Source organism: Stenotrophomonas terrae (assembly GCF_039674165.1).
Classification (GTDB): domain Bacteria; phylum Pseudomonadota; class Gammaproteobacteria; order Xanthomonadales; family Xanthomonadaceae; genus Stenotrophomonas; species Stenotrophomonas terrae_A.
This window is the reverse complement of the sequence record NZ_JBDJMY010000034.1, coordinates 1-46558: the sequence shown is the minus strand read 5'-3', so window position 1 is coordinate 46558 and position 46558 is coordinate 1. Positions and strand designations below refer to the sequence as shown.

The following is a 46558-nucleotide window of genomic DNA, read 5'->3' as shown; positions in this document are numbered from 1 at the left end:
GAGCCATGCTCGGCAGAGGCCTTACCGGTAATGCTCCAGCCGAGCATGGCTCGGCACTACAGAAGGTTATCGGTAATGCCCCTACCGAGCATGGCTCGGCACTACAGGTGCATTCCGCTCAATCCGTTGGCTGCAACAGCGCCGTGCGCGCCTCGTCCAACAGCACGTTGACCTGGCGCAGGCGCACCGAGGCGCGTGACCAGACCATGCCGATACGGCGCGGCTCGCTGGGCTCGGGCAGCGGGATGCGTACCACCGAAATGCCTTCCGGCCACGGCTTTGCCCAATCTGGCACCAGCGACACGCCCAAACCGCGATCCACCATCACGGCAATCGCGTTCAGCGCATTCAGCTCGAACCGTTCGCGCGGCACGATGCCGGCCTTGCGCAGGTATTCGTCGGCCTGACGGCCGCCCCATTCGTGGCGGTCGTAGCGGATCAGCGGCTCTTCGCGCAGCAGCTGGTGCGGGTCGGCACCGGCCATGCGCGCCGGCGCCAGCACCACCAGCGGCTCTTCACGCAGCAGCTGCCAGTCGCAGGTCTTGGGCAGCGAAAACGGTGCCTGCAGCACCATCGCCGCATCCAGGTCGCCCGCTTCCACCGCGCCGTACAGGTCGGACGAATAACCGGGTTTGATGAAGACGTTTATCTCGGGGAACTTGGCCACCATCCGCGCCAGGATGTCTGGCACCAGCCCGCCCAGCGCGGTGGGGCAGGCGCCCAGCCGCAGCTCGCCGGCCATGCCGCTTTCGTTGGCGACGCTGCGCAGATCAGCCACGCCGCGCAGCAGGTCGCGCGAACGCTGCAGGATGCGCGCACCTTCCTCGGTGACGCTGACGGTGCGGCCGGCGCGCGCGATCAGCGGCGCACCCAGCTCGCGTTCCAGCGTGCGGATCTGCTGGGCAACGGCGGCCGGGGTGATGTGCAGCATGCGCGCCGCCGCAGCCATGGAGCCGCGGTCGACCACGGTGACAAAGGTATTGAGAAACTGGGTTTCCACGCGATTAGACCTCTCAGCTGCGCGCCAAACTACACCAGCGGGCGCGCCGACGCGATGCGACCAATGGCAGGGTCACCGCGCCGGCAGTGTGAAATGCCTGCGGTCCGCGACGGCTGGCGGGCCGCAGGCCGGTCTTCACAGAGCGTCCTGCTTGTAGATGGTCAGGCCCTTCAGCGAGCGGTTCGGCGCCGGGAAGAACAGGCTGGCCACATAGCCGATCACGATGCACAGGAAGATCGAGATGGCCAGGTAGAAGTACGGGTGCACCAGGCTGTACCACCAGGCCACGAACGTCAGCACGATGCTGGAGGCCACGCCGATTGCCACGCCGGCGGAGTTGGCACGGCGGGTGAACATGCCCAGCGTATAGGCACCGGCAAAGCCACCGCCGAGCAGGCCGGCCAGTTCGATCGACACGTCGAACAAGGAGTGGATGTCGTAGCGGGTCATGATCAGGGCCAGGCCAATCGCGGTAAGACCAACCAGCACCGTGGAAATTTCAGCGAACAGCACGCTCTTGCGCGGGGTCGGGTCCTTGGCCAGGCGCTCGTAGAAATCGACCGAGATCAATGTCGCCACGCTGTTCATGATGCTCGACAGCGTTGCCATGGCGGCTGCGAACACGCCGGCGATGATCAGGCCGGTGACACCCGGCGGCAGCTCGGCGGCGATGAACAGCGGGAAGGTCGCATCGATCGGCAGCAGCGGGTCAAGACGCTGCGGGTTGTTCTTGTAGAACACCCACAAGGCGGTGCCGATGCCGTAGAAGATGAAGCCACCCGGGATCATGATCGCGGCGAACGCCCAGATCGAACGGCCGGCTTCCTTGTCCGACTTGGTGGCCAGGGTGCGCTGCATCAGCACCTGGTCCTTGGGGAAAGTCAGCACCACGTCGAACACGACCAGGAAGATGAAGCCCCACACCGTGGCCTTGGTCAGGTCGAAGCTGAAATCGAACAGCTTGGTCTTGTCTTCCATCGCGGCAGTGGCGACGAATTCACCGAAGCCGCCCTTCAGCGTCCAGACGATGAACAGGATGGCGAAGATCGCGCCGCCCATCTTCACGATCACCTGCACGAAGTCGGTCCAGATCACCGCCTTCATGCCGCCCATCGCGGTGTAGAGGATGGTGAACACACCCATCATCATGATGCTCCACACCACGTTGATGCCGGTGATGGTGGCGATGGCCAGCGCGGGCAGGAACAGCACCACGCTCATCCGCGCGCCGATCTGCATGACGATGCACAGCGCACTGGCGAGCATGCGGATGGCGGGATGGAAGCGGGTTTCCAGATAGGAGAACACGCTCATCAGGTCCAAGCGGCGCAGCAGCGGCACGATCCACACCGCCACGAACATCAGGCCGACCACCGCGATCAGGTTGTTGGTCAGGTACTGCCAGTTGGTTTCGAACGCCTTGGCCGGAATGGCGATGAAGCTGATCGAGCTGGTGTTGGTGGCGTACAGGCTGACGCCTGCAGCCCAGAACGGAATGCTGCGGCCACCGACGAAGAAATCGGCAGTGCTGGCGCGTTTTTCGCGGAAGTAGAAGTAGGCGCCCATGCCCAGCATCGCGCCGAGATAGACGATGATCACCGCCCAGTCCAGCCAGCCCAGCAGGTGTTTGCCGCTCTGCAATTCAAAGGTATGCAGGCTGCCGTCGGCATTGGCCCAGGCAAGGCCGTTGCCCAGGCTGGCACTGGCCAGTGGCGCGTTGGCGGCGGTATCGGCCAGGTCAGCCCAGGCGCTGGTGATGGTGTGGAAGGTACGCGCATGGCTGCTGCCGACCGCGTCGGTCACCTGCATCAACAAGTGCGCCTGACCGAGTGCACGCAGCGAACCGGGCACCACGTCGCCGCCGATGGCGGGCAGGTTGTGCCAGCCTTTTTCGGTGTTCCAACGCAGCAGCTGCTGTGCGCCGTTGTTGCCGACCACCACGTACAGCGCGCCTTTCTGCGCCTGCATTGCAACCACAGCGGCTGCACCCGGCCATATCGGCTGCGGCTGCCACTGCGCGGCATCGGCGGGTTTGCGATACAGCTGGGTCACGCCGCTCTCGTCGACACCGGCCACGAACAGCACACCATCCAGCGCGGTGGCATGCGCGTTGCTCAACGGCGTCGGCAATGCCAGCGACTGACCCTTGCTCAGCGTCTCGCCCTTGAGGCTGATCTGTTGCAGCTGATCGCTGTGCAGCGCATCGGCGCCGGTTAGCAACCAGGTGCTGTCGCCATTGCGCACGATGTCGTGCACGACTTCGTTGCTGATGCCGCTGGCTGGGGTCCAGCTCTTGCCGTTCTTTCCAAGCAGCCAGGCATTGTCGCCGGAGCGGGCCAGCAGGCGGCCGTTGATATCCAGCAACTGCTGCACCGGCTTGGCGTCGGGCAGGGCCGGCAGCGTGCCGGTCTTGACTGCAGTCAGTGCGTCATCGGCGAAGGCCGTGCTGCTCAGCGCCAACAAGGTGGTGACGACAAGCAGGCGCAAGCCGAGCGAGAAGCGATGCGACAGCGCGGCGAGCGCAGTGGCCATGGGCGTGGGCATGGATGGAACCCCGGTAATGAACGGCATGGCGGCGAACCGCCAGATGGAAAGATCAGGCGCGCAGGGCGCCGGCGAGCAGGGCTTCGGCCCGGCGCAGGTAGGGCACATCGATCATGCGTCCTTCGAACAGGAACGCACCGCGGCCCAGGTCGCTGGCCGCCTGCGCGGCGGCAACAATACGCCGTGCCTCGTCCAGTTCGGCCTCGGGCACGCTGAAAATCACATTGGCCTGGCCAACCTGGCGCGGATGGATGCAGCTCTTGCCGATATAGCCCAGTTGCTGAGCGAGCATGGCTTCGGTACGGAAGCCGTCGGCATCGGCCACATCCGGCCAAGCCCCGTCGCAGGCAAACACGCCGGCTTCGGTGGCGGCCATTTTCACCGCAAACAACACCGCGTGGACATTGGCCGGGGTGCGGGCGATGCCATTGGGCGCGAACAGGTCGCCCAGGCCCAGCTGCAGGCCGGCCACGCGCGGATGCGCGGCGGCGAGTTCGGCGGCCAAGCGCAGACCACGCGGAGTTTCGATGTTCAGCAGCAGCCCGATCGGGCGGGTCACGCCATTGGCGGCCTCGGCCCGCTCCAGCGCGACGGCAACCTGGCGCACCTGCGCGGCCGATTCCACCTTGGGGATATTGAGCAGCCACAGCCCGGGCACGGCCATCGCGGCCAGATCGGCGGCGAAGTGCGGGCTGTCAGTGGCATTGGTGCGGACGATCAGCAGCTTGCTGCTGGTGGTCACATCAGCGCGGGCGAGGAAGCTGGCGAGGTTGTCACGCGCCGCCTGTTTGCCGGCCTCGGGGACGGAATCCTCCAGATCGAAGGACAGGGCATCGGCCGCACTGGCCAAGGCCTTGTCGAACAGTTCCGGACGTGCGCCGGGCACAAACAGCTTGCTACGCATGGCTTCCCCTCACTTTGAGAGGCAGTCTGCGCGAATCGGAAGGCTGAAAAAGTGTATTCCCCGACATTCACCCGATAGGTTTTGTTGTGGTTTGCGGGGTTTGGCGGGTGGGGGGAAGGCAGCAAAAGTTGGAAGTCTCCCTTCCCCCTTGCGGGGGAAGGTGCCCGAAGGGCGGAAGGGGGGGCGCTTTTGACGTTGCCTCAGCTGCGGGACAGCAAGCCGAAGCGGCCAAGGCCAAAGCCAAAGCCAAAGCCAAAGCCAAAGCCAAAGCCAAAGCCAAAGCCAAAGCCAAAGCCAAAGCCAAAGCCAAAGCACCCCTCCCCAACCCTCCCCTTGGCCTGCGTCCAAAGGGAGGGAGCAGACTGCCGCGGCACCCGGCCACGCCAGGCCGCAAGCAATACCGCAGCACCCCAGCGCCGTCCCCTCTCCCGCCTGCGGGGGAGGGTGCCCGAAGGGCGGGAAGGGGGGCTTTTGATCTTGCTCGCGCTCCGCCCCCTGCAAAACCCAGCCCAAGCGTCAAGTAAGTAATCAGGCCCCCTGCATTGCAACAGCCAGCAAAACCAAGTCTCAAGCCCCCCAACGCCCTTTGCCCAAGAGCAAACCAAGCCCCAGAAGGTCTTGAACAAAGCAGTTACCCCCACCACCAAGCCGGTTCAGCCTGATATACACAAGCCACCCCGGCTATCATGGCCCTTCACATAAATCAGCCAAATCCGGCGACCCATTACGGCGCCAAAAGGCTGAAACAAACCACCGAGGCAGGGGAAGCATGGCGGAAGTAACCAAGGCCCGGACCGGCCACCTGATACGCAAGCTGTTCGGCATCCTGCAAACCCGGCCCGACGGCATGAAGGCCGCAGAAGCCCTGGCAACGCTGGCGTCCCAGGTCGAGCTGACCCCCTACGAAGCCGGCGACTACCCTACCGGCGGGCGCCGCTTCGAGAAGATCGTCCGCTTCGCCACCGTCGACACCGTAAAAGCCGGTTGGCTGGTCAAGGACAAGGGCATCTGGAGCATCACCGCCGAAGGCGCCCAAGCCCTGCAGCAGTACCCGAACGGCGAACAGTTCTACCGCGAGGCGGTACGCCTGTACCACAAATGGAAAAAGGCGCAGCCCGTAATCGAAATCGATGAAGGCGATGACGAGGCGGTGGAAAAGTCCGCCAGCATCACCTTGGAGCAGGCCGAGGAAATGGCCTGGGCCGAGATCGAGGCCTATCTGGCCGACATGCCGCCCTACGACTTCCAGGAGTTGGTGGGCGCGCTGCTCACGGCCATGGGTTACCACGTGGCGTGGATTGCCCCGCCCGGTAAGGACGGCGGCGTGGACGTCATCGCCTACAACGACCCGCTGGGCACCCGCCCTCCGCGCATCAAGGTGCAGGTCAAACGCAACGCTAACTCACCCAAGATCGATGTGATGGGCCTGCGCAGCTTCATGGCCGTGCTGGGTGAAGGCGACGTCGGCCTGTTTGTGGCCCTGTCCGGCTTCACCAAGGACGCCGACTTGGAAGCCCGCCAAAGCCACCGCCGCATCACCCTGATCGACGCCAACCAGCTGGTCGAACTGTGGACCCGCCATTACGCCCAGCTGGATGACAGCGCCCGCCGCCGTTTGCCGCTCAAGCCGGTTTGGTTTTTGGCGGGTGAGAATTGAATTCAAATAGGAATTAGCAGTGGATAGCAGTCAACTGAAGTGGATATCTGACTTCATCTGGAATATTGCCGATGATCGCCTGCGCGACGTCTACGTGCGCGGCAAGTATCGTGACGTGATCTTGCCCTTCACCGTGCTGCGGAGGCTCGATGCCGTACTGGAAGCCACCAAGAATGCAGTGCTGGAGCGCAAGAGGTTCCTCGACACTCATAAGGTGGCTGAGCAGGACGGTGCGTTGCGCATGGCGGCAGACCAGGCCTTTTATAACGTCTCGGAATTCACACTGACCAAGCTGAAGGCCAGCGTGGCAGGGCAGCGCCTGCGCGATGACTTCATTGCGTATCTGGACGGCTTTTCGCCGAATGTGCAGGAAATCCTTACCAAGTTCAACTTCCGCAACCAGATCCAGAAGCTGGTGGATTCGCACGTCCTTGGCTACCTGATCGACGACTTCCTCGACCCCAAGGTCAATCTCGCACCGCTACCGGTGAAGGATGTCGATGGCCGCATAAAGCTGCCCGCGCTGGACAACCACGGCATGGGCACAGTGTTCGAGGAGCTGATCCGTCGCTTCAACGAAGAGAACAATGAAGAGGCAGGCGAACACTTCACTCCGCGCGACGTGGTGCAGCTCATGGCCAAGCTGCTGTTCCTGCCGGTGGCCGACCGGATCGAATCCAGCACCTATTCGCTCTACGACGGCTCCTGCGGCACCGGCGGCATGCTCACCGTGGCCGAGGAAGCACTGCACGAACTGGCCGAGCAGCACGGCAAGGAAGTGTCGATCCACCTGTTCGGCCAGGAGATCAGCGACGAAACCTACGCCATCTGCAAGGCCGATCTGCTCCTGAAGGGTCAAGGCGCGGAGGCCGAGAACATCGTCGGCGGTGCGGACAAATCAACCCTGTCCGCCGACCAGTTCCGCAGCCGCGAGTTCGATTTCATGATCTCCAACCCGCCCTACGGCAAGAGTTGGAAGACCGATCTGGAGCGCATGGGCGGCAAGAAGGAATTGAACGATCCGCGTTTCATCGTCAACCACGCGGACAACCCCGAGTTCAAACTCCTCACCCGCTCCAGCGACGGGCAGCTCATGTTCCAGGTGAACAAGCTGCAAAAGATGAAACACAACACGCCGCTGGGCAGCCGCATCGCGCTGGTGCATAACGGCTCGGCGCTGTTCACCGGCGACGCGGGTCAGGGTGAGAGCAACATCCGCCGTTGGGTGCTGGAGAACGATTGGCTTGAATCCATCATCGCCTTGCCGCTCAACATCTTTTACAATACTGGCATCGCCACTTATATTTGGGTGCTGGCTAACAAGAAGCCCGAAGCACGTCGTGGCAAGGTGCAGTTGATCGATGCCAGCGGCTGGTTCCGGCCGCTGCGCCGCAACCTTGGCAAAAAGAACTGCGAACTGAGTGAGTCCGATATTGCCCGTATCGTTGATCGGTATTTGGGCGGGGTTCAGGAAGCCGCGCAGTCCAAATGGTTCGACACCCAGGATTTCGGCTACTCGAAGATCACCGTCGAGCGCCCGTTGCGCCTGAAAAGCCAGCTCTCCGACGAACGCATCGAGCCGCTGCGCTTCGCTTCCGGCGATGAAGCGCTGCGTGCGGAGATCTATGCCACCCATGGCGACGCGGTCTACACCGAATTCGCCAAGTGCAAACCAGCCATCGAGGCGTGGCTGAAAGGCGAGGACGAGGATGACGAAAGCGAGGAAGCGGATAGCGGTGACGACAGCGAGGCTCCCGCTGCGCGCAAGGCCGTGCCCGCCAAGCGCCGCAAGAAGCTGCTCGACGCCGCGACATGGCAGCGTGACAAGGGGTTGATGGAGGTGGCGCAACGAGCGCAGAAGGCACTGGGCGGCGCCGTGTTCGACGACCACAACACATTTCGCACCCGCTTCGATGCCGCACTCAAGGCTCAGGGCGACAAGCTCGGCGCGCCGGAGAAGAAGGCTATCTACAAGGCGGTAAGTTGGCGCGATGAGGACGCGCCGCCGGTCATCGCAAAACGCAGTAAGCTCAAGAAGGGCGAGTATTTCGAGCCAGGTTTTGATGGTGCGTACCTGGAGACTGTGGGCAAGGATCGTTTCATGGTCGAGTATGAGCCGGACAGCGAGCTGCGCGATACCGAGCAGGTGCCGTTGAAGGAACAAGGCGGCATCGATGCCTTCTTCGAGCGCGAAGTGCTGCCCTACGCGTTGGACGCTTGGGTCGCAACGGACAAGACCCAGATCGGCTACGAGATTTCGTTCGCTCGCTACTTCTACAAGCCCGCGCCACTGCGCACGCTGACAGAAATACGTGCCGACATCCTCGCGTTGGAGCGGCAGAGCGATGGATTGCTGCACAAGATTGTGGGGGGGGCGTAATGACGGCGGCGATCGCGTACCCGAGCTACCGGCAGCCGAAAATGCGCTGGTTGCCCTCTGTGCCGGAACACTGGAACGAGCAACGTGCCAAGACCTTTTTTCGTGAGGTGGATGAGCGCTCGAAGACCGGGCAGGAAGAGCTACTGTCGGTGTCTCACCTCACTGGCGTCACCCCACGCAGTCAAAAGAAGGTCACGATGTTCAAGGCTGCGAGCTACGTTGGCTCCAAACTGTGCCGCCCCGGCGACATCGTCATCAACACCCTGTGGGCGTGGATGGCAGCGCTTGGTGCTAGCAAGCACGTGGGCATCGTCAGTCCGGCCTATGGAGTGTACCGCCCGCATCGCGTCGAGAGCTTCAACCCGGCGTATCTCGATTACCTATTGCGTACCCGGGCCTATATCGCCGAATACATCGGGCGCTCGACTGGCATCCGATCTTCGCGCCTACGCCTATACCCGAATCAGTTCCTCGACATTGCGCTGATCCAGCCCCCGCGCTCCGAGCAAGACCAGATCGTTGCCTACCTGCGCGCACAGGACGCGCACATCGCCCGTTTTATCAAGACTAGGCGCGACCTCATTTCGCTGTTGATTGAACTGAAACAGACCATCATCGAGGGTGCGGTAACACAGGGGCTTAATTCCGCTACAGAGAAGCGTCATTCAGGGATCGAATGGATTCCGCAGATCCCCGCACATTGGGAAACAAGCAAGCTAAAACACGTTGCAGCGTTCAATCCGTCTCGCTCGGAGAGTGCCGCATTTCGACTCAGCGACGCCTCGGTGTCGTTCCTGCCGATGGAATGCATCACGACGGATGGAAAGCTACAAAGCATTGAGACCAGAAAGACCTCGGACGTTTGGGAGGGCTACACCTACTTCCGCCGCAATGATGTGGTGATGGCGAAGATCACCCCATGCTTCGAGAACGGGAAGGGCGGGTTGCTGGATACGCTACCGACAGAGATCGGTTTTGGCACAACGGAGTTCATCGTGCTCCGGGCGGCAGAGCAGCGAGTTCGACCGGCGTTTCTAGCGAAGCTGTTGTCGCTTAGGACCTTCCGCGTGCTGGGAGCCGATGCGATGACGGGAGCTGCGGGTCAGCAGCGCGTGCCGCTTGGCTTTGTCAAGAACTTCGGAATTGTTCTGCCGCCGTTGGGTGAGCAGGATCAGATTTTGAACGAGCTTCAAACTGCGACGGCAGAGCAGGACGTTGCCATCGAGAAAATTCGTGGCGAAATCGCCCTCATCCGAGAATACCGGGACTGCCTGATTGCCGATGTGGTCACGGGCCAAGTGGATGTACGCGGCTGGCAACCCGGCCCGGAGGACGTAGTGGATGACGCGGCGCTGGCCGTACTGGGCGATGACTTGGAAGATATGACCGGAGAGGAGGGTGGCGATGGCGAAGACTGACACCACCGAGCGTTGGTTTGAGGCACGCGTGGTACGCGGCTTGACTGGTGTGCTGCAGCCCGAGTACAGCCATGCGCTGGCTTCCACGGATTTCGCCGCCACCCACAACGGCTATGTGCAGGGCAGGTCCACCGACTACAACCGTGATGTGGCGCTGGATGTGGCACAGCTGCTGGCCTTCTTGCAGGCCACCCAGCCTAAAGCATTGGAAATGCTGGAACTGGGGGCGGAAGGCATCAAGCGCACCCAGTTCCTGCACCGCCTGCAGGGCGAGATCACCAAGCGCGGCGTGGTGGACGTGCTGCGAAAAGGCGTGAGCCACGGGCCGGTTCACGTCGATCTCTACAAGCTGCTACCCACACCGGGCAACACCGCCGCAGCGGATGCCTTCGGCAGGAACATCTTCAGCGTCACTCGACAGGTGCGCTATAGCAACGATTCCGGCAACGAGCTGGATTTGGCAATCTTCATCAATGGTCTGCCGGTGCTGACCTTCGAGTTGAAGAATTCGCTGACCAAGCAGACACTGGCAGACGCAATCGTCCAATACCAGACCACGCGCAGCCCGCAGGAGTTGCTATTTCAGTTAGGTCGTTGCGTGGCGCACGTCGCGGTCGATGACGCGGAGGCTGCGTTCTGCACAGAGCTGAAGGGCAAGGCGTCGTGGTTCCTGCCGTTCAATCAGGGCTGGAACAGCGGCGCAGGCAACCCGCCCAACCCGGAGGGACTGAAGACCGATTTCCTGTGGAAGCAGGTGCTGACCCGCAAGTCGCTGGCCAACATCATCGAGAGTTACGCGCAGGTGGTGGAAGAGGAAGAGGCGGACGCTGGCGGCAAGAAGCGCAAGAAACGCAAGCAGATTTTCCCGCGCTTCCATCAGTTGCGTACGGTGCGTGCGCTGCTGCGGCGCGCCCATACCGATGGGGTGGGCAAGCGCTATCTGATCCAGCATTCGGCAGGAAGCGGCAAGAGCAACACGATTGCCTGGCTGGCGCACCAATTGGTGGAGTTGCGCCGCAAGGACGACCCGATGACGCCGCAGTTCGACTCCATCATCGTCATCACCGACCGACGCGCGCTGGACACGCAGATTGCCCGCACCATCAAAGGGTACGACCACGTGGCCGCGATCGTCGGCCACTCCGACAACGCGCAGGAACTGCGCGAGTACCTGCGTCGTGGCAAGAAGATCATCGTCACCACAGTGCAAAAGTTTCCGTTCATCCTCGATGAGCTGGGCGACTTATCCGGCAAGAGCTTCGCGCTGTTGATCGATGAGGCGCATTCCAGCCAAGGCGGAAAGACAACTGCGCGGATGCACGAAGCCCTCGGGGGCAAGGTCGTCGAGGAGGGGTTCGAAGAGGACAGCACGCAGGATGCCGTCAACGCCGAGATCGAGAAGCGCATCGCCTCCCGCAAGCTGCTCGCAAATGCCAGCTACTTCGCGTTCACTGCCACACCCAAGAGTAAGACGTTGGAGTTGTTCGGAGAGAAGACTCTGGTCGGCGACAAGGTGCAATTCCGCTCGCCCGAAGAACTGACCTACACCACCAAGCAGGCCATCCAGGAGAAGTTCATCCTCGATGTGGTGGAGAACTACACCCCCTATGACAGCTTTTACCAAGTGGCCAAGGCAGTAGCGGACGATCCGGAGTTCGACAAGGTCAAGGCGCTGAAGAAGATCCGCCATTACGTCGAGTCGCACGACAAGGCCATCCGGCGCAAGGCCGAGATCATGGTCGATCACTTCATTATGCAGGTCGCGGGCAAACAGAAGATCGGCGGCAAGGCGCGAGCAATGATCGTGTGCAACGGCATCGCACGGGCCATCGACTACTGGCGCGAGGTGTCGGACTACCTTACACGGATCAAGAGTCCGTACAAGGCCATCGTGGCGTACTCGGGTGACTTCGAGATTGGCGGCCAGAAGAAGGCCGAGGCTGATCTCAACGGGTTTCCGAGCAAGGACATTCCGGCCAACCTCAAGCAAGACCCGCATCGCTTCCTGATCGTCGCCAACAAGTTCGTCACTGGCTTTGATGAGCCCTTGTTGCACACGATGTACGTGGACAAGCCGCTGGCGGGCGTGCTGGCGGTGCAGACCCTGTCCCGCCTGAACCGGGCGCACCCACAGAAGCACGACACCTTTGTGCTCGACTTCGCTGACAACGCCGAGGCGGTGAAGGCGGCGTTCCAGGACTACTACCGCGCCACCATTCAGACTGGTGAAACTGACGCCAACAAACTGCACGACCTGAAGGCCGAACTTGACGGCCTGCAGGTGTATAGCTGGCAGCAGGTGGAAGACTTGGTGGCGCTGTATTTGAGTGGCGCGGATCGGGACAAACTAGACCCCATCCTCGATGCCTGCGTGGCCGAATATACCGACAAGCTCGGCGAGGACGATCAGGTCAAGTTCAAGGGAAAGGCCAAGGCCTTTGTGCGCAGTTACGGCTTCCTGGCCGCGATCCTGACTTACGGCCACCCGACGTGGGAGAAGCTGTCGATCTTCCTGAATTTCCTCATCCCAAAGCTACCTGCACCCAAAGAGGAAGACCTCTCCAAGGGGGTGCTGGAAACCATCGACATGGACAGCTACCGGGTTGAGGCAAAAGCAGCGTTGAAGATGGCGATGGCCGATGCAGATGCCACAGTCGAGCCAGTACCGCCGGGTGATGGTGGCGGTAAAGGCGAGGCGGACATCGACAAACTCTCCGCGATCATCAAAACCTTCAATGATCTGTTCGGCAACATCGAGTGGAAAGACGAGGACAAGATCCGCAAGGTCATCGCAGAGGAGATACCGGCGCGGGTGGCACAAGACAAGGCTTACCAGAACGCGCAGGCGAACTCCGACAAGCAGAACGCCAAGTTGGAGCACGACAAAGTGCTCAACCGCGTGGTGCTGGAATTGTTGTCAGATCACACCGAACTGTTCAAGCAGTTCAGCGAAAACCCCAACTTCAAACGCTGGCTGACGGACATGGTGTTTGATGTGACGTACCAGCAGAACCCAGCCAATGGCGTAGAGAACGTCCGTATTCGTGCATTGGATATTGTTCGAAACAGATTCGGTGCCGGGGTGGTCTGGTCACAAGCCGTGGATATACTGCTGGATAGATTGGCGGCGGGAGGAAGGAGCAGTCTGGGTATTGCCGATCTCGCCTTCATCGAAGAAACCAGCTTGTTGTCGGTGAGCCATGTTCTGTTTCCCGTTCTGAATCTGTTATCGGCCCACGACGTCGGAATCCTGAATCGAGAGTTTGTCCGTGTAGGCAGCGCGGATACTCCACAGGCGATGAGCTTCGACGAGGTGCGCTTACTGGCGCAGGAAGATCCGGAGGGCGACGACTGGACTGAACGGCTGTCGATTCGTTGGGCGCTTCAAAATGCACAGAGGATTGCGCATGGGTGATAGTCTGAAAATGCTGTTTGGCTGGTTTCCAGTGTTGCGGGAACTGTTCCAAGCCAAAACAGAGAAAGAGTTCGACGATTTTCTTGACCGTCATTTCGAGGAATGTGTTCAGCGCATGGAGGCGGAAGCCCATCACTTAGCGGCTGATAGTGAAGAAAAGCTGTCAGCGTTCCTGGCGGCAGCTCTGAGGATGCCGGGCCTTGCTGTGACGCGTGAGGGATACAGCAATGGGCGGGTCGATCTAACAATCAGGTCCGAGAGCATGATGTTTTCACAGCAGCGGCTGGCTGAGGCGAAGATCTATGCAGGACCCGCGTATCACGCACGGGCGATCGCACAGTTGGCTTCCCGCTACTCTACTGGTCGGCAAGGCCGTGGCTATGTCGTCGAGTACTTCAAGAAGCCCGGCATTTCTGAACTAGTGCTTGGCTTGCGTATAAAGGCAGATGCCGATCTGCCCGTGCATCAGCACGGAGCGACATTCGATCACCCAATGAAATGGGCCTATGTCAGCCATCACAAGCATGCAAGCGCAGAGCTGATTCATGTCGTGCATGTCAATGTGAATCTTCACCGGTGATATTGATCCGCCTCCGGGAAAACGGGCCAAGGTGAAGTAGAGACCTCGCTCCACATGCTAAAACACCGAGATCCCTCACGACTGCCTTGGCGGGCTGACGCCCGCCAAGTTCCCTCAGTACCACGAGCCGGATACCTCTAATTTAGCTTGGCATTGAATTGCGGGAAGTCGTTAGTGACACTTGGACTCTAGGGAGCCCGGCTACTGAAGGCGGGGCCGTCGTTCAGGTGGCTACTCGGTCGGCTAGAATCAAAGAAAGGCAATCGGTTGCCGTGCAAGAATATGAGAATAATGGGTTTATTAAGTTCATGAAAATCGCATCGTGGAACGTCAATTCGCTCAACGTCCGCCTGCCGCATCTGGAACAGTGGCTGGCCGACTTTGCCCCCGACGTGGTCGGCATCCAGGAAACCAAGTTGGAGGACCACAAGTTCCCCGACACGCGGCTGCTGGAGCTGGGCTACCGCAACGTGTTCGCCGGGCAGAAGACCTATAACGGTGTCGCGCTGCTGTCGCGCCATCCGATTGAAGACGTGCAGATCGGCATCCCCGGTTTCGAGGACGAGCAGAAGCGGGTGATCGCCGGCACCGTCAATGGCGTGCGCATCATCAATCTGTATGTGGTCAACGGCCAGGACGTGGGCACCGACAAGTACGCCTACAAGCTGCGCTGGCTGGAAGCGGTGCATGCCTGGGTGGCCGCCGAGCTGCAGAAGCACCCGCAGCTCGTGGTGATGGGCGATTTCAACATCGCCCCGGATGACCGCGATGTCTACGACCCGGCGGTGTGGAACGGTGACCACATCCTGACCTCCACCGCCGAGCGTGGCGCGCTGCAGAAGTTGCTGGATCTGGGCCTGCACGACGCCTTCCGCCTGCACAACGATGCTGCCGGCATCTTCAGCTGGTGGGATTACCGCGCGGCCGGTTTCCGTCGTGACCTGGGTCTGCGCATCGACCTGACCCTGGTGTCCGATGCGCTCAAGCCGCGCGCTGTCGCCTCCGGCATCGACCGCGAGCCGCGCACCTGGGAACGCCCCAGCGATCACGCCCCGGCCTGGGTACAGTTGGCGCAGGACTGAAAAAACAAGGCCCGGCTGTTGCCAGCCGGGCCCTGGTCGAATCGGCGCCAGAACGTCTAACGCACGCTTTTGCGTGTGAACAGATTGACGATGGCCAGCAGTACCACCGCGCCAACCAGTGACAACAGGAACGAGCGCAGCGTGATTGCGCCATTGATGCTGCCGCCGCTGAAGAAAAAGCCGGCAATCAAGGCCCCGATGATGCCCACCACGATGTTCAGGATGATGCCCTGCTGCGCATCGCGGCGCATGATGATGCTGGCCAGCCAACCCACGACGCCACCAACAATCAACCAGATGATGATGCCCATGTGCGAACCTCCCTGCCGATATGCACCTAGGGTGCGGTGGGTACAGTCAACGCGGAGCCGTGTGAAATCCTTGTTGACCCTCGTCATGGCCGGTTGCGCATGAGTGACGCGCAGGCCGTCTGGCAGTTTGGTCAGGTGCGGGTATGGTTGCTGCCGCACCTGCCGGGCACCCGCGGGGAGCCGCAGGCACGCGAACTGCTGGCCCGCGAGCTGGGCAGCACCCCGCACGGGCTGCCGCTGACCCGCGATGAGCGCAGCCGCCCCTGGCTGATCGGCGAACTGGCGCATTACGGCACCGGCTGGAGCCATAGCGGCGGCCATCTGCTGGTGGCCTTGGGCGAGGGCGCCCGGCTGGGCGTGGACCTGGAGCGGCAGCGCCCGCGCCGGCAGATGCGCGAGGTGATCCGGCGTTTCTTCCACCCTGATGAGATCGCCTGGCTGGATGGCCTGGATGATGCCGGCTGCGAACATTGGTTTTTCCGCGTGTGGTGCGCCAAGGAAGCGCTGCTCAAGGCACACGGTCATGGCATCTCATTTGGGCTGGAGAAACTGCGCTTTGCGCCTGATGTTGAAGGCGTTTTGCAGCTGGTGTGGTGCGATCCAGGCTTGGGCGATGCGGCCCGCTGGCATTTATATGAGTGGCAGGCGACGGAAGATTTCCGCGCCGCGCTGGCGTGGTACCCGCTGTAGCTTCTGCCCCCTCCCTTTGGCGAAGCCAAGGTGAGGGTTGGGGAGGGGTAGCTTTGCTCCCTCCCTTGCGCGCAGCATAGGGGAGGGCCGGGGAGGGGTAGCTGTTGCCGTTGCTCTTACCCTGCGCGAAAGATCCAAAGCTCAAGTCCAAAGCACCCCTCCCCAACCCGTCCGGCCCGAAGGCGCAGCCTTCGGTCGTTCATCAGGCCGCGCGCCAGTGGCGCGCAAGCAGGCCTTCTTCACCCCCTGTGCTTGCGCACAAGGGAGGGGGCAAAGCTGGCCTTCAGCGCAGGGACGGGGGCCTAAAGCCAAAGCGCCACTCCTGCGATAATCCCCGCCATGAACGACACCACTCTCCCGCGCGAAGTCGCCAGTGACCTCGACCACGGCCTGAAAGCCATGGGCCTGGATGCTGCCTTGGCCAAGCCCCTGCTGGCCTACCTGACCCTGCTGGTGCGCTGGAACCGCACCTACAATCTCACCGCCGTGCGCGACCCGCGCGAAATGGTGACCCGCCATCTGCTGGATTCGCTGGCAATGGCGCCGCATGTCAGCACTGGCAGCTTGGCCGATCTGGGCACCGGCCCCGGGCTGCCGGGCATCCCGCTGGCCATCACCCATCCGCAACTGCAGGTCACTCTGGTTGAAAGCAATGGCAAGAAGGCCCGCTTCATGCGTGAGGCCGTGCGCCAGCTCGGGCTGGGCAACGCCCGCGTGGCTGAATCCCGTGCCGAGGCGCTGGACGAGTCGGGCGCCTATGACAACCTCACCGCCCGCGCCATGGACACCCTGGCTGGCATCATCGAGGTCGGCGGCCACCTGCTGCGCCCCGGCGGCCAGCTGCTGGCGATGAAGGGCGTCTACCCGCACGAAGAGATCGCCCAGCTGCCAGCGGGCTGGCAGGTGCTGGAAGTACGCCCGCTGCAGGTGCCAGGCTTGGTAGGCGACCGCCATCTGGTGGTAGTGGAGCGCAAGGGCTAAAGCGGTAGTGCCGAGCCATGCTCGGCAGGGGCCTTACCGGCCAAAGCCAAAAGCTACCCCTCCCCAACCCTCCCCGTGGCTTCGCCAAAGGGAGGGGGCAACCGCAAATGCGGTGCAAATCAGGGCGACTTCCCGGCCTAAAGCCGCCTCTTGCCCGGAAACCGGTTTCCGCCTGCGCGCCGCTACCCCCATAATGACCAGTCCAACTTCGCCAACGAGGCTCTCCTGCATGGCTCGCATCATCGCCATCGCCAACCAGAAAGGCGGCGTCGGCAAGACCACGACGGCTGTCAATCTGGCTGCTTCCCTTGCCGCCGCACCAAAACGTGTGCTGCTGGTCGACCTGGACTCGCAGGGCAACGCGACCATGGGCAGTGGCGTGGACAAACGTGAAGTGGCAGCGTCCACCTGTGACCTGCTGCTGGGCGAGATCACTGCGGCCGAGGTGCGCGTCACCACGCCGGAAGGCTTCGACCTGCTGCCAGGCAACATCGACCTGACCGCCGCCGAGATCCAGCTGATGGACCAGAGCGAGCGTGAGCAGCGGCTCAAGCGCGCGCTGGCGCCGATCCGCGATCAATACGACTACATCCTGATCGACTGCCCACCGGCGCTGTCGCTGCTGACGCTCAATGCGCTGGCCGCCGCCGATTCGGTGATCGTGCCGATGCAGTGCGAGTACTACGCATTGGAAGGCCTCAGCGCGCTGGTCGAAACCATCGATGCGCTGAAGATCAACCTCAACCCGGCGCTGGAAATCGAAGGCGTGCTGCGCACCATGTTCGATGTGCGCAACAACCTGGCCAATGCCGTGTCGGCGCAGCTGACCGAATATTTTGGCGACCGCGTGTTCCGCACCATCGTGCCGCGCAACGTGCGCCTGGCCGAGGCACCCAGCCATGGCCAGAGCATCGTCGGCTACGACCGCGCCTCGCGCGGCGGCGTTGCCTACCTGGGCCTGGCCGGCGAGATCATCCGCCGCAACAATGAAAGCAAGCAGCCCTCCCGGGCCGTGGAGGCTGTCTGATGAGTGCAGCGAAAAAGCGCGGTCTTGGCCGTGGTCTTGATGCATTGCTGGGCCCCAAGGGCGCAGTAACCCCGGTCACCGTCGCTGCCGTTTCCGAACCGCAACCCGGCGAAGTATTGCGCAAGTTGCCCATCGATCAGCTGCAGCCGGGCAAGTACCAGCCGCGTCGCGACATGGACGAAGGCAAGCTGGCCGAACTGGCCGAGTCGATCAAGGCACAGGGCATCATCCAGCCCATCCTGGTGCGCCAGATCGAAGGCGGCCGCTACGAAATCATCGCCGGTGAACGCCGTTGGCGCGCCTCGCGCCTGGCCGGGCTGGACGAAGTGCCGGCGGTGGTGCGCGAGCTGGAAGACCGCACCGTCATCGCGATGGCGCTGATCGAGAACATCCAGCGTGAAGACCTCAACCCGCTGGAAGAAGCCGAAGCACTGGCGCGGCTGGTCAGCGAGTTCTCGCTGACCCACGCCGAAGCGGCGCAGGCCGTTGGCCGCTCGCGCGCCTCGGTGTCCAACCTGCTGCGCCTGATCGATCTGCCGATCGGCGTGCGCGTGCTGCTGGAAACCCGCCGTCTGGAAATGGGCCATGCCCGCGCGCTGCTGACGCTGGCGCCGGAACTGGCCACCAAGCTGGCCGAAGAGGCTGCCGAGCAGGGTTGGTCGGTGCGTGAAGTGGAGCACCGCGCGCAGCAGTTCGCCGCCGGCAAGGTGCCGGGCGCGCGCAAGGCCAAGCCGTCGCCGACCGCGCCGCAGGCCGATATCGCATCGCTGGAAACCGAACTGTCCGAATCGCTGGGCGCCAAGGTGGCCATCAGCCACGGCCGCGGCGGCAAGGGCAAACTGGTCATTCATTACACCGATCTGGACACGCTGGACGGCGTGCTGGAGCGTCTGCGCGTCCGCCAGAACAGCTGACGCAGTCCTTTCCCAACGAGGTGCACGCAAGGCAATGAACCCCACCAAGGTCGACCGCAATCATCTATTGCGTCTGACCGACCTGCCGAATGTCGGGCCGGCCTGTGAAAAGGATCTCCGTCTTATCGGGATCCGAGTCCCCGCGCATCTGCGCGGGCGTGATGCCTACGATATGTACGCCCAGCTGTGTCTGAAGACCGGCGTGGTGCATGATCCGTGCGTGATCGATGTGTTCCTTTCGGTGGTGCGTTTCATGGGCGGCGAAGCGCCGCAGCCATGGTGGGCCTATAGCAAGGAACGCAAGGAAACCCTGGCCAAGGAAGCGCCACTCACCATGTGGTGAGGCAAGCGCGATGGGTCGTGGCCACGAACCGGAGCATCGAATGAGCAAAGTAAACGCGCAGATCAGTGCGGACGGCAGCCGCCTCCCCAGCCATGCGCAGGGCAGCGGCTCCGCGCTCGCGCGTGGCCGCGCCGATGCCGATGCGATCAGCGCGCATGGCGAGCGCCATTCCGGCCCGCTATTGAATGTGCTGCGCGAAAACGTCGCCCCGCACCCCCGCATCGAGTTCCTGTCCGTGGTGCCACGGTACCCGCAGGAAATGGCGCTGAAACCGCGCCAGGGCAGCGACGCCCTTGTCGATCTGCCGAGTGACAACGACCTCGGCAATATCATTGAACCCGGCCGGCACACTCCGGCCTGCGAACACCTGTCTGGAATTTCTGCATGAGCATTCTCGTCACCGGCGCCGCCGGCTTCATTGGCGCCTACACCTGCCAGGCACTGGCCGCACGCGGCGACCGCGTGGTTGGGCTGGACAACTACAACGACTATTACGACCCGCAGCTCAAGCGCGACCGGGTGGCGGCGCTGTGCCCGCAGCTGGACATCCGCGCGCTGGACCTCACCGACCGCGACGGCCTGGCCGCGCTGTTCGACGAAATCCAGCCCACCCAGGTGATCCACCTGGCCGCCCAGGCCGGCGTGCGCTATTCGCTGGAAAACCCGCACGCTTACGTCGAAAGCAACCTGGTCGGCTTCGTCAACATGCTGGAGCTGTGCCGGCACCGCGGTGTGCAGCACCTGGTGTATGCCTCCAGCAGTTCGGTCTATGGCAACTCGGCCACGCCGCCGTTCTCCGAAGACCAGCGCGTGGACCAGCCGCGCTCGCTGTACGCCGCCACCAAGGCCGCCAACGAGTTGATGGCCTATACCTATGCCCAGTTGTATGGCCTGAAGGCCACCGGCCTGCGCTTCTTCACCGTGTATGGCCCGTGGGGCCGGCCGGACATGGCGCCGCTGCTGTTCTCGCGCGCGGTGCTGGCCGGGCGCAGCATCGATGTGTTCAACGACGGCCATATGCGCCGCGATTTCACACATGTTTCTGACACCGTCGCCGGTATTCTCGGGGCGCTGTCGCACCCCTCCGCCCAGGCCACACCCCATCAGGTGTTCAACCTGGGCAACCATACCCCGGTGGAGCTGGAACATTTCATCGATGTGATCGCCTCCGCCGCGGGGCAGCCTGCGCACAAGGTCTACAAGCCGATGCAGCCGGGCGACATGGTGGAAACCATGGCCGATACCGCGCGCGCGCAGGCAGCCTTTGGCTACGAGCCGGTCACACCGATTGAGCTAGGCTTGCCGCCAGTGGTGGAGTGGTGTCGCAGTTACTTCGGGTTACGCGCCTGACTCGGCTTTCGCCAAGTTGAGTTCTGGAAGAGCGTGATCTTTCTTGAAACGTAAAACTTGCGGAAACTGCAATGAACCAACCCAGCCTTTCAGTGGTTGTTCCGGTCTTCAACGAACGCGACAACGTCACCCCGCTGGTCAACGAAATCACCGCCGCCCTGCGCGGCCAGATCGATTTCGAGATCGTCTACGTCGACGACAATTCCAAGGACGACAGCCTGCAGGTACTGCAGGCACTGAAAGCCGCCAACCCGGAGCTGCGGGTACTGCACCACGTCAACCAGAGCGGGCAGAGCACGGCGGTACGTACCGGCGTCAAGGCCGCGCGCGCGCCGTGGATTGCCACCCTGGACGGCGACGGCCAGAACGACCCGGCCGATATCCCCAAACTGCTGGCCGCACGTGGCAGCGCCGAAGCGCAGGTCAAACTGTTTGCCGGCTGGCGCGTCAATCGGCAGGATTCGGGCAGCAAGCGCTGGGCCAGCAAATGGGCCAACGCCATCCGCGCGCGCATGCTGCGCGATGACACTCCGGACACCGGCTGCGGCATCAAGCTGTTCGAGCGCGCCGCGTTTCTCGACCTGCCGTACTTCGACCATATGCACCGTTACCTGCCGGCGCTGATGCAGCGCGCCGGCTGGAAGACGGTGAGCGTGCCGGTCAACCATCGCCACCGCACCAGCGGCGTGTCCAAGTACAACAACCTGGGCCGCGCCCTGGTCGGCATCCGTGACCTGCGGGGCGTGGCCTGGCTGATCACCCGTTCCAAGCGCACCGCCGTGGAAGAGGTCTGAGCATGGATTTCATGAACCAACCACTGGTGTGGCTGGAGTGGACCGGCGTGCACATGTCGCCGTGGAAACTGATCGGGCTGACCGGCGCGTTGATGTTCGGCGGTCGCTGGCTGGTGCAGTTCATGGCCTCGCGCCGCGCCGGCAAGCCGGTGATTCCGCGGCTGTTCTGGTATATGAGCGTGGCCGGCAGCCTGATGACGCTGAGCTACTTCGTGTTCTCGTCCAAGCAGGATGCGGTGGGCGTGGTGCAGAACCTGTTTCCGGCATTCACCGCCTTGTACAGCCTACGCCTGGACATCAAGCACCGCGGTTGGCAACGCGACAAGGCCAGCCACTGAGCGGGCGGCTGTGCCCGAAACCGGCAGGTTTGCCGCCCGAATCCGTCTAGGTCGGGCGGCGGCTTCAATGCGATGATCGGGGTGAATGAATCACCTGGGGAATACTGATCGTGAAATCGCCGTTGACCGTTGCGCTGTTGCTTACCCTTGGCCTGAGTGCCACGCCCGCCCTTGCCGCCGCACCGTCGGCCCCGGCTACATTGGCCACGCAAGGCCTCGATGATCAGTTCAAGGCGATCTACGAGAAGGAATGGGCCTGGCGCCAGACCGGCGGCGGCGAAGCCAGCGAGGACAGCGACGCCCCGGCCAACAGCACCAAACTGCCGGATGTGAGCGCCGCTGCACAGCAGGCGCGGCTGAAGGTATGGGACGAGGTACTGGCCCAGCTCAAGGCCATCGACCCGGCCAAGCTGTCGGCCGAGAACCAGGTCAACTACGCCATCTACAAATACCAGGTTGAAAGCCTGGCCGAAGAAGTGCGGCTGGGCAGCTACGAGATGCCGTTCAACTCGGATTCCTCGTTCTGGTCCAACCTCAGCTTCATGGCCCGGCGCGAGATGAAGACCGCGCAGGACTACCGCAGCTACATCGCGCGTTTGAACGATGTGCCGCGTTATTTCGACCAGCAGATGGTCAACATGCGCGCCGGCCTGGCGCGCGGTTTCAGCGTGCCGCGCGCGGTGCTGGAAGGGCGCGATGTTTCCATCTCGACCGTGGCCGAATTGAAGGACCCGACCGAGTCGCCGTTGTATGAGCCCTTGAAGAAGCTGCCGAACAGCATCCCGGCCGCCGAGCAGGCCAAGCTGCAGGCCGAGGCCAAGCAGGCCATCAGCGGCAGCGTGGTGCCGGCCTTCGGCAAGCTGCTGACCTTCTACCGGCAGGAATACGTGCCGCAGTCGCGCACCACCCTGGCGGCCGAGAAAATGCCCGGCGGCAAGGAGTTCTACCGTCAGCAGATCCGCGAATACACCACGCTGGACCTGAGCCCGCAGCAGATCCATGCGCAGGGACTGGCCGAGGTGAATCGCATCCAGCAGGAAATGAACACCATCATCGACAAGGTGGGTTTCAAGGGCAAAAGCGAGCAGACCCGCTTTGCCGACTTCCTCGAATTCCTGCGTACCGACCCGCAGTTCTACGCCAAGACGCCTGACGAACTGCTGTGGCGCGCGGCGTGGATCTCCAAGCGCGTGGACGGCGTGATCGGCAAGTTCATGACCCTGCCGCGCGCCCGCTTCACCATCGTGCCGGTGCCGCCGGACATCGCCCCGTTCTGGACCGCTGGCCGTGGCGGCATGGGCACTTACTGGCTCAATACCTACAACCTGCCGGCGCGCCCGCTGTACAACCTGCCTGCACTGACCCTGCATGAGTCCGACCCGGGCCATGCGCTGCAGGGCGCACTTGCGGCCGAGCAGACCGGCCAGCCCGAGTTCCGCCGCACCGCGTATATCTCGGCCTATGGCGAAGGTTGGGGCCTGTATACCGAGAAGCTCGGCGTCGACATGGGCATCTACCAGACGCCGTATGAAGACTTCGGCCGCCTGACCTACGAGATGTGGCGCGCCTGCCGCCTGGTTATCGACACCGGCGTGCACCACTACGGCTGGGACCGCGACCGCGCAATTGCCTACCTGCGCGACCACACCGCGTTGAGCGAGCATGAAGTGACCACCGAAGTTGACCGCTACATTTCCTGGCCGGGCCAGGCACTGAGCTACAAGCTGGGCGAGATCACCATCGTCAAGCTGCGTGCACAGGCCGAGAAGGAACTGGGCGACAAGTTCGATATCAAGGGTTTCCACGACGCCGTGCTCGCGCAGGGCTCGGTGCCACTGCCGGTGCTGGAGCAGCAGATCCACGCCTATATCGCCGAGCGCAAAGCGGCGAAGTAAGGCTCTGCTCCCTCCCTTTGGCATAGCCAAGGGGAGGGCTGGGGAGGGGTGCTCTTCGCAGTGACCCAAAGCCACACGCGAAAGCCACAAGCAAAGCCACCCCCTCCCAACCTCCCCCTTGGCTGCGCCAAAGGGGAGGGGCAACAGCCCCCGCCTGAACCATCGCAACCGCTCTGCGATTGTGTAACCCAACCAGCACCGGCTAACCTGGCCCGATGCTGCAATCCCTGCGCCACCGCCGCCTGTACCTGCTACGCCTGCTTATGCTGGTGTTGGTCGGCCTTGGCGTGTTCGGTACCTCGCTGGCTGCAGCACTGACCGACATCCACATGCTGGCGCACACCGACATCGGCGCCGATGTGCACGAACACGATGACGCCAAGCTGGCGATGGCCCCGGATGCCGAAGACAGCGCCAACGCGCTGCTGCACGCGCTGGTGCATTGCGTGGACTGCCACGGTCACGGCGGCGTACTCCCGACCGTCACTCCCGCCTGGAGCCTGTCATCGCCACCCGCGCAGCAGGCGCTGGTCAGCCTGGGCACGCAAGCGGTCTCGCACCCGACCGAAAGTCTGTTCCGCCCCCCGATAGCCGTTTGACGTCCCGGCCCCATGGCCGGCCCTCACGTCTGAACCTGCTATCTGGAGAAACCCATGTGGATGCGCCTGGCGGCTGTTGCCGCCTTTGCGCTGGTGCCGCGCGCGTATGCGCAGGTGCCAGCGTCTGCTGTGCCGTTGACGCTGGACGATGCCATCGTCCGCGTTGCACTTGATCACCCCGACCTGCGCCTGATCGACGCGCAGCGTCCCGTACTTGAAGCCCGTCGTGAAGCAGCACTGCTGCGCCCGCCCATGCAACTGGGTGTCGAGCTCGAGAACCTGCTCGGCAGCGGTGATACCCGCGGTGTGCAGGGCGCTGAAGCCACGGTCAGTCTGTCCGGCGTGCTGGAACGGGGCGACAAGCTCGACGCCCGCCGCATGTTGGCCCAGGCCAACATCGATGCGCTGGCGCCGCAACGCGCCACCGCCAGACTCGATCTGCTGGCCGAAACCGCTCGCCGTTACCTCGCCGTTGCGCATGCGCAATCGGCGTTGCAGATCGCCAACACCGATATCGAACAACGCCGCCGTGCCGTCGATGCCGCGCGTCTGCGCCTGCAGGCCGGTGCTTCGCCGGAGTCGGTGCTGTTCACCGCGCAGGCGATGCTGGCCCAGGCCGAACTGGACCGCGATCGTGCAATTGAAGAAGCCAGTGCAGCGCGGCTGTCGCTGGCCGCCTTGTGGGGCGCACGTGCGTCTGACTTCAAAACGGTGAGCGGCGATGCGCTGCAGCTGCCTGCATTGCGCGATTTCGCTCTGCTCGATGATGATCTGCAGCGCGCACCCGAACTGGCCGAACTGCTCGGCGAGCAGCGCATCCGCGAAGCCCAGCTGCAATTGGTGCGCACGCGCAGCCGCCCGGATTGGAACTGGCAGGCCGGCGTGCGCAACAGCCGCGCCGACAACACCACCTCGCTGGTTGGCGGCTTCAGCATTCCGTTGGGCAGCGCCCGCCGTGCCGCGCCGGAAATCCGCGAGGCCGAGGCTGACCTCGCGCTGTTGCCGTATCAACGCCAGGCGCGGCAGCAGCAGCTCTACGCCACCCTGGCCGAGGCGCACGGCCGCTATGTCACCGCGCGCCTGGAAGTGCAGCGCATGCAGGCCGATGTATTGCCGCAGCTGCAGAAGGCCGAACGCGCTGCCGAACGTGCATGGCGTGCCGGCGCCGCCAGCTATATGGAATGGGCGCAGCTGCAGGCCATGCGTATCGAAGCGCGCCAGCGCCAGCTGGATGCCGCCATCACCGCACACGCCGCGCTGATAGAAATCCAGCGTCTTACCGGCCAGGGAATGCTGGCCACCGATGCAAACGTTGCCGTGGAGAACGCACGATGAGCCGTCCGATGAATGTTGTAGCTGCCGGCGTGCTGGCAATGAGTTTGTTGCTGGTCGGTTGCGGTGCAAAGCCGGTGGCTGAAGCCGGTGCCGGTGCCGCAGAAGACGCTGGCCATGAGCATGGTGAAGAAAAGGGCGGTGATGCAGACGGTCACGCCCACGAAGAAGGCGAAGAAGCCGAGGCCGACAGCACCACCATCAAGGCGGCGATGGCCGAACAATCCGGCATCCGCAGCGCGGCCGCGCAGGCCGGCACCGTTGCCGATGAGCACGAAGTGCAGGGCCTGCTGACGCCGGTGGATGGGCGCGTGGCGCAGGTGATGGCGCGTTTCCCCGGGCCGATCCGTTCGCTGCGTGCAAACGTGGGTGATCGCGTCAGCGCCGGCCAGACCCTGGCCAGCATCGACAGCAACCTCAGCCTGACCACCTACAGCGTCAGCGCACCGATCAGTGGCGTGGTGTTGTCGCGGCAGGCGCAGGTGGGCGCGGTGGCGGGCGAGGGCACGCCGCTGTTTGAAATCGGCGACCTGTCCGAACTGTGGGTGGACCTGCATATCTTCGGCAACGACACCCAGCACATCACCGCCGGCGTGCCGGTGACCGTCACCCGCATGACCGATGGCGTCAGCCAGGCCACCATGCTGGAGCGCGTATTGCCCGGCACCGCCACGGCGAGCCAAAGCACGGTGGCGCGCGCCAGCGTGCGCAATGACGATGGCCTGTGGCGGCCCGGTGCTGCGGTGAAGGCGCGCATCGTGGTGGCGATGCAGCCGGCAGCGGTGGTTGTGCCCTTGTCGGCCTTGCAGACCATGGAAGGCCGCGATGTCGTGTTCGTGCGTGACGGCGATACCTATACCGCGCGGCCGGTAACGCTGGGCGCGCGTGATGCGGGCAAGGTGGAGATCAAGGATGGCCTGCGTGTGGGCGAGCAGGTAGTGGTCGAGCAGAGCTATGTGATCAAGGCCGATCTCGGCAAGGCGGGTGCCGCGCATGAACATTGATTGCCGCAGCCAACGCGGAGGGCGCCAACATGCTTGAGCGCATCATCCGCAGTGCCATTGCCCATCGCTGGATGATGATGGTGCTTACCCTGGCGCTGATTGCGATCGGCAGCTGGAGTTTCACCCGCCTGTCCATCGATGCCACGCCGGACATCACCAATGTCCAGGTGCAGATCAATACCGCAGCCGATGGCTATTCGCCCTTGGAGAGCGAGCAGCGCATCACCTACCCGGTTGAAACGGTGATGGCGGGCCTGCCCAAGCTTGAGCAGGTGCGCTCGCTGTCGCGCTACGGCCTGTCGCAGGTGACGGTGGTGTTCAAGGACGGCACCGACCTGTACTTCGCCCGCCAGCAGGTGGCCGAGCGCCTGCAGCAGGTGAAGTCGCAGTTGCCCGATGGCCTGGACCCGCAGCTTGGGCCGATTGCCACGGGCCTGGGCGAGATCTTCATGTACACCATCGACGCCGATCCCAAGGCGCGTAAGCCCGACGGTTCGCCCTATACCGCCACCGATCTACGAACCTTGCAGGACTGGGTGGTGCGGCCGCAGCTGCGCAATGTGCCGGGCGTCACCGAGGTCAACACGATTGGCGGTTACCAGCGGCAGATCCATATCACCCCGGACCCGGCCAAGCTGCGTGCGCTCGGTTTCACTCTGGATGATGTGGCTGAAGCGGTGGAAGGCAACAACCAGAACATCGGTGCCGGCTACATCGAGCGTAACGGCCAGCAGTTCCTGGTGCGGGTGCCGGGGCAGGTGGCCGGGCTGGAGGAAATCGGCAACATCGTGCTGGCGCGGCGCGAAGGCGTGCCCATCCATGTGCACGACGTGGCCGAGGTGGGCGAAGGGCCGGAGCTGCGCAGCGGCGCCGCTACCCAGAATGGCCATGAAGTGGTGATGGGCACGGTGGTGATGCTGGTCGGGGCAAACAGCCGCGAGGTGGCGCAGGCGGCCGCCGCCAAGCTGGAACAGGCGCAGCGCAGCCTGCCCGAAGGTGTCACCGTCACCGCCAGCTATGGCCGCACCGCGCTGGTGGATCGCACCATCGAAACCGTCGCCAAGAACCTGTTGGAAGGCGCGCTGCTGGTGATCGTGGTGCTGTTCCTGTTGCTGGGCAATTTCCGCGCAGCGCTGATCACCGCCGCGGTGATTCCGCTGGCGATGTTGTTCACCCTCACCGGCATGGCACGCGGCGGTGTGTCGGCCAACCTGATGAGTCTGGGTGCGCTGGACTTCGGCCTGATTGTCGACGGTGCGGTGATCATCATCGAGAACTGCCTGCGCCGCTTTGGCGAACGCACGCATGCGCTGGGCCGCGCCATGACCCGCGAGGAGCGCTTTGCTGAAACCGCCAGCGCCACCGCCGAAGTCATCCGCCCCAGCCTGTTCGGCCTGGGCATCATCACCGCGGTGTACCTGCCGATCTTCGCGCTGACCGGCGTGGAAGGAAAAATGTTCCACCCGATGGCGATCACCGTGGTGTTGGCGCTGAGCGGCGCGATGCTGCTGTCGTTGACGTTCGTGCCGGCGGCGATTGCGATGTTCCTCGGCGGACGCGTGGAGGAAAAGGAAAACCGGTTGATGGCGTGGCTGCGCGCACGCTACGAGCCGTTGTTGAGCTGGGTGATGCGGCGCGGGCGTTGGGTGGTTGCCGGTGCCTTGGTACTGGTGATCGGTTGCGGCTTGTTGGCAACGCGGCTGGGCAGCGAGTTCGTGCCCAACCTCGACGAAGGTGATGTCGCCATGCATGCCATGCGCATTCCCGGCACCAGCCTCACGCAGTCGGTGAACATGCAGAAGCAGGTGGAAGCGCGCCTGCAGCAGCTGCCGGAAGTGGACAAGGTGTTCTCCAAGATCGGCACGCCGGAAGTCGCCTCCGATCCAATGCCGCCGTCGGTGGCAGACACCTTCATCATGATGAAGTCACGCAAGCAGTGGCCGGACCCGCGCAAGCCGCGTGCCCAGCTGCTGGCCGAGTTGGAAGCCGCAGTTGAGGAGCTGCCTGGCAACAACTACGAGTTCACCCAGCCGATCCAGATGCGCATGAACGAGTTGATCTCCGGCGTACGTGCCGACGTGGCGGTGATGCTGTTTGGCGATGACATGGACACGCTGGCGCAGGTAGGCCAGCGCATCGTCGCGGTCGCCAGCAAAGTGCCGGGTGCGGCCGATGTGCGCCTGGAGGAAACCAGTGGGCTGCCCTTGCTGACGGTAACGCCGGATCGCGCGGCCTTGGCCGGTTACGGGCTCAACCCTGGCCAGCTGCAATCCACGGTTTCCACCGCGGTGGGCGGACGTGTGGCCGGGCAGTTGTTCGAAGGTGACCGACGTTTCGACATTGTCGTGCGCCTGCCCGAAGCCATTCGGCAGGACCCGGCGGCATTGGCCGATCTGCCGGTATCACTGGAGCCTGCATTGGCCCAGGACAGTGCGGACGAATCCAGCCGTGCCGGTGGCTGGCGCAGTGGCGATGCACGCACGGTGCCGCTGCGTGAGCTGGCGCGGATTGAAAGCAGCGAGGGCCCGAACCAGATCAACCGCGACAACGGCAAGCGCCGCATCGTCATTACCGCCAACGTGCGTGACCGTGACCTCGGCGGCTTCGTCAGCGAGCTGCAGCAGGCCATCGACGCACAGGTGAAAGTGCCGGCCGGTTACTGGGTGGAATACGGCGGCAGCTTCGAGCAGCTGATCTCGGCCAGCCAGCGTTTGGCGGTGGTGGTGCCGGTGACCTTGCTGCTGATCTTCGCGCTGCTGTTCTGGGCATTCGGCTCGGCCCGCGATGCGAGCATCGTGTTCAGCGGCGTGCCTTTGGCGCTGACCGGTGGCGTGCTGGCGCTGGCACTGCGTGGCATTCCGCTGTCGATCTCGGCCGGCGTCGGTTTCATCGCGCTGTCCGGCGTGGCGGTGCTCAACGGCCTGGTGATGATCAGCTTCATCCGCCACCTGCGCGAACAGGGCCGCAGCCTCGATGTGGCCGTGCACGAAGGTGCGCTCGGCCGCCTGCGGCCGGTGCTGATGACCGCACTGGTGGCATCGCTGGGCTTCGTACCGATGGCCTTCAACGTAGGCGCCGGCTCGGAAGTGCAGCGACCACTGGCGACTGTGGTGATCGGCGGCATCGTGTCCTCGACCCTGCTGACCTTGCTGGTATTACCGGTGCTGTACCGCTGGTTGCACCGGAACGGAAGGTGACACGATGGGTTTGTAAGGTTCTCCCTGACATGCGCAGCGCATGTCTTGGAGGGCCGCTTCCAAACTGATAACGTTGCCGTCGCAATGAATGCGAAGGGTAGGAACAGGGGAATGGTTCGACGTTTTTTGACCGGCACGGAGGCCGTTGTTTCCACCGCCCCGTTGCTGGATCGCAGCCGCGCTTCGGTCGGCACAATGCAGTCGCTGCAAGTGAGGTTGCATTCATTGCGGCAGCCGCGTTCTGCTGAGTACGTAAAGGCTGTGGCCGGATTGGACACTGGCGGGCATGTACATGATCGCCAGGCGCTGGATGCCCTGAAGGCGGTCATCGACAAGGAGCTTGGGGCACTGGTTGCCGACGAGCAGCTCCTTGGCATCGTATCGCGTTGCTATCTGGGCCATCCCTACGAGGTGCATACCCTCGCGCTTGGCGGCTTCATCATCGATCACTTCAAGCTTGGTCAAACGCTGCCGCTATCTCTTGAAAGAGCACGGATGCTGGCCTTGCACCGTTCCTATGCGTTCATCGAGGTATACGCAGCACGCATGGTGGCGGTCAGTGAATCCGGAAAAACGGCAATCATCGAAGGAACGTAATGAGCGGGCAGAGGATCATTCAGATGGCGGACCTTTCCGCCATCAGCAGCAACCTGCGGGCAATCAATGGCGACATCCAGTCGTTGAGCAACCAGGTGGGCTATGTCCAGTCGAATGTCGAAGACACGCGCGACAGACTGGAGCAGTTGCAGCGGGCATTTGATGCCTTCGTGGCTGCCGATGCCAAGGCCAAGGAGCTTGGGCTGGCGGAGACGCGCCATGTCAAGATCCGCCAGGAACTGGAGTCGCGGTTTGGCCATCATGGTGAGGTGAGGCGGCAGACGACCGGCATTCTGCAGGCGGCGGATATCAGGTTGGTGCGGCAGGATACGATCCGCGCCGCAACCGAGCAGTTGATGTTAGCGGCGCCGGGTTATTGGCTGGCGCCGGCACTGGTGGCCTTGGCTGCTTGGCTCAATGACAACCGCGAGCTGGCCGAGCGTGGTTTGGCCGAGGCGGTACGCCGTGACGATGAAAAAACCAGTCTCCTGTTTGCTCTGGTATGCCGTCGTGCCGGGCGCCTTGGTGCGGCCCAGCAATGGATGGAGCGCTATCTTGCGCAGCAGAATCCGGTGCTTCTGGACCGCCAGACGGTGGTCTTGATAGACGCCATTGCCGGGGGCGTCTTCGGGCTGGAGACAGCACAGGCCTGCATCAAACGCACCGCGGAGTGGGTGGATGAGCTTTCCCAGCGGGCGGGCTTTGTCGAGGAGCAACGTGCCCAATGGATAGATGCGCTGCGCTTCAAGACGCCCAATGCAGATGATGGCGAACGCTTTGCAACGCTGAAGGAACACAGCGTGACCTGGCCTGCGCTGCAGGCTTCGCTCAATGGCTGCGCCACCCATGCAGTGGTCACTGAGCATTTCGAAGCGGTGTTCTCCGGGCCTGCAAAGGCCACCAACAGTCTTGTTGGCGACGTGGACAGGCTGCTGGAAAAGCTGGTTTCGCATTTTGACGATGACGAACTTCCGCTTCGCCGGGAAGAGGAGATGTGCCGTCTCATCATTTCCGAGAGTGGTGACCGGGTCATGGCGCAGAAGCGCTTTGATCTTCAGGAAAAGACGCTGGAGGAGCAGGTCAGTTTCACCCAGCTCTTGACCAATGCAGCAATGCATCCGGAGACCAGCCATGCCTCGCGCGCGACGCAGCGCTTCGCCACGGCACAATCGCGCGAGTGGATTCTGGATGCTCATCAGGACTTGACCGCGCAGATCCGCGCCCAGGTACCGGTGGACATCGCCCTCAAGGTGTTGGACTGGACAGGCGTGACACGTGACGGCGGCAACCAGCAGGAGTTGGAGGCCGCGCTCGGTGCGCATATCGATCAGCAGCTGCAGGCCGCATTGGCCAAGGTGAAGCTGGGGGTGCTGCATTGGTTGGGTGTCGGCTTGGCGGCCCTGTTGTTGCTTGCGGGGTTTGGTGCACTGGTGCCAATGGCCATGGGTGCTGGCTTGTTGTTGTGGGTGGGCTTTGCCTATAAGAACCTGGACAACGTGCGCGCACGGGTCAAAGCGCAGTTCCAGCAGACACGCGAACACGCGCTGCAGGTATTGAAAGCCTGCCTGGCCGAAGTGGTTGAGGTCCGGCGTGAACTGGCCAAACGCGACGCCCAGGCCGAGTCCTTGCCCGCCCTGCTTGAGTCCATCAGTCCGGAGCAGTTCGCCTTGAGCGGACACGACAACACCCGCCGCGTACTGGCTACTGCCTGAGGAAGACCAAATGACACGTCAATTGCTTGATGGCACCTTGCCACCGCCGCTGCCACTGGAGGGGGCGGCCTCGTCCCTGCCGAAGTCAGAGCCTGCCCCTGTCGCCGCAGTGCAAACTGCCGCGCCGGTTATGGACGCGCTTGCGGGTGCATTGCCTGGCTGGGACCTGCTGCCCGCCAACGGCTTTGTCCGTCGCCGGCGCTGAGTGGTGTGATGTCGGTTTTGTCTCCGCGCACCTATGCCGACTGGAGCATTGCCTTGGAGCGGTTTGCGCAAGGCAATGACGATGACGCCGTATTGCTGTCGATGGCGCAAGGCCAGCTTGACTGGACGCCAGGCGTCGCCACGTTGTTCAGTGAGCGCATTCATGCCGTGCTCGATTTGAGGGTGCAGGCGTTGTCTGTGCGGCTGGATCGCAGCTTCAGCTACAGCCGGGATGAGGTCGAGGTGGTGCGTGCGCTTCTGGATGCGCGTCGTCACCTTGGGTTGCTTCATAGGCTGGCATGCGTGCCAGCGTTGCCGGACGTACTGCGCAAGCATCTGTTGGAGCTGCTCGAAAAGGTTGCCCAGCGGATGCAGCAGTCACTGGAGGACAGCGCCCGCAGGCAGAATGCCGAGGCATTGCTCAGAACGCTGCGTCACCATGACCTGCGGCATTTCCATTCGAGCACCATGGTTGCGCCGGCGGCCACCGGCGCATCTGCGAGTGATGCGACACCTTTGCCAACGCCGTCGCGACGGCGCTCTTTCCTGGTTTGAAAATGACAGACGCAGTTGAGTTCAAAGCAACATTGACCCGCTACCTGAAGGCGCGGGTTCCCTTCATCTCGATCCGCAGCACCGAGCGGGCGCGCGTGCTGGATATCCTGCGCGAGGTGGCCGGCAACCTGAGTGCTCCGTTCTACGTGCATACGCTTTCGCAGGGCACCCGCGAGCTGGCGACCGGGCGGGTGGTCAATGAGGACCGCTCGGTCATCGGCGCGGTGGATTTCGCAAGCCAGCAGATGGCTCAGCGGCAGAACCTGAGCTTCGTTTTGACCGAAGTGTCGGACATGGAGGATGACACTGCCTCTTCAAGGCAGTTGATCGATGTGGTGATGCTGGCCGCCGACCATGGTGGTTCCCTGGTGGTTGTTACCAGCAAGCCGATATTCGGGCAGTTGCAGCGGCTGGGCATGTCTGCGCAGTTGTCGGCACCGAATGAAGACGAGATGGCGGCGATCATCCGGGAGCAGATCGACCCCTATCGGGGGCAGTTCGTCATTGAGTGGGATGACCAGGACGTGGCCCGTGCAGCGGCGATACTTGCCGGTGTGTCGCGGCTGGAGGCGGAGAACATCATTGCCACGTTGCTGGTGAACGGGCGCATCAGCAAGGCTGATATGGTTGAGCTGATGTCGGCCAAAGACCGGATTTTCGCCGACATCAGTGGCATTGAGCGGGTCTCGGTGCGTAGTGCGGAGATGACCGTTGGTGGTCTGGGCGGGCTCAAGGCCTGGTTGCAGCGCGAGAGGCCGTTGCTGACGGCGGATCTGCGTGAACGTGGTATTCGGCCGCCACGCGGCGTGCTGTTGGTTGGGGTGCCGGGCTGCGGCAAATCCCTGTCGGCCAAGGCCATTGCGCATGACTGGCAGCTGCCTTTGTACCGCTTGGATCTGTCGACCATCCATGGGCAGTACCTGGGGCAGAGCGAAGGCCGGCTGAAGGAGGCGCTCGCCACTGCTGATCACGTCGCGCCTTGCGTGCTGTGGATCGATGAGATTGAGAAGGGTTTGGCAGGCGCGGGCGGCAATGGCGATGGCGGCACGTCCACCCGCCTGGTAGGGCAATTCCTCTACTGGTTGCAGGAAGCACGTACCCGTGTGTTCGTGGTGGCGACGGCGAATGACGTATCGCGGTTGCCGCCTGAGCTGTTGCGCCGAGGACGCTTCGACGAGTTGTTCTTCGTGGATCTGCCCACTGCCGAGGAGCGCCGCGACATCATTGGCATCTATGCACGCAGGGGCTTGCAGGAAGGAGTCCTGGAGGAAGCCTTGCTGGACGAATTGGTGGAGATGTCCGATGGATTTGCAGGCTCTGATCTGGAGTCAGCGGTACGCGAAGTGGTCAAGGAAGCCTATCTGCGCGGCGACGGTGTGGTTAATGACGAATTATTCCGCCGCAGCTTCCAGAACGTGGTGCCGCTTTCCCGAACTGCACCGGAGCAGATCGAAGGTATCCGCGCGTGGGGCAGGGAGCGTGCGGTGCCGGCATCGGGTGAGCCGATTGGCTCGGGTATCACCCCCGCAACCCGCCCGCGTCGGGCGGTACTGGCCTAATTACAGATAGGCGTCGCATGCCGGCAACCATTTCGGGAGTGCAGCGTACCGTTCTGGTGCCGCAAGGGCAGCGGAGCGGCGCCACAACCGCCATGGGGAAATGATGACGGCCGCCATGGGCGGCCATTGCGTTAGCCGTACTGTGGGCACAGAGCGCGTCACGCCCCGTAGCAGTGCGCGCTCCACCAACTGTGGGTATTCAACCTCATCGCTTTTTGGCGGGGCCTCATCGTTGGGGTGGGTTGAAAAACCTGTACCGCACTCGGCTGTGCGCTCAGTGACGCAGTAGTGTCTCGATGTGCCGCACCGCGTTGATTACGCCATCCTCACTCATCATTTGTCTGCCCAATGCGGCAGCACGTGCGCGGGTCTGTGCTTGCTCGGCAAACGCCAAGGCGGCAACGAGTTCCCCATGCTGCAGGCGCTTTGCAGACAGCGCGGCCGGTGCCACCCCCAGTTTCTGCAGCCGATCGGCCCAGAAGAACTGATCGGCCGCAAATGGCATCACCAATGATGGAACGCCGGCACAGCAGGCCGAATGGGTGGTGCCACTACCGCCGTGGTGGATGACCAGCGAAGTACGCGGAAATAGCGCCTCGTGCGGGGTGTTGCCGATCACATGGACATTGGCAGGCAATGGCTGCTTGGGCAATCCTGCCCATCCCGGAAACAGCAGCACGCGGCGTCCGTCCAGCATCTTCAGCAAACCCGCCAGCACCACCTCGCGGTCGAAGCCCATCATGCTGCCGAAGCCCAGGTAAACCGGCCGCTCACCCGCATCGAGAAACGCCTGTAGCGCTGGTGAAGGTGACCATGTCTGCGCATCTTGGGCGCGCCATTGGCCGCAGACATGGTGGTTGCTTGGCCAGTCGGTAATGGCGGGCAGCAGGCAGGGTGATATGCCATACAGCATGGGCACATCGCGCCATAGGGAGTGCCGTGGTGGCATGCCGAGTACTTGTGTGCGTGCCTGGTTGATCGGTCGCCGGAACTGGCGCCAGATCAGTTGGTTCACCAGGTGGTAGCTCAGCCGGTTGAGCAGGCTCGGCACGTGGTTCGGCGGTAGGAAGGATGAGGCAAAGGCGCGTGTGGGAGTGATTGGAATCATGCCCGTACCGATCAGTGGCAGCTGCCGATGCTCGGCCACGCTCATGCCGATGAAGGCCGCCAGCCCGCCACTGAGGACGGCGTCGCAACCTTCGGCGGCGTTGTTGGCCTGGCGCATCCAACTGGCGGTATGGCGCATGGCGATACCGGCCAAGCCGCTGCTTGCAGCGCGTATGCCATTGCCACTGGCTACCAGGGCCGTCACTTCCGATTGGATGTCGCCCTCCAGTCCCTGGTGGGGTACGCCCAGTGCCTGTGCGCTGCCGAGGGTGCCGGCATAGGCCAGCAGGATGACCTCGTGGCCGGCATCGATCAGGCCGCGGCACAACATGGACAGCGGTCGTGTATCGCCTTCGGTGCCATAGGTCAGGGCCAGCAGTTTCATGGTTGGCCTCCATGGGCGTAACGGGTGTTGGCTTCCGGGTGAGCATATCCGGGCGGCAGGCAACGGTTGGCGTGTGTGATTGTGCGTGAATCGCCACCGGTGCGCTGCGCTTGCCCGGGCGACATGGGGCGGTGCGGTGACGTTTTGTTGCGTTGTCGTGCACTTGCCCTAGGTGTTGGTGGCTTCTAGAGTTGGCCGGGCGCAAGGGAATCGGAGTGAAACCATGGACGTGACGGTGCTGAGGCTGTTCGGTGTGTTGTCAGGCATGTTGGCGATCAATGCTCACGCCGAGGATTCCAGCATCTACATCGAGTTCCTCTGGTCCAAGCCGCCAGCGGGAGCGCTGGCCAGGCAGCAGGTGAGGCAGTTCGTCACAGAGGCCGGGCATGACCACCGGATCTGCGTGGCTGCCAATGCGAAAGCGGCCGACGTAGGTGGGCTGCAGTTGGAGGTTCTGGATGCGCGCGGGGCACGGATGTCGTTGCAGCAGCATCCCGATTATGTGGGTACCAAGCAGTGTTATCCCGCCGACCTGGGTCGTGATGGGGTGGCGGGAGACTGGACGGTGCGGGCGAGGCTTGGCGATGGCCGCAGCAAGGATGCAAGCCTGCGCGTCGATCACCGGTTGCAGGATTCACCCCGCTACCAGCTGCGTTCTGAGCCCTATGTGGTGGGGCGGCCAAATTACGATGCAAGCATCCCGCCGGAGCAATGGTCCGGCCGGTTGGTCTGGGCGGTGGACGTGGACCCGCAGGGCAGGGTCACCCAGGTCGAGGTGGAAGTGGCCGAAGGGGTGGGTGAGCGCCTGCGTGAACGGGCCATCGCCGCAGGCTACCTGACCCTGTTTCCGCCCGACCCGGGCAGGGCGGCCAGACCGCTGCGCTGGCGTCGCGAGCTGTCTTTTGCCCCCGATTGAGCCAATGCTGGGGCTTGGCTTGCGCTGATGGGGGCTGGCGGGCATAATACGCGGCTCGCTGTGTCCGGAATTCTCCGGATCGGTGGCCGGGAACACGTCATCTGGCCATCCTCGTCGGCGTAACCTTTTGAATCCCATGACGCGTGGCGGGTAACCGCCGGGGCCGCCGTCTTCCTGGCTAAGGAAGTCATCAACATTACCGAGGTGCGCAATGTCCCGCGTATGCCAAGTTTCCGGCAAGCGAGTGCAGACGGGTAACAACGTCTCGCACGCCAACAACAAGACCCGTCGTCGTTTCCTGCCCAACCTGCACGAGCGCCGTTTCTGGGTTGCCAGCGAAAACCGCTGGATCAAGCTTCGTGTTTCCGCGCATGCACTGCGCACCATCGACAAGAACGGCATCGATTCCGTTCTGGCTGAGCTGCGTGCGCGCGGCGAAAAGGTCTGAGGAGTAGACGATCATGGCAGGCAAGCGCGATAAGGTCCGTATGATTTCCTCGGCCGGTACTGGCCACTTCTATACGACCGACAAGAACAAGAAGAACACCCCGGGGAAGATGGAATTCCTCAAGTACGATCCGGTTGTTCGCAAGCACGTGATGTACAAGGAAGGCAAGATCAAGTAATCCTTCGGGGTTGTTTGAGCGCCGTTCCAAGCAGAACCCGCCGAAAGGCGGGTTTTGTGTTTCAGTGGCATGAAAAAGTTCCCGCCCTGCCTGCATGAATACATGCACTGGCAGCATCAGGCGCGGGTACTGCATCGCCTACAATCGGGCGGATGAGTGTTATCGATACCCCTGCATTGTGTGATCTGGCCATCATTGGCGGTGGCGCCGCCGGCGTACTTGCCGCCATCGGTGTACTGCGTGGCGCAAGCCAACCACTGCGTTTGCTGGTGATCGAGCCGAACCTGCCGCTGGCGCGTGGCGTGGCCTACGCCACCACCCGCGAGGAGCACGTGCTGAACGTGCCGGCCGCCAAGATGAGCGGCTTCCCTGAACAACCCGAGGACTTCCTCGACTATCTGTGTGACGTACAGGCCTTTCCCGCCTTGTCGCGTGAACAGCTGGCCTCGCAGTTCGTGCCGCGCCGCCATTACGCCGACTACCTGCGCTTGCGTCTGCAGCAGGCGCTGGATACCAGTCCGGCGCAGCTGGAAATCCTGGCGGTGCGGGTGCAGGCATTGCAGCCCAATGACGCCGGCGTGCTGCTGACCCTTGATACCGGCAGTTCAGTGCAGGCCGGGCGGGTGATTCTGGCGGTGGGCAATGCCCTGCGGCCGTTGCCTGCACGCGGCGCTGGCAGTCTGCCTGCCAGCCTGCGCGTGGAAGCCTGGGATTACCCGGCGCTGGGCGGCATTGCCGGCACGGCGGATGTGGCAATTATCGGCTCCGGCCTGAGCATGACCGACGCCGTCGCGACCCTGCAGGCCAACGGCCATCGCGGCCGCGTCCACGTCTTGTCGCGGCATGCGTTGCTGCCCTTGCCGCATGCAAAGGGCGCGGCGGCCGATTACGATCCCGAGCCGCTGCTGGCGATGAATCTACGCCAGCGGATGCACGCGCTGCGTGCCCATGCGGCCGAGGCGGCAGCACGCGATATTCCCTGGCAGAGCGTGATGGAGCGGATCCGTCCGCTGGGCCAGCGGCTGTGGCAGACCCTGTCGGGGGACGATCAGCGCCGCTTCCTGCGGCATGTGGTGCGCTATTGGGATGTGCACCGGCACCGCATTGCCGCGCCTGTGCACGCACAGCTGCTGGAGCTGCAGCAGTCCGGCCGCCTGCAGCTGCACCGTGGCCGCCTGGAAACCGCGGTCGCCGAGGGCGCCTGCGTCTGTCTGGGTGCACAGGACCGCCAGCGCCGGCCGCTGCAGCTGGAGGTGCAATGCGTGGTCAACGCCACCGGCGTGGAAATGCGCGCGCAGGCAATGCGCAATCCGCTGTTGCAGCAGGTGCTGGGCAGCGGCGTGGGCCGTGCCGGGCCACATGGGATTGGTCTGGATACCGCGGCGGACGGCAGCTTGATCGATGCCGAAGGCCGGGTGGAATCACGCATCCAGGTGCTGGGCAGCCTGCGTATCGGCAGCCTGTGGGAAAGCCTGGCCATTCCTGAATTGCGTGGGCAGGCCGCGGCTGCGGCAAAACAAGCCTTGTAGTGCCGAGCCATGCTCGGCAGAGGCCCTCCAAGCAAGCCCAAGTGCTCGGCAGAGGCCTTCCAAGCAGGCGCAGGTAGTGCCGAGCCATGCTCGGCAGAGGCGTTCCCGGTAAAGCTCCTGCCGAGCATGGCTCGGCACTACAGGGCGGTCTTCGGCAAGTCCCCTGCCGAGCATGGCTCGGCACTACAGATGCGGTCTTTGGCAAGTCTCCTGCCGAGCATGGCTCGGCACTACAGGAACCGTTGCGCTGCATCCCGTAAAATGGCGGCATGGATGTTTCCCACTTGCTCGACGGGCTGAACGCAGCCCAGCGCGAGGCCGTTTCCGCGCCTCTTGGTCACCACCTGATCCTTGCCGGCGCCGGTTCCGGCAAGACGCGCGTGCTTATCCATCGCATTGCCTGGCTCACCGAGGTCTGCGGTGTGCCTGCGCACGGCATTTTCGCTGTCACCTTCACCAACAAGGCGGCTGGCGAAATGCGCCACCGCATCGACCTGCAGCTGAGCCGCGGCAGCCGTGGCATGTGGATCGGTACCTTCCACGGCCTGGCCCACCGCCTGCTGCGTCTGCACTGGGCCGATGCCAAGCTGCCCGAGGCCTTCCAGGTGATGGATTCGGACGACCAACTGCGCATGATCAAGCGTGTGGTGCAGCAGCTGGAGCTGGACGACAGCAAGTACCCGCCCAAGCAGGTGATGTGGTGGATCAATACGCAGAAGGATGAAGGCCGCCGCCCGCAGCACATCCAGCCTGAGCCGCATGACCAGTGGGGCGAAACCCTGCGCCAGGCCTATGCGGCCTACCAGGAGCGCTGTGATCGGGCGGGCCTGGTCGACTTCGCCGAGCTGCTGCTGCGCGCGCACGAACTGCTGCGCGACAACCCGGCGCTGCTGGCGCATTACCGCGCCCGCTTCCGCGAGATTCTGGTCGACGAGTTCCAGGACACCAACGCCATCCAGTACGCCTTCGTGCGCGTGCTGGCCGGCGACAGCGCGCATGTATTTGTGGTTGGTGACGATGACCAGGCTATCTATGGCTGGCGTGGTGCCAAGGTCGAGAACGTGCAGCGCTTCCTCAAGGATTTCCCGGGCGCGCAGACCATCCGCCTGGAGCAGAACTATCGCTCTACCGCCAACATCCTCGGCGCCGCCAATGCGGTGATCGCGCACAATCCGGATCGCATCGGCAAGGAGTTGTGGACCGATAGCGGGGACGGCGACCCGATCGATCTGTTCGCCGCCTACAACGAAATGGACGAGGCGCGTTATCTGGTCGAGCGTGCGCGGCAGTGGGTGCGTGATGGTGGCAGCTACGGCGATGTCGCCGTGCTCTACCGCAGCAACGCACAGTCGCGCGCCTTCGAAGAAGCGCTGCTCAGCGAGCAGGTGCCGTACCGCGTGTATGGCGGCATGCGCTTCTTCGAGCGTGCTGAAATCAAGGACGCGCTGGCCTACCTGCGCTTGATGACCAACCGCAACGATGACGCGGCGTTCGAGCGTGCGGTGAATACGCCAACGCGTGGCATCGGTGAGCGTACGCTGGACGAAGTGCGGCGTATCGCCCGGCAGCAGGCCTTGCCGCTGTGGGAAGCGGCGATGCTGGCCACGCAGGGCACGGATCTGACCTCGCGTGCGAAGAATGCCTTGGCTGGCTTCATCAACCTGGTGCAGCAGATCACCGCCGAAACCGGCGAGATGGATCTGTCCGAGCGTATCGATCACGTGTTGTCGCGCTCGGCGCTGCGTGAGCATTGGGGCAAGGAAAGCCGCAACGCGCTGGATTCGGAATCGCGCACCGACAACCTTGACGAATTGATCTCGGTGGCCTCGCGTTTCGTGCGCCGCGAAGACGATATCGAAGAAGGTGCCGAGGACATGAGCGAGCTGGTCGCCTTCCTGTCCTATGCCTCGCTGGAAGCCGGTGAAGGCCAGGCGCAGGCTGGCGAAGAAGGCGTGCAGTTGATGACGCTGCACTCGGCCAAGGGCCTGGAATTCCCGCTGGTGTTCCTGGCCGGCATGGAAGAAGGCCTGTTCCCCAGTGCACGTTCGCTGGAAGAAAGTGGGCGCCTGGAAGAAGAGCGTCGCCTGGCTTACGTCGGCATCACCCGCGCGCGCCAGAAACTGGTGCTGGGCTATGCCGAATCGCGTCGCATCCACGGCCAGGACAACTACAGCCTGCCGTCGCGCTTCCTGCGCGAGATCCCGCGCGAGCTGCTCAATGAAGTCCGCCCCAAGGTACAGGTCTCGCGCCCGGCCTCGCTCGGTGCAAGCCGGTTGATGGGTGGCCACGCCAACATCGAGGCACCGCCGATCAAGCTCGGCGCATTGGTCAATCACCCGAAGTTCGGCGAAGGCATGGTTACCGACTACGAAGGCAACGGCCAACACGCGCGCGTGCAGGTCGAGTTCGCCGACGCCGGCAGCAAGTGGCTGGTGATGGCGTATGCGAATTTGACGGTGATTTGATTGGTTCATGGGCGCCGATGAGCTGTCGGTGCCCATGATCTGTGCGGAGAGCTGCCGAGCATGGCTCGGCACTACAGGTTTGCGGCGTGTTGCTGCAGCTGCTCCCAATCCAGATCGAATTTGGCCAGGTATTTGCGCAGGCGTCGGTGTCGTTGGTGCTGGCGCGTTGGCATTTCGACAGCCAAGGCGAGCGCGGGCAGGCCGCGAAGGCGGGGGCTCGCCGGGTGAGCGGACCACACTGCGAGGTATGGGTCAGCCGTTGATCGGCCCGGTTTGATCTTGCGCAAGGCATGGGGGCAACATCGGGTGTGCAATGGTGTCCCCACCACCCTTCAACCAAGGAGAACTGCCATGTACAAGCGCATCCTGATCGCCACCGATGGTTCGGAGCTTTCCGCCAAGGGGTTGGCCAAGGGCCTGGAACTGGCCGCCCAGCTGGGCGCGCACGCCGACATCGTCACCGTTTCCGAGCCGTGGGCGGTGGGCATGTACGACGCCATGGGCTGGAGTGCCGGCTATGAGGCCAGCCCGGAGTACAAGAAAGACCGAGAGGAAGCCGCGCAGAAGATCCTGCAGCCGGCGCTGGAAGCGGCACACGCAGCCAATGTGGCCGATGTACAGACCCATCACGTGCTGGACCGCTACGCGGCCGACGGCATCATCGACACCACCAAGGCCTGCAACAGCGACCTGCTGGTGATGACCTCGCATGGCCGCCGGGGCGTCACCCGCGTACTGCTGGGCAGCCAGACCGCCGAAGTGCTGGCCCGCAGCACGGTACCGGTACTGGTGATCCGCTAAGGCTTTGAGCCCCCTCCCTTTTGCCGCAGGCAAAGGGGAGGGTTGGGGAGGGGTGCTTTTTGCTGTGACCCCAAAGAAACAAGAAGCCAAAATCAACAAAGCCCTCGAACGAGGGCTTTGTCTTACCGGGTGAATAGGCTTGCCGGCCTTCAGGCTTGGCTGCCCAAAGCACCCCTCCCCAGCCCTCCCCTACGCTTCGCGCAAGGGAGGGGGCAAGATCACCAGCTATACAGCTTCCAGTACACCGGCTTGGTGCCGTCCTTGTCGCTGTCCATGCGGCCGTCGCCATCGCGGTCGTACATGTAGAACGGTGCACCGCGCGACGGGGTCACCTTGACCATGCGCAGAGCGCCGCCGACGCGGTACTCCTCGATGGTGTCGCCGTTGTCCATCGCCTTGCGCGTGACATCCGCACCTTTGACATCTACCGGCGGTGAACCGCCGCCCATGCTGGCGCAGCCGGCCAGGGCCAACAGGGGGATCAGCAGCAAGGATTTCATGGTGGTGCTTCCTTCGGTGGGAATGGCCCGATTATGCCTGTCTACGTGCAGCAACGGCCCGCCGCGTAGAATCAGCGCATGAGCAGATTAGTCCTGATAGACGGGTCCAGTTACCTGTACCGTGCGTTCCACGCACTCCCGCCCCTGACCAATGCCAATGGCGAGCCTACCGGCGCGCTGTTCGGCGTGGTCAACATGCTGCGTTCCACGTTGAAGGAAAAGCCCGAATACGTCGCCTTCGTGGTCGATGCGCCGGGCAAGACCTTCCGTGACGACATGTACGCCGATTACAAGGCCAACCGCCCACCGATGCCCGATGAGCTGCGCTCGCAGGTGCAGCCGATGTGCGACATCGTGCAGGCACTGGGCATCGACATCCTGCGTGTGGACGGGGTGGAAGCCGATGACGTGATCGGCACGCTGGCGCTGGCCGCCGCTGCCGACGGGCTGGAGGTGACCATTTCGACCGGCGACAAGGATTTCGCCCAGCTGGTGCGCCCGGGCGTGGTGCTGGTCAATACCATGACCGGCAGCCGTACCGATTCGGACGCGGCGGTGATGGACAAGTTCGGCGTGCACGCCGGGCAGATCGTCGATTACCTGGCGCTTATGGGCGATACCGTCGACAACGTGCCGGGCGTGGACAAGTGCGGGCCCAAGACCGCCGCCAAATGGCTGGCCGAGTACAAGGATCTGGACGGCGTGATTGCCGCCGCGCCGGCCATGAAGGGCAAGATCGGCGAGAACCTGCGCGCTGCGCTGCCGCGGTTGCCATTGAACCGTGAGCTGGTCACCATCCGCACCGACGTGCCGCTGCCGCAGGGCCCGCGCGATCTGCAGCTGCGCGAGCAGGATGTGGAATCGCTGCGCGGCCTGTATGCGCGTTACGGCTTCACCCAGGCCCTGCGTGAGCTGGGCGGGGTGGCCGCACCGGATGTTGCCAGCGACAGCAAGCCCAGCCTGCGCGGCACCGCCGCCGGCTATGCCAAGGCGGCCGACAGCGAACCGGTTGTTGGCCTTGATCCAGCCATGGCGGTAAAGGGTGAATACGAAACGGTATTCACCACTGAACAATTGCAGGCCTGGGTACAGCGGCTGCAGGCCGCCGATGAGTTCGCCTTCGATACCGAAACCGATGCACTGGACGCGATGCGCGCCAACCTGGTCGGCATCAGCCTGGCGGTGGAGCCGGGCAAGGGCGCATACATCCCGGTCGGTCATATCTACCCGGGTGCACCGGCACAGCTGCCGATGCAGCAGGTGCTGGATGCACTGCGTCCGCTGTTGCAGGACGCCAGCAAGAAGAAGCTCGGCCAGCACGGCAAGTACGACATCCATGTGCTGCGCCGCCATGGCGTCGATGTGCAGGGCTATGCCGACGACACCATGCTGGAAAGCTTCGTGCTCAATTCCACTGCTACCCGCCATGACATGGACTCGCTGGCGCAGCGCTACCTCGGCTACACCACCACCAAGTTCGAGGAAGTGGCGGGCAAGGGCGCAAAGCAGATCTCCTTCGCCCAGGTCGGCATCGATGAAGCCGGTGCCTATGCGGCCGAGGATGCGGATATCACCCTGCGCCTGCACCGCGTGCTGGGCCCGCAGCTGGCCGCCGTGCCGTCGCTGGAAAGCGTGTACCGCGATATCGAAATGCCGCTGGTGCCGGTGCTCGCACGCATCGAAGCCAATGGCGTGCGCATCGACATGGCAGAGCTGAAGCGGCAAAGCAGCGACCTGTCCGCGCGCATGCTGGCCGCGCAGCAGAAGGCCACCGAGCTGGCCGGCCACACCTTCAACCTGGATTCGCCCAAGCAGCTGCAGGCGGTGTTGTTCGATGAGCTGGGTTTGCCGGCGCTGGTGAAAACCCCCAAGGGCCAGCCCAGCACCAACGAAGAAGCGCTGGAAGCGATTGCCGAGCAGCACGAACTGCCACGGGTGATCCTGGAATACCGCGGCCTGGCCAAGCTGCGCAGCACCTATACCGACAAGCTGCCGGAGATGGTCAACGCCGATACCGGCCGCGTGCATACCAGCTACCACCAGTCGGGTGCGGCAACCGGGCGGCTGTCCTCATCCGATCCCAATCTGCAGAACATCCCGATCCGCACCGACGATGGCCGCCGCATCCGCCAGGCCTTCGTGGCGCCGCCGGGGCGCAAGCTGATGGCCTGCGATTACTCGCAGATCGAGCTGCGCATCATGGCGCACCTGTCCGAGGACCCTGGCCTGGTGCGCGCGTTCGAACAGGGCGCCGATGTGCACCGTGCCACCGCCGCCGAAGTGTTTGGGCGCGCGCTGGAAGAAGTGACGCCGAACGAGCGCCGCGCCGCCAAGGCGATCAACTTCGGCCTGATGTACGGCATGAGCGCCTTCGGCCTGGCCAAGAACCTGGGCATCGACCGCGGCCAGGCACAGGATTATGTGGCGCTGTATTTCAGCCGCTATCCGGCGGTGCGCGATTTCATGGAGAGAATGCGGGTGCAGGCACGTGAGCAGGGTTATGTGGAAACCCTGTTTGGTCGCCGCCTGTATCTGAACGATATCCACGCCCGCAACCAGGGCCTGCGCGCCGGCGCCGAACGCGCCGCGATCAACGCACCGATGCAGGGCACCGCCGCGGACATCATCAAGCGCGCCATGGTCAGCGTGGATGGTTGGCTGCAGGGGCACAGTGACAAGGCCAAGATGATCCTGCAGGTGCACGATGAACTGGTATTCGAGGCCGATGCGGACTTCATCGACGTGTTGCGTGGCGAAGTCGAGCAGCGGATGGCGTCTGCGGCGAGCCTGCGTGTGCCCTTGGTGGTTGACACCGGAATCGGGGAAAATTGGGATCAGGCTCATTGATTTTCCAGTTTCTTAACCAGAAAGTATTAGTAAATGAAACAATGCGTCGCGTTACATCGTATTTATTAAGTACGGGCGCAGTTTGCCTTATGAATCTCTCCTTAATCTTTCTGGCAGAACGACAGAATCTTCACGAACCATCAAGGTTGAGGATGCTCATATAGCCCTCGACAGACGCAATGTCTGTCACGGATCTCTCCCATCCCCTGGAGCAGATCTCGGAGCGGGGATTCCTCCCCAAATGCCCGCTCCCCGGCCCCGTCGACCCCCCCCTGGTCGGCGGGGCTTCTTTTTGGGCGAAACAAAACCTTGCCGCGCGCGTTGTTGGCGCCAGCGTTCTCGCATCATCTTTATCCGTGGTGATCGACGATGGCAGCCTGGGAATGCGGAGGGCGTCATGTCGGATCTATTTGCGCTGGCCATGCCTTGGTGGGAGTTCGTGCTGCGCGCGGTAATCGTCTACGTGGTGGTGCTGGTGATGGTGCGGGTTGCCGGCAAGCGCACGCTGGGCCAGTTCACGCCCTTCGACATGTTGTTGCTGGTGCTGTTGGGCAACGCCGTGCAGAACGCCTTGCTGGGGCAGGACACCTCGCTGGGTGGCGGCTTGCTGCTGGCGGCCACGTTGATCGCGCTGAATTACTTCGTCGGCTGGATCACCACCCGCAGCGCGGTGGTCGAGCGGGTGATAGAAGGCGAGCCGGTGGTGCTGGCCCGGCACGGCCACGTGCTGCAGAAAGTGCTGCAACGCGAGCTGGTGAGCAAGGCCGACTTCGCCAAGGCGATGCGCGATGCCGGCTGCGACGACGTGGATGAAGTGGAAGTAGCACTGCTGGAGACCAACGGCCACATCACCATCATCCTCAAGAAGGACAAAATGTAGTGCCGAGCCATGCTCGGCAGGGGCGTCGCAGATGTAGTGCCGAGCCATGCTCGGCAGAGGCATTACCAGGAATCCAAACTTGTAGGAGCGGCGTAAGCCGCGAAGCTGGTGGTCTACCCG

40 protein-coding genes are annotated in these 46558 nt (G+C 63.2%); 34 read left to right on the top strand and 6 right to left on the bottom strand.

The window, feature by feature from the left end:
- Positions 1–118 precede the first annotated feature (118 nt).
- The 3 genes from ABE493_RS14065 to ABE493_RS14055 all read right to left on the bottom strand — a co-directional run bounded on the left by ABE493_RS14065 (position 119) and on the right by ABE493_RS14055 (position 4448).
- Positions 119–1000 (bottom strand): LysR family transcriptional regulator, encoded by an 882-nt coding sequence (locus ABE493_RS14065; RefSeq protein ID WP_346499536.1) that lies wholly within the window; start codon positions 998–1000, stop codon positions 119–121.
- A 135-nt stretch (positions 1001–1135) separates the two neighbouring features.
- Positions 1136–3544, bottom strand: coding sequence for a sodium:solute symporter (locus ABE493_RS14060; protein WP_346499535.1), 2409 nt, complete (start codon positions 3542–3544; stop codon positions 1136–1138).
- A gap of 52 nt (positions 3545–3596) precedes the next feature.
- Entirely contained in the window at positions 3597–4448 is an 852-nt protein-coding gene (locus ABE493_RS14055; RefSeq protein WP_346499534.1) for an HpcH/HpaI aldolase/citrate lyase family protein, read from the bottom strand.
- 769 nt (positions 4449–5217) lie between these two features.
- Here ABE493_RS14055 and ABE493_RS14050 point away from each other — a divergent pair.
- The 6 genes from ABE493_RS14050 to xth all read left to right on the top strand — a co-directional run bounded on the left by ABE493_RS14050 (position 5218) and on the right by xth (position 14980).
- On the top strand, positions 5218–6105 hold the full coding sequence (locus ABE493_RS14050) for a restriction endonuclease (protein WP_346499533.1): 888 nt from the start codon (positions 5218–5220) through the stop codon (positions 6103–6105).
- Between the two features lie 19 nt (positions 6106–6124).
- Positions 6125–8485, top strand: a complete 2361-nt coding sequence (locus ABE493_RS14045; RefSeq protein WP_346499532.1) for a type I restriction-modification system subunit M — start codon at positions 6125–6127, stop codon at positions 8483–8485.
- Positions 8485–9903, top strand: a complete 1419-nt coding sequence (locus ABE493_RS14040) for a restriction endonuclease subunit S (RefSeq protein WP_346499531.1) — start codon at positions 8485–8487, stop codon at positions 9901–9903. The genes ABE493_RS14045 and ABE493_RS14040 overlap by 1 nt, the downstream gene beginning before the upstream one ends.
- Positions 9890–13318 carry a type I restriction endonuclease subunit R gene (locus ABE493_RS14035; protein ID WP_346499530.1) on the top strand — a complete coding sequence of 1143 codons (3429 nt, stop codon included), beginning with the start codon at positions 9890–9892 and terminating at the stop codon, positions 13316–13318. The genes ABE493_RS14040 and ABE493_RS14035 overlap by 14 nt, the downstream gene beginning before the upstream one ends.
- Positions 13311–13898: a hypothetical protein gene (locus ABE493_RS14030; protein ID WP_346499529.1), complete on the top strand. Its 588-nt coding sequence runs from the start codon at positions 13311–13313 to the stop codon at positions 13896–13898. Before ABE493_RS14035 ends, ABE493_RS14030 begins: the two co-directional genes overlap by 8 nt.
- Positions 13899–14206: 308 nt before the next feature.
- Complete coding sequence (xth, locus tag ABE493_RS14025; protein WP_346499528.1) at positions 14207–14980, top strand: exodeoxyribonuclease III; 774 nt, start codon at positions 14207–14209, stop codon at positions 14978–14980.
- Positions 14981–15036: 56 nt separating this feature from the next.
- On the opposite strand, the gene ABE493_RS14020 is transcribed toward xth, so the two are convergent.
- Positions 15037–15291 carry a GlsB/YeaQ/YmgE family stress response membrane protein gene (locus tag ABE493_RS14020; protein WP_346499527.1) on the bottom strand — a complete coding sequence of 85 codons (255 nt, stop codon included), beginning with the start codon at positions 15289–15291 and terminating at the stop codon, positions 15037–15039.
- A 99-nt stretch (positions 15292–15390) separates the two neighbouring features.
- Between ABE493_RS14020 and ABE493_RS14015 the strand changes: the two genes are divergently transcribed.
- The 19 genes from ABE493_RS14015 to ABE493_RS13925 all read left to right on the top strand — a co-directional run bounded on the left by ABE493_RS14015 (position 15391) and on the right by ABE493_RS13925 (position 34382).
- Entirely contained in the window at positions 15391–15981 is a 591-nt protein-coding gene (locus ABE493_RS14015) for a 4'-phosphopantetheinyl transferase family protein (RefSeq protein ID WP_346499526.1), read from the top strand.
- Between the two features lie 339 nt (positions 15982–16320).
- Entirely contained in the window at positions 16321–16962 is a 642-nt protein-coding gene (gene rsmG / locus ABE493_RS14010) for a 16S rRNA (guanine(527)-N(7))-methyltransferase RsmG (protein ID WP_346499525.1), read from the top strand.
- 229 nt (positions 16963–17191) lie between these two features.
- On the top strand, positions 17192–17989 hold the full coding sequence (locus ABE493_RS14005) for a ParA family protein (protein ID WP_057630766.1): 798 nt from the start codon (positions 17192–17194) through the stop codon (positions 17987–17989).
- Entirely contained in the window at positions 17989–18903 is a 915-nt protein-coding gene (locus ABE493_RS14000) for a ParB/RepB/Spo0J family partition protein (protein ID WP_346499524.1), read from the top strand. The genes ABE493_RS14005 and ABE493_RS14000 overlap by 1 nt, the downstream gene beginning before the upstream one ends.
- Positions 18904–18937: 34 nt before the next feature.
- Positions 18938–19246, top strand: a complete 309-nt coding sequence (locus ABE493_RS13995) for a helix-hairpin-helix domain-containing protein (protein WP_346499523.1) — start codon at positions 18938–18940, stop codon at positions 19244–19246.
- Between the two features lie 40 nt (positions 19247–19286).
- Positions 19287–19634, top strand: coding sequence for a hypothetical protein (locus ABE493_RS13990; RefSeq protein WP_346499522.1), 348 nt, complete (start codon positions 19287–19289; stop codon positions 19632–19634).
- Complete coding sequence (locus ABE493_RS13985) at positions 19631–20596, top strand: SDR family NAD(P)-dependent oxidoreductase (protein ID WP_346499521.1); 966 nt, start codon at positions 19631–19633, stop codon at positions 20594–20596. Before ABE493_RS13990 ends, ABE493_RS13985 begins: the two co-directional genes overlap by 4 nt.
- Positions 20597–20667: 71 nt before the next feature.
- Positions 20668–21390, top strand: coding sequence for a glycosyltransferase family 2 protein (locus tag ABE493_RS13980; RefSeq protein WP_346499520.1), 723 nt, complete (start codon positions 20668–20670; stop codon positions 21388–21390).
- 2 nt (positions 21391–21392) lie between these two features.
- The gene (locus ABE493_RS13975; protein WP_346499519.1) at positions 21393–21728 is read left to right on the top strand and encodes a lipid-A-disaccharide synthase N-terminal domain-containing protein; all 336 of its coding nucleotides are present in this window, start codon (positions 21393–21395) and stop codon (positions 21726–21728) included.
- A 110-nt stretch (positions 21729–21838) separates the two neighbouring features.
- Positions 21839–23623: a DUF885 domain-containing protein gene (locus ABE493_RS13970; protein ID WP_346499518.1), complete on the top strand. Its 1785-nt coding sequence runs from the start codon at positions 21839–21841 to the stop codon at positions 23621–23623.
- 215 nt (positions 23624–23838) lie between these two features.
- Entirely contained in the window at positions 23839–24222 is a 384-nt protein-coding gene (locus ABE493_RS13965) for a hypothetical protein (RefSeq protein ID WP_346499517.1), read from the top strand.
- Positions 24223–24276: 54 nt separating this feature from the next.
- Complete coding sequence (locus tag ABE493_RS13960; protein WP_346499516.1) at positions 24277–25557, top strand: TolC family protein; 1281 nt, start codon at positions 24277–24279, stop codon at positions 25555–25557.
- Complete coding sequence (locus ABE493_RS13955; protein ID WP_346499515.1) at positions 25554–26558, top strand: efflux RND transporter periplasmic adaptor subunit; 1005 nt, start codon at positions 25554–25556, stop codon at positions 26556–26558. The genes ABE493_RS13960 and ABE493_RS13955 overlap by 4 nt, the downstream gene beginning before the upstream one ends.
- A 29-nt stretch (positions 26559–26587) precedes the next feature.
- Positions 26588–29755: an efflux RND transporter permease subunit gene (locus ABE493_RS13950; RefSeq protein WP_346499514.1), complete on the top strand. Its 3168-nt coding sequence runs from the start codon at positions 26588–26590 to the stop codon at positions 29753–29755.
- Positions 29756–29866: 111 nt separating this feature from the next.
- Positions 29867–30352 carry a hypothetical protein gene (locus tag ABE493_RS13945; RefSeq protein WP_346499513.1) on the top strand — a complete coding sequence of 162 codons (486 nt, stop codon included), beginning with the start codon at positions 29867–29869 and terminating at the stop codon, positions 30350–30352.
- Positions 30353–30375: 23 nt separating this feature from the next.
- The gene (locus ABE493_RS13940; protein ID WP_346499512.1) at positions 30376–32064 is read left to right on the top strand and encodes a hypothetical protein; all 1689 of its coding nucleotides are present in this window, start codon (positions 30376–30378) and stop codon (positions 32062–32064) included.
- 10 nt (positions 32065–32074) lie between these two features.
- Positions 32075–32269 (top strand): hypothetical protein, encoded by a 195-nt coding sequence (locus ABE493_RS13935; RefSeq protein WP_346499511.1) that lies wholly within the window; start codon positions 32075–32077, stop codon positions 32267–32269.
- 8 nt (positions 32270–32277) lie between these two features.
- Complete coding sequence (locus tag ABE493_RS13930) at positions 32278–32823, top strand: hypothetical protein (RefSeq protein ID WP_346499510.1); 546 nt, start codon at positions 32278–32280, stop codon at positions 32821–32823.
- Positions 32824–32825: 2 nt separating this feature from the next.
- Positions 32826–34382 carry an AAA family ATPase gene (locus ABE493_RS13925; RefSeq protein WP_346499509.1) on the top strand — a complete coding sequence of 519 codons (1557 nt, stop codon included), beginning with the start codon at positions 32826–32828 and terminating at the stop codon, positions 34380–34382.
- 274 nt (positions 34383–34656) lie between these two features.
- Here ABE493_RS13925 and ABE493_RS13920 read toward each other — a convergent pair whose 3' ends face one another.
- Positions 34657–35874 carry a glycosyltransferase gene (locus ABE493_RS13920; RefSeq protein WP_346499508.1) on the bottom strand — a complete coding sequence of 406 codons (1218 nt, stop codon included), beginning with the start codon at positions 35872–35874 and terminating at the stop codon, positions 34657–34659.
- Between the two features lie 223 nt (positions 35875–36097).
- Here ABE493_RS13920 and ABE493_RS13915 point away from each other — a divergent pair, with 223 nt between their 5' ends.
- From ABE493_RS13915 to ABE493_RS13885, 7 genes are all read left to right on the top strand, one after another.
- Positions 36098–36790 (top strand): hypothetical protein, encoded by a 693-nt coding sequence (locus ABE493_RS13915; RefSeq protein ID WP_346499507.1) that lies wholly within the window; start codon positions 36098–36100, stop codon positions 36788–36790.
- 211 nt (positions 36791–37001) lie between these two features.
- Entirely contained in the window at positions 37002–37238 is a 237-nt protein-coding gene (gene rpmB / locus ABE493_RS13910) for a 50S ribosomal protein L28 (RefSeq protein WP_057630274.1), read from the top strand.
- A 10-nt stretch (positions 37239–37248) separates the two neighbouring features.
- Positions 37249–37416 carry a 50S ribosomal protein L33 gene (gene rpmG, locus ABE493_RS13905; protein ID WP_172675037.1) on the top strand — a complete coding sequence of 56 codons (168 nt, stop codon included), beginning with the start codon at positions 37249–37251 and terminating at the stop codon, positions 37414–37416.
- Positions 37417–37568: 152 nt separating this feature from the next.
- Positions 37569–38945 (top strand): FAD/NAD(P)-binding protein, encoded by a 1377-nt coding sequence (locus ABE493_RS13900; protein ID WP_346499506.1) that lies wholly within the window; start codon positions 37569–37571, stop codon positions 38943–38945.
- A 269-nt stretch (positions 38946–39214) separates the two neighbouring features.
- Positions 39215–41410, top strand: coding sequence for a DNA helicase II (uvrD, locus tag ABE493_RS13895; protein ID WP_346499505.1), 2196 nt, complete (start codon positions 39215–39217; stop codon positions 41408–41410).
- 86 nt (positions 41411–41496) lie between these two features.
- Positions 41497–41673 carry a hypothetical protein gene (locus ABE493_RS13890; protein WP_346499504.1) on the top strand — a complete coding sequence of 59 codons (177 nt, stop codon included), beginning with the start codon at positions 41497–41499 and terminating at the stop codon, positions 41671–41673.
- Between the two features lie 88 nt (positions 41674–41761).
- A complete protein-coding gene (locus ABE493_RS13885) occupies positions 41762–42211 on the top strand; it encodes a universal stress protein (RefSeq protein WP_346499503.1) in 450 nt (149 codons plus the stop codon).
- A gap of 218 nt (positions 42212–42429) precedes the next feature.
- Here ABE493_RS13885 and ABE493_RS13880 read toward each other — a convergent pair whose 3' ends face one another.
- The gene (locus tag ABE493_RS13880; RefSeq protein WP_346499502.1) at positions 42430–42711 is read right to left on the bottom strand and encodes a DUF2782 domain-containing protein; all 282 of its coding nucleotides are present in this window, start codon (positions 42709–42711) and stop codon (positions 42430–42432) included.
- A 78-nt stretch (positions 42712–42789) separates the two neighbouring features.
- Here ABE493_RS13880 and polA point away from each other — a divergent pair, with 78 nt between their 5' ends.
- A complete protein-coding gene (gene polA, locus ABE493_RS13875; protein ID WP_346499501.1) occupies positions 42790–45558 on the top strand; it encodes a DNA polymerase I in 2769 nt (922 codons plus the stop codon).
- A 397-nt stretch (positions 45559–45955) separates the two neighbouring features.
- A complete protein-coding gene (locus ABE493_RS13870; RefSeq protein WP_346499500.1) occupies positions 45956–46438 on the top strand; it encodes a DUF421 domain-containing protein in 483 nt (160 codons plus the stop codon).
- Positions 46439–46558 lie beyond the last annotated feature (120 nt).

Bases quoted from the DNA above. Each gene is read 5' to 3' on its own strand.
- ABE493_RS14060 (WP_346499535.1), bottom strand. From the start codon at position 3,544: ATGCCCACGCCCATGGCCACTGCGCTCGCCGCGCTGTCGCATCGCTTC.
- ABE493_RS14055 (WP_346499534.1), bottom strand. From the start codon at position 4,448: ATGCGTAGCAAGCTGTTTGTGCCCGGCGCACGTCCGGAACTGTTCGAC.
- ABE493_RS14050 (WP_346499533.1), top strand. From the start codon at position 5,218: ATGGCGGAAGTAACCAAGGCCCGGACCGGCCACCTGATACGCAAGCTG.
- ABE493_RS14040 (WP_346499531.1), top strand. From the start codon at position 8,485: ATGACGGCGGCGATCGCGTACCCGAGCTACCGGCAGCCGAAAATGCGC.
- ABE493_RS14035 (WP_346499530.1), top strand. From the start codon at position 9,890: ATGGCGAAGACTGACACCACCGAGCGTTGGTTTGAGGCACGCGTGGTA.
- ABE493_RS14030 (WP_346499529.1), top strand. From the start codon at position 13,311: ATGGGTGATAGTCTGAAAATGCTGTTTGGCTGGTTTCCAGTGTTGCGG.
- xth (WP_346499528.1), top strand. From the start codon at position 14,207: ATGAAAATCGCATCGTGGAACGTCAATTCGCTCAACGTCCGCCTGCCG.
- ABE493_RS14020 (WP_346499527.1), bottom strand. From the start codon at position 15,291: ATGGGCATCATCATCTGGTTGATTGTTGGTGGCGTCGTGGGTTGGCTG.
- ABE493_RS14015 (WP_346499526.1), top strand. From the start codon at position 15,391: ATGAGTGACGCGCAGGCCGTCTGGCAGTTTGGTCAGGTGCGGGTATGG.
- rsmG (WP_346499525.1), top strand. From the start codon at position 16,321: ATGAACGACACCACTCTCCCGCGCGAAGTCGCCAGTGACCTCGACCAC.
- ABE493_RS14005 (WP_057630766.1), top strand. From the start codon at position 17,192: ATGGCTCGCATCATCGCCATCGCCAACCAGAAAGGCGGCGTCGGCAAG.
- ABE493_RS14000 (WP_346499524.1), top strand. From the start codon at position 17,989: ATGAGTGCAGCGAAAAAGCGCGGTCTTGGCCGTGGTCTTGATGCATTG.
- ABE493_RS13995 (WP_346499523.1), top strand. From the start codon at position 18,938: ATGAACCCCACCAAGGTCGACCGCAATCATCTATTGCGTCTGACCGAC.
- ABE493_RS13990 (WP_346499522.1), top strand. From the start codon at position 19,287: ATGAGCAAAGTAAACGCGCAGATCAGTGCGGACGGCAGCCGCCTCCCC.
- ABE493_RS13985 (WP_346499521.1), top strand. From the start codon at position 19,631: ATGAGCATTCTCGTCACCGGCGCCGCCGGCTTCATTGGCGCCTACACC.
- ABE493_RS13980 (WP_346499520.1), top strand. From the start codon at position 20,668: ATGAACCAACCCAGCCTTTCAGTGGTTGTTCCGGTCTTCAACGAACGC.
- ABE493_RS13975 (WP_346499519.1), top strand. From the start codon at position 21,393: ATGGATTTCATGAACCAACCACTGGTGTGGCTGGAGTGGACCGGCGTG.
- ABE493_RS13965 (WP_346499517.1), top strand. From the start codon at position 23,839: ATGCTGCAATCCCTGCGCCACCGCCGCCTGTACCTGCTACGCCTGCTT.
- ABE493_RS13960 (WP_346499516.1), top strand. From the start codon at position 24,277: ATGTGGATGCGCCTGGCGGCTGTTGCCGCCTTTGCGCTGGTGCCGCGC.
- ABE493_RS13955 (WP_346499515.1), top strand. From the start codon at position 25,554: ATGAGCCGTCCGATGAATGTTGTAGCTGCCGGCGTGCTGGCAATGAGT.
- ABE493_RS13950 (WP_346499514.1), top strand. From the start codon at position 26,588: ATGCTTGAGCGCATCATCCGCAGTGCCATTGCCCATCGCTGGATGATG.
- ABE493_RS13945 (WP_346499513.1), top strand. From the start codon at position 29,867: ATGGTTCGACGTTTTTTGACCGGCACGGAGGCCGTTGTTTCCACCGCC.
- ABE493_RS13940 (WP_346499512.1), top strand. From the start codon at position 30,376: ATGGCGGACCTTTCCGCCATCAGCAGCAACCTGCGGGCAATCAATGGC.
- ABE493_RS13935 (WP_346499511.1), top strand. From the start codon at position 32,075: ATGACACGTCAATTGCTTGATGGCACCTTGCCACCGCCGCTGCCACTG.
- ABE493_RS13930 (WP_346499510.1), top strand. From the start codon at position 32,278: ATGTCGGTTTTGTCTCCGCGCACCTATGCCGACTGGAGCATTGCCTTG.
- ABE493_RS13925 (WP_346499509.1), top strand. From the start codon at position 32,826: ATGACAGACGCAGTTGAGTTCAAAGCAACATTGACCCGCTACCTGAAG.
- ABE493_RS13920 (WP_346499508.1), bottom strand. From the start codon at position 35,874: ATGAAACTGCTGGCCCTGACCTATGGCACCGAAGGCGATACACGACCG.
- ABE493_RS13915 (WP_346499507.1), top strand. From the start codon at position 36,098: ATGGACGTGACGGTGCTGAGGCTGTTCGGTGTGTTGTCAGGCATGTTG.
- rpmB (WP_057630274.1), top strand. From the start codon at position 37,002: ATGTCCCGCGTATGCCAAGTTTCCGGCAAGCGAGTGCAGACGGGTAAC.
- ABE493_RS13900 (WP_346499506.1), top strand. From the start codon at position 37,569: ATGAGTGTTATCGATACCCCTGCATTGTGTGATCTGGCCATCATTGGC.
- uvrD (WP_346499505.1), top strand. From the start codon at position 39,215: ATGGATGTTTCCCACTTGCTCGACGGGCTGAACGCAGCCCAGCGCGAG.
- ABE493_RS13885 (WP_346499503.1), top strand. From the start codon at position 41,762: ATGTACAAGCGCATCCTGATCGCCACCGATGGTTCGGAGCTTTCCGCC.
- ABE493_RS13880 (WP_346499502.1), bottom strand. From the start codon at position 42,711: ATGAAATCCTTGCTGCTGATCCCCCTGTTGGCCCTGGCCGGCTGCGCC.
- polA (WP_346499501.1), top strand. From the start codon at position 42,790: ATGAGCAGATTAGTCCTGATAGACGGGTCCAGTTACCTGTACCGTGCG.
- ABE493_RS13870 (WP_346499500.1), top strand. From the start codon at position 45,956: ATGTCGGATCTATTTGCGCTGGCCATGCCTTGGTGGGAGTTCGTGCTG.